Source organism: Streptomyces sp. NBC_01446, assembly GCF_026340095.1.
GTDB lineage: Bacteria > Actinomycetota > Actinomycetes > Streptomycetales > Streptomycetaceae > Streptomyces > Streptomyces aureus.
The window spans coordinates 7,580,649-7,638,319 of record NZ_JAPEPO010000001.1 but is presented as its reverse complement, the minus strand read 5'-3'; the positions used below and the strand labels follow the sequence as shown (position 1 = coordinate 7,638,319).

At 69.3% G+C, this 57,671-nt stretch carries 37 protein-coding genes and 11 pseudogenes (2 of these 48 cut by a window edge); 28 read left to right on the top strand and 20 right to left on the bottom strand.

What is annotated here, in order from left to right; genetic code table 11:
- The 7 genes from OG456_RS34460 to OG456_RS34430 all read right to left on the bottom strand — a co-directional run.
- Positions 1-195: the beginning of a glycoside hydrolase family 28 protein gene (locus OG456_RS34460; RefSeq protein ID WP_266567938.1), read on the bottom strand. The gene continues 2,289 nt to the left of window position 1, outside the view; 195 of the gene's 2,484 nt are visible here — the first part of the coding sequence; its start codon is at positions 193-195; the stop codon falls past the left edge of the window.
- Between the two features lie 16 nt (positions 196-211).
- Positions 212-3,301 (bottom strand): alpha-L-rhamnosidase N-terminal domain-containing protein, encoded by a 3,090-nt coding sequence (locus OG456_RS34455; protein WP_266567936.1) that lies wholly within the window; start codon positions 3,299-3,301, stop codon positions 212-214.
- Between the two features lie 839 nt (positions 3,302-4,140).
- Positions 4,141-7,404, bottom strand: coding sequence for a family 78 glycoside hydrolase catalytic domain (locus OG456_RS34450; RefSeq protein ID WP_266567934.1), 3,264 nt, complete (start codon positions 7,402-7,404; stop codon positions 4,141-4,143).
- A gap of 52 nt (positions 7,405-7,456) precedes the next feature.
- Positions 7,457-10,030 carry a beta-L-arabinofuranosidase domain-containing protein gene (locus tag OG456_RS34445; RefSeq protein WP_266567932.1) on the bottom strand — a complete coding sequence of 858 codons (2,574 nt, stop codon included), beginning with the start codon at positions 10,028-10,030 and terminating at the stop codon, positions 7,457-7,459.
- A 234-nt stretch (positions 10,031-10,264) separates the two neighbouring features.
- A complete protein-coding gene (locus OG456_RS34440; protein ID WP_266567930.1) occupies positions 10,265-12,136 on the bottom strand; it encodes an alpha-L-rhamnosidase C-terminal domain-containing protein in 1,872 nt (623 codons plus the stop codon).
- A 405-nt stretch (positions 12,137-12,541) separates the two neighbouring features.
- Positions 12,542-14,599: a galactosylceramidase gene (locus tag OG456_RS34435; RefSeq protein WP_266567928.1), complete on the bottom strand. Its 2,058-nt coding sequence runs from the start codon at positions 14,597-14,599 to the stop codon at positions 12,542-12,544.
- A gap of 34 nt (positions 14,600-14,633) precedes the next feature.
- Entirely contained in the window at positions 14,634-17,000 is a 2,367-nt protein-coding gene (locus tag OG456_RS34430; RefSeq protein ID WP_266567926.1) for a trehalase family glycosidase, read from the bottom strand.
- Positions 17,001-17,584: 584 nt separating this feature from the next.
- On the opposite strand from OG456_RS34430, the gene OG456_RS34425 reads away from it, so the two are divergent.
- Positions 17,585-20,632 (top strand): glycosyl hydrolase, encoded by a 3,048-nt coding sequence (locus OG456_RS34425; protein ID WP_266567924.1) that lies wholly within the window; start codon positions 17,585-17,587, stop codon positions 20,630-20,632.
- Positions 20,633-20,733: 101 nt separating this feature from the next.
- Positions 20,734-20,966, top strand: a pseudogene (gene infA, locus OG456_RS34420) (translation initiation factor IF-1).
- Between the two features lie 55 nt (positions 20,967-21,021).
- Here infA and OG456_RS34415 read toward each other — a convergent pair.
- Positions 21,022-21,819, bottom strand: a pseudogene (locus tag OG456_RS34415) (N-acetylmuramoyl-L-alanine amidase); the annotation flags it as partial.
- A 40-nt stretch (positions 21,820-21,859) separates the two neighbouring features.
- Here OG456_RS34415 and OG456_RS34410 point away from each other — a divergent pair.
- A complete protein-coding gene (locus tag OG456_RS34410) occupies positions 21,860-22,855 on the top strand; it encodes a zinc-binding dehydrogenase (protein WP_266567922.1) in 996 nt (331 codons plus the stop codon).
- A gap of 94 nt (positions 22,856-22,949) precedes the next feature.
- Here OG456_RS34410 and OG456_RS34405 read toward each other — a convergent pair.
- From OG456_RS34405 to OG456_RS34390, 3 genes and pseudogenes are all read right to left on the bottom strand, one after another.
- Positions 22,950-23,251 (bottom strand): annotated as a pseudogene (locus OG456_RS34405) (integrase); the annotation flags it as partial.
- Between the two features lie 403 nt (positions 23,252-23,654).
- The gene (locus OG456_RS34395; protein WP_266567920.1) at positions 23,655-24,074 is read right to left on the bottom strand and encodes a hypothetical protein; all 420 of its coding nucleotides are present in this window, start codon (positions 24,072-24,074) and stop codon (positions 23,655-23,657) included.
- Positions 24,075-24,462: 388 nt separating this feature from the next.
- Complete coding sequence (locus OG456_RS34390) at positions 24,463-24,711, bottom strand: hypothetical protein (RefSeq protein WP_266567918.1); 249 nt, start codon at positions 24,709-24,711, stop codon at positions 24,463-24,465.
- 84 nt (positions 24,712-24,795) lie between these two features.
- Here OG456_RS34390 and OG456_RS34385 point away from each other — a divergent pair, with 84 nt between their 5' ends.
- The 11 genes and pseudogenes from OG456_RS34385 to OG456_RS34340 form a co-directional block, all read left to right on the top strand.
- Positions 24,796-25,563 carry a hypothetical protein gene (locus OG456_RS34385; protein ID WP_266567916.1) on the top strand — a complete coding sequence of 256 codons (768 nt, stop codon included), beginning with the start codon at positions 24,796-24,798 and terminating at the stop codon, positions 25,561-25,563.
- 109 nt (positions 25,564-25,672) lie between these two features.
- On the top strand, positions 25,673-27,049 hold the full coding sequence (locus tag OG456_RS34380; RefSeq protein WP_323136375.1) for an MFS transporter: 1,377 nt from the start codon (positions 25,673-25,675) through the stop codon (positions 27,047-27,049).
- Entirely contained in the window at positions 27,046-28,260 is a 1,215-nt protein-coding gene (locus OG456_RS34375) for a sulfatase (RefSeq protein WP_266567912.1), read from the top strand. Before OG456_RS34380 ends, OG456_RS34375 begins: the two co-directional genes overlap by 4 nt.
- Positions 28,241-28,711, top strand: coding sequence for a hypothetical protein (locus OG456_RS34370; protein WP_266567910.1), 471 nt, complete (start codon positions 28,241-28,243; stop codon positions 28,709-28,711). The genes OG456_RS34375 and OG456_RS34370 overlap by 20 nt, the downstream gene beginning before the upstream one ends.
- Positions 28,606-29,175 (top strand): SUMF1/EgtB/PvdO family nonheme iron enzyme, encoded by a 570-nt coding sequence (locus OG456_RS50865; protein ID WP_354006141.1) that lies wholly within the window; start codon positions 28,606-28,608, stop codon positions 29,173-29,175. Before OG456_RS34370 ends, OG456_RS50865 begins: the two co-directional genes overlap by 106 nt.
- Before the next feature lie 148 nt (positions 29,176-29,323).
- On the top strand, positions 29,324-29,842 hold the full coding sequence (locus tag OG456_RS34365; RefSeq protein ID WP_266567908.1) for an integrase core domain-containing protein: 519 nt from the start codon (positions 29,324-29,326) through the stop codon (positions 29,840-29,842).
- 434 nt (positions 29,843-30,276) lie between these two features.
- The gene (locus OG456_RS34360; RefSeq protein ID WP_266567906.1) at positions 30,277-30,843 is read left to right on the top strand and encodes a hypothetical protein; all 567 of its coding nucleotides are present in this window, start codon (positions 30,277-30,279) and stop codon (positions 30,841-30,843) included.
- Between the two features lie 74 nt (positions 30,844-30,917).
- Positions 30,918-31,088, top strand: a pseudogene (locus OG456_RS50565) (DUF2397 family protein); the annotation flags it as partial.
- Between the two features lie 12 nt (positions 31,089-31,100).
- Positions 31,101-31,217 (top strand): annotated as a pseudogene (locus OG456_RS34350) (IS607 family transposase); the annotation flags it as partial.
- Complete coding sequence (gene tnpB / locus OG456_RS34345) at positions 31,214-32,710, top strand: IS607 family element RNA-guided endonuclease TnpB (RefSeq protein ID WP_266567904.1); 1,497 nt, start codon at positions 31,214-31,216, stop codon at positions 32,708-32,710. The pseudogene OG456_RS34350 and the gene tnpB, both read left to right, overlap by 4 nt.
- 47 nt (positions 32,711-32,757) lie before the next feature.
- Positions 32,758-33,357 (top strand): annotated as a pseudogene (locus tag OG456_RS34340) (alpha/beta fold hydrolase); the annotation flags it as partial.
- Positions 33,358-33,379: 22 nt separating this feature from the next.
- On the opposite strand, the pseudogene OG456_RS34335 reads toward OG456_RS34340, so the two are convergent.
- A pseudogene (locus tag OG456_RS34335) lies at positions 33,380-33,760 on the bottom strand (transposase); the annotation flags it as partial.
- 344 nt (positions 33,761-34,104) lie between these two features.
- On the opposite strand from OG456_RS34335, the gene OG456_RS34330 reads away from it, so the two are divergent.
- The 3 genes and pseudogenes from OG456_RS34330 to OG456_RS34320 all read left to right on the top strand — a co-directional run.
- Entirely contained in the window at positions 34,105-36,780 is a 2,676-nt protein-coding gene (locus OG456_RS34330) for a SpoIIE family protein phosphatase (protein WP_266569523.1), read from the top strand.
- Positions 36,781-37,474: 694 nt separating this feature from the next.
- Complete coding sequence (locus OG456_RS34325) at positions 37,475-38,701, top strand: PP2C family protein-serine/threonine phosphatase (protein WP_266567902.1); 1,227 nt, start codon at positions 37,475-37,477, stop codon at positions 38,699-38,701.
- 189 nt (positions 38,702-38,890) lie between these two features.
- Positions 38,891-39,028 (top strand): annotated as a pseudogene (locus tag OG456_RS34320) (proline racemase family protein); the annotation flags it as partial.
- A gap of 24 nt (positions 39,029-39,052) precedes the next feature.
- On the opposite strand, the gene OG456_RS34315 reads toward OG456_RS34320, so the two are convergent.
- Complete coding sequence (locus tag OG456_RS34315) at positions 39,053-39,571, bottom strand: hypothetical protein (RefSeq protein WP_266567900.1); 519 nt, start codon at positions 39,569-39,571, stop codon at positions 39,053-39,055.
- Between the two features lie 28 nt (positions 39,572-39,599).
- Between OG456_RS34315 and OG456_RS34310 the strand changes: the two are divergent.
- Together OG456_RS34310 and OG456_RS34305 are read left to right on the top strand one after the other, a co-directional pair.
- A pseudogene (locus tag OG456_RS34310) lies at positions 39,600-40,791 on the top strand (globin domain-containing protein).
- A gap of 434 nt (positions 40,792-41,225) precedes the next feature.
- Complete coding sequence (locus tag OG456_RS34305; RefSeq protein ID WP_266567898.1) at positions 41,226-42,056, top strand: transporter substrate-binding domain-containing protein; 831 nt, start codon at positions 41,226-41,228, stop codon at positions 42,054-42,056.
- 7 nt (positions 42,057-42,063) lie between these two features.
- Here the strand turns inward: OG456_RS34305 and OG456_RS34300 are convergent.
- A pseudogene (locus tag OG456_RS34300) lies at positions 42,064-42,294 on the bottom strand (MlrC C-terminal domain-containing protein); the annotation flags it as partial.
- Between OG456_RS34300 and OG456_RS34295 the strand changes: the two are divergent.
- Positions 42,226-43,461, top strand: a complete 1,236-nt coding sequence (locus OG456_RS34295; RefSeq protein ID WP_323136374.1) for an SPASM domain-containing protein — start codon at positions 42,226-42,228, stop codon at positions 43,459-43,461. The pseudogene OG456_RS34300 and the gene OG456_RS34295 sit on opposite strands and share 69 nt — an antisense overlap.
- Positions 43,462-43,918: 457 nt before the next feature.
- Here OG456_RS34295 and OG456_RS34290 read toward each other — a convergent pair whose 3' ends face one another.
- Together OG456_RS34290 and OG456_RS34285 are read right to left on the bottom strand one after the other, a co-directional pair.
- Complete coding sequence (locus OG456_RS34290; protein WP_266567896.1) at positions 43,919-44,425, bottom strand: flavin reductase family protein; 507 nt, start codon at positions 44,423-44,425, stop codon at positions 43,919-43,921.
- Positions 44,425-45,762 (bottom strand): NtaA/DmoA family FMN-dependent monooxygenase, encoded by a 1,338-nt coding sequence (locus OG456_RS34285; RefSeq protein ID WP_266567894.1) that lies wholly within the window; start codon positions 45,760-45,762, stop codon positions 44,425-44,427. Before OG456_RS34285 ends, OG456_RS34290 begins: the two co-directional genes overlap by 1 nt.
- 289 nt (positions 45,763-46,051) lie before the next feature.
- Here OG456_RS34285 and OG456_RS34280 point away from each other — a divergent pair, with 289 nt between their 5' ends.
- The 5 genes and pseudogenes from OG456_RS34280 (at position 46,052) to OG456_RS34260 (ending at position 50,130) form a co-directional block, all read left to right on the top strand.
- Positions 46,052-46,648: a TetR/AcrR family transcriptional regulator gene (locus tag OG456_RS34280; RefSeq protein ID WP_266567892.1), complete on the top strand. Its 597-nt coding sequence runs from the start codon at positions 46,052-46,054 to the stop codon at positions 46,646-46,648.
- Between the two features lie 205 nt (positions 46,649-46,853).
- Positions 46,854-47,203, top strand: a pseudogene (locus OG456_RS34275) (hypothetical protein).
- A gap of 221 nt (positions 47,204-47,424) precedes the next feature.
- Positions 47,425-47,895: a TetR/AcrR family transcriptional regulator gene (locus tag OG456_RS34270; protein ID WP_266567890.1), complete on the top strand. Its 471-nt coding sequence runs from the start codon at positions 47,425-47,427 to the stop codon at positions 47,893-47,895.
- A 241-nt stretch (positions 47,896-48,136) separates the two neighbouring features.
- Positions 48,137-48,871: an NADPH-dependent F420 reductase gene (locus OG456_RS34265; protein WP_266567888.1), complete on the top strand. Its 735-nt coding sequence runs from the start codon at positions 48,137-48,139 to the stop codon at positions 48,869-48,871.
- A 248-nt stretch (positions 48,872-49,119) separates the two neighbouring features.
- Complete coding sequence (locus OG456_RS34260) at positions 49,120-50,130, top strand: MsnO8 family LLM class oxidoreductase (protein WP_266567886.1); 1,011 nt, start codon at positions 49,120-49,122, stop codon at positions 50,128-50,130.
- Positions 50,131-50,313: 183 nt separating this feature from the next.
- On the opposite strand, the gene OG456_RS34255 is transcribed toward OG456_RS34260, so the two are convergent.
- Positions 50,314-50,586, bottom strand: coding sequence for a hypothetical protein (locus OG456_RS34255; protein ID WP_266567884.1), 273 nt, complete (start codon positions 50,584-50,586; stop codon positions 50,314-50,316).
- A 65-nt stretch (positions 50,587-50,651) separates the two neighbouring features.
- Between OG456_RS34255 and OG456_RS34250 the strand changes: the two genes are divergently transcribed.
- A complete protein-coding gene (locus tag OG456_RS34250) occupies positions 50,652-51,344 on the top strand; it encodes a glycoside hydrolase family 32 protein (RefSeq protein WP_266567882.1) in 693 nt (230 codons plus the stop codon).
- Between the two features lie 40 nt (positions 51,345-51,384).
- Here OG456_RS34250 and OG456_RS34245 read toward each other — a convergent pair whose 3' ends face one another.
- The 3 genes from OG456_RS34245 to OG456_RS34235 all read right to left on the bottom strand — a co-directional run bounded on the left by OG456_RS34245 (position 51,385) and on the right by OG456_RS34235 (position 55,442).
- Positions 51,385-51,678 carry a putative quinol monooxygenase gene (locus tag OG456_RS34245; RefSeq protein WP_266567880.1) on the bottom strand — a complete coding sequence of 98 codons (294 nt, stop codon included), beginning with the start codon at positions 51,676-51,678 and terminating at the stop codon, positions 51,385-51,387.
- A 30-nt stretch (positions 51,679-51,708) separates the two neighbouring features.
- Entirely contained in the window at positions 51,709-54,273 is a 2,565-nt protein-coding gene (locus tag OG456_RS34240; RefSeq protein WP_266567878.1) for a GH32 C-terminal domain-containing protein, read from the bottom strand.
- Positions 54,274-54,479: 206 nt separating this feature from the next.
- Positions 54,480-55,442, bottom strand: a complete 963-nt coding sequence (locus OG456_RS34235) for a carbohydrate kinase (protein WP_266567876.1) — start codon at positions 55,440-55,442, stop codon at positions 54,480-54,482.
- Between the two features lie 288 nt (positions 55,443-55,730).
- Between OG456_RS34235 and OG456_RS34230 the strand changes: the two genes are divergently transcribed.
- A complete protein-coding gene (locus OG456_RS34230) occupies positions 55,731-56,747 on the top strand; it encodes a sugar ABC transporter substrate-binding protein (RefSeq protein ID WP_266569522.1) in 1,017 nt (338 codons plus the stop codon).
- A 103-nt stretch (positions 56,748-56,850) separates the two neighbouring features.
- Positions 56,851-57,671: the 5' portion of an ABC transporter permease gene (locus tag OG456_RS34225; protein WP_266567874.1), read on the top strand. The gene runs 175 nt beyond the window's last position; the window shows 821 of its 996 coding nt (coding positions 1-821); it begins with the start codon at positions 56,851-56,853; its stop codon lies beyond the right edge, outside the window.

The window sequence follows — 57,671 nt, the reverse complement described above, 5'->3', positions numbered from 1 at the left end:
CACGACCGTGCCCGTGGACGCGACGACGCCGTCGTCAAGGCCTGAACTCCCGGTCACTGCAGCGGAGTTACCGGCCGGCACCAGGCCCGTAAGGGCCACGGCGGCGCACAGGCCGAGGACGGCCCGGGCCAGTGCGCGCGCGACCCGCCGGCCCGCTCCGTGCCGTACCTCTCGCTGCTCTCTGTACTGCTTCATAGCGAGGCCTTCGCGTTCAGTCGGTGGACCGGGCGTGGAACGACACATGTCCGGACCCGACGCGGTAGACGGCGCGGCCGTCCTCGATGCCGAGGTAGCGGACGCCTTGGCCCGTGACACGGTAGGCGCCGCCGTGAACCACCGGCAGGGCGACGATCGCCGTCACATTGACGGGGACGGTGACCTCGGTGTCCACGCCATGGCGGTTCCTGCGCCAGTCCACGCCGACGGTTCCGCGCTCTGTCCACTGCGTGCCGGAGGCGTGGTCGAGGCCCTTGTCCGCCGGGGCGATACGGACCGTGGCGGCGCCCGGCGAGGTGACGGTCAGGCCGAGGACGCTCTCGATGACGCCATTGATCCCAGCTCCGCCCCACCCGTGGGAGAGGCTTTCGCTGCTGCTCTGGGACACCTGGGCACCGGTGCAGTCGGAGGTCTCGCAGCCGGGGGTCCACTGCTCCCACAGGAAGGTGCCGCCCTCGGCGAGCACCTGGGCCGGGCCGTCGTGGCGCGGGTCGGTGAGGAGATCCACCACGGTGTCCGGGCGGTCGGTGACGCGCAGGGCTTCGAGCAGCGTGCGCAGGGTCATCGGCCCCTGCTGCATGCCGAGTGCGGAAATGCGCTCGCCGAGTTCCGGGTATTCGGCGGAAGTTGCGGCTCCGTAGGCGACAGGGAAGGTCTGCGCGTGCTGGCCGGCGTGGTCGATGCGACTGCCGGTGGCGGTCAGGCCGTCGGACCAGGCGCCGCTCCCGGGGTCGCGCAGCTGGGCTCGCATCGCGGCGGTCAGGTGCTCCGCCCGGTCGTCATACAGGGTGTGGGCGTCCGCGTCGCCGAGGGCGTCCGCGGCCTCGGCCGTCGAGCGCAGCGCGCCCAGGCCGAGAGCGTTGACGACGGTGCGGTTGACGTTGCCGTCCGTGACGTAGCCGTAGCGCATGGGGGCGGGCCAGTCGATGATTCCGTACTTGTACGCGCCACTGCCGCCGGGCAGGTCGGCCACCAGACCGCGGCTGTCGACGGCGGACGATATGTAGTCGGAAATGTTCTTCATCACGGGCAGGGCCTGTGCCAGCAACTCCCGGTCGCCGGTGGTCCGGTAGTAGCGCAGCACCCACTCGGGGAACATCTCGGTGTAGTCGGGGATGTCCCGTTTGCCGTCGCCGTTGGGGTAGACGGCGTTCATGGCGCCGTTCTTCCAGTACCGCGCCTGGGAGTTCATGAAGGAGACGATCGCCTGCCGGGTCAGGCTCCGCTCCCCGGAGGCCGCCATGGTCGCGTACGACTCGTCGATGGCGTCGCCGAGGAACTGGCCCTTCTCCCGGGTCGGGGTGTCGAGGAAGACGTTCTGCGCCGACTGCAGCGCCGAGTGCTGCATGAGCGCGAAGACGTCGTCGAGAGTGTCGTCGCTGCTGGAGAAGGTGGCCGGGTGGGCGGCGTCGGTGTGCTGCACGACGGCCGTGATGTCGTCGGTGGTCAGCTTCTCGCCGGGGTCGCTGATCTGCAGATAGCGCCAGCCCCAGTACGTGAACGGCTGCGCGACCTGTGCGCCGTCCCGCTGGGTGTGGAAGAAGCGCATGTTGCTGCCCTGGGTGTCGAGGGCCGACGTGCCGGCGCGGGAGTTCTCCACCCAGCTCCCGGCGGCGTGGTCCTTGCCAAGCGCCCGGTCGAGGGTGGCGGTCTTCCCGTCCACCGCCGTCACGGTGCGGGTTTCCGGGTCGCCCGCGCCGTAACCGGTCGCGGGGGCGTCGACGGTGACACGGTCGCCGACGTGCAGGTTGCCCGTACTGGCGAGGGTCACCGTGGTGTCCCCGGCGCTTACGGCCGCTGACAGCGTGGAGTTGCTGCGCCGGTAGCTGGTGGTGAAGGTCAACTGCCGCCCTGCCACGCCGTGCTGGAAGCTCACCGAGGGAACGGCGGAGTTGACCTTGCCGAAGTCGGCGAAGACGGTGCCGTCCGGGAGGCGGAGCAGGGACTTCGGGTGGACCACCATGCGGGTCAGGTGGGCGTTCGTCGCGGACAGGTGGGTGAAGGCGCAGGGTGATGAACCGAACGCGTACGAGGAGCAGTCGGCCGGGTTCGGTCGCGGGTGCGGGCCGACCACCGTGGCGCCGGACCAACTGCCGTCGTCGTAAGCGGCCTTGTCCCAGCCTGTCAGCTCCGCCCGGGCGTCGTAGTACTCGACTCGGTCGCCCGCGTCCTTGTTCCGGAACGACACGGTGTCGACGGTCTGCGGCTCGTAGCGGCGCACCTTCCAACTGCCGTCGGACACCATCACGTCCCGGGTGCCGTCCTCGTGGTCGACCACGACCTTCACGAGCAGACCGTCGGGGCCCTCCGGGCCGGCAGGACCATTGGCGCGCCCCTGGCACTTGCAGCTCCAGTAGTGCGTGACGACGCCGACCGGCAGCTCGTCTCCCGCCTCAACACCCTTGAGTTCCGCGACGTCGTAGAGGCCCTCGCCCGCGTACTCGTACGACGAACCGCGCTGGACCGTGCGTCCGTTCGCCTGGACCTGCCAGTCCCCCACGGCGGCGGTGTAGACGCGGGCACCGGTCACCGGACTGCCTCCGGACACCCGCATCACCTTGCGGGCGGCGGTCCACTGGTTGTCCGCGTCGTTGCCGGTGGCGGGCCTGCGGATCCACTGCGCGCCCGACCAGTCCGCGTCACCGAGGCCGGTGACGAACGTCGCGGGGCCCGCGTACGGCGACACCGCGCCGCTGCGGTCCCAGGTCCGAACCGTCCAGCGGTACTCCGTGCCCGGCGCGAGGCCGGGACCGACGTAGGGAACCCAGGACTGCCGCGCGCCGGGCACCTTGCCGCTGTCCCAGACCGTGCGCCCCGCACTGTCGCGCACGACCAGCTCGTACGCCGACTGCACCTCGTCACTGTCGACGTCGCGCGGCAGCCAGCCGAACGGGGGTGTCCCGTCGACGGCCGACGGGTCGACCCGGTCGCCGACCGTGAGCCCGGCCGGCGCCTGGGGGCTGTGATCGGGCCCTGCGCGGTCCGCGACCGCGGGCGGGGCAAGGGCAAGCGTCAGCCCGAAGGCCGTCGCGACAACACCGGACCGAAGACCGGACCGGAACGGGAACGGCCACTGAAGGCTCATGCACATGCTCCCAGGAAGGGATTTGAATGATTCAACTGGACATGACTGCTGCCACTTCCGCGGAAGACAGGAAGCGCAGTTGGAGCGACGTGAAGTGCAACAAGTGCGTCAACTCGGGAGTCATGGGCCTGACTTGCCGAATTGAAACGTATCAATACCTTCTGCCTCGGACCCTATGAAGGAGCCGAGGACAGTGTCAATGGGTGTGCACAGAGGTGGCAGAAGTGCCGCCCGCGCCGACTGCCTGGGCTCCGGCAACGACCCGAAGCTCAAATCTCTCCATTCCAGGACGTAACGCACGTGAGAGCCTTGGGAGTATTTGCGGACGATGCGGGGTGGGCGCGGCGGCGGTGGAGGAACCGGCTGGTTTCGGCAGCGAGTTCGGCCCGGTCTCAGACTCGGCTGTGCATCGGAAGGCTGCGCTCGAGGTCAGCGTCGACCAGCCCGTCGGGGTCCAACGGGACGCAGGACTGCAGAAGGTGCAGCTCGATCCGTGCGGCATGCCAGGCCGGCCAACCAGCACAGACCCCACCCATGCCGAAAGCAACTGCCGCCCGACGCGACACAACAGGCGTCACCCGCCGTCAGCATCCAGAAACGCCGACTGCTGCGCAGCACCCACGTACTAGTAGGCGGGGCCGAGCTGACGCCGCGCTCGGTAGCGTCAGCTGCCCAGCCTCTCCACCCGGTGCGCACAGGCCGAGTTCATCGTCTGCATGATGCACGAGCGTGCCGGGCTCGACCTCGCGTGAGGCCAGGGCGTACTCGAGCGTGGTGAGGACCAGATCGGCGTCCGCGCGGGCGGAGGTCTCCCAGGACACCGCCCGGCGGTGCCGGGATCAGTCCCCGGCCGGGGTGTAGACGGAGGCGAAGGACCAGTCGCCGGAGCCGACCTCGTACACCGCCGTGCCGCCCTCGGTGCGCAGCATGCGGGCGCCCCGGTCGGCCCGGACGACCTCTGAGGTGACCGGCACGTGGACCTCCGCCGTGGCCCCCGCCGGCACGGTCACCCGCAGGCGGTAGGCCGAGCCGTCGCGGTGCCAGGAGGTGGAGACCTTGCCGTACGGCGTGGTGTAGGAGCCGGATGCGGAGGCCAGGTCCCCTACGACGGCCGGCGCGACGAGCAGCTTCTGGTAGCCGGCCGCGCCGGGCGCCTGCTGGATCCCGGCGAGGCGGCTGGTGAACCACGAGTCGATCGCGCCGAGCATGAAGTGGTCCTGTGACTGGCCGGGGCCGCCGTCCCAGGACTCGCCGAGCGCCGTGTTGCCGTGCACCACCTGGTAGCCGTAGCTGGGGCTGGTGGTCTGCGTGGCGATCTTGTACACGATGTCGTCGTGCCCCGCCCCGGACAGCACCCGGAACGCCGCCGGCAGTGAGATCTCACCGAGGTTCAGGTGGTAGCCCGCGTCCCGGATGCTGCCGACGAGGTGGTCGAGGAGCCGCTGCCGCTGGTCGTCGGGGACCGCACCCATGTCGAGGGCGAGGACCTCGGCGCCCTGGCCGCCGCCGCCGAAGGTCCCCGTCGCCTCGTCGTAGTACTTCCGGGTGAGCGCCTTGGCGCTCGCGTCGGCCTCGCTGCGGTAGGACGCCGCGTCGACGTCGTCACCGAGCACGCCGGCGATCTGGCTGAGCGCGTCCACCACCCGCCAGTAGCCGTAGGTGCCCGCGACCGCACGCGGGAAGGACTTGTCGGGGGTGAACCAGTCGCCGAGCCCGTAGTCGAGGATGCCGTCGGAGACCTGGATCTTCAGGAACGCCGCGTACCTCTTCATGGCCGGGTAGTAGGTGCGCAGCGTGTCGGTGTCTCCGTACGTGGTGTAGAGCTGCCAGGGCACGAGGACGAAGGCGCCGCCCCAGTTGGAGTCGTTGCGGTAGGCGCCCGGCAGGCTGGTGTACTCCGGCACGGTGCTCGGGATCAGGCCCTCGGTGGTCTGTGCGTCGGCCATGTCCCGCACGATCTTGCGCAGGTAGGCCTCCATGTCGTAGTTGGCGGCCAGGGCCGGGAAGACGAGCTGGTCCTGCTCCAGCCAGCCGAGCTTCTCCCGGCTCGGGCAGTCGGTGAGCACGCTCATCATGTTGTTCTCGATGGCGCTGCGGGTGATCGAGTGGATGCCGTTGACCAGGTCGTTGGAGCTCTTGAAGTCACCCGCGGAAGCGTTGTCGGTGTGCAGTGCCTTTCCGCGCACGGAGATGGTGGCTCCGGCCGGCAGGCCCTTGATCTCCAGGTAGCGGAAGCCGTGGTAGGAGAACTGCGGGTGCCAGGTCTCGCTCTTTGCGCCGCGTGCGGTGTAGCTGTCCCACAGGGGGGCGCCCACGTTGCTGATGGACTGGAAGGCGTGGCCGTCCTTGAGGCTTTCCGCGGGGTAGATGCGCACGGTCGTGCCGGCCGGTGCGTCCAGTGTGATCTCAGGCCAGCCGGCGATGTTGCGGCCGAGGTCGAAGATGCGGCTGCCCGGGGCGGCGCCGGAGACCTCGGTGCCCTTGAGGTTCTCCTCGACGCGGATCGGCTCGGCCTCGCGGGCGCTGAGCTGTGCCGGGTGGCCGGGCGTGCCGGGCCCGTCCACGGTGACCGCGTGCGACCAGACCGAGCGGTCCTGGTGCGGCTGGTCCCAGTGCGGTATCTCGCGGCGGGCGTCGTAGTCCTCGCCGCCGTACCAGTTCGAGGACGTGGTCGGCCCCAGTACCGTGCGCCAGTCCGCGCCACTGGCGATGCGCTTGACGGTGCCGTCGGCGAGGGTAACCTCCAGCTGGGCGATCAGCTTGGGGTCGCTGAGGTTCCCGTAGAGCTTGCGGTACCGGTCGGCGGTGCTGACCACGTTGGACATGCCGTTGCCGAGGGCGACGCCGATGGTGTTGTCGCCGTGCCGCAGCAGGTCGGTGACATCATATGTGGCGTACTGCACACGGTCCGCGAACGTGGTGTTCGCGGGCTCCAGCACGGCGTCGCCGACCGGATGGCCGTTGACGTCGGCCGTGTAGATGCCCAGGCCGGCCACGTGGAGGCGGGCGCTGCGCACCTTCTTGCCAAGCGCGAAGTCCTTGGTGAACAGCGGGAGGCCGGAGGGCAGGTACGGCTTCGGGGGCTGCCGGCCCATGACCTTCGCGGCGGAGGCGAACGGTCCGCTGGCCGCGTCCCCGGTGGAGAGGGTGTAGTCGACGGGGAAGTTCGGTACGCGGCCGTCGTCGGTGAGGACGTCGGAGCGCGGATAGAGCATGACCTGGTCGAAGGTCTGGGCGGACTTGAGGTCGAGGGTGAGGGTGATCGGCGAGGACGACACGTCGGCGCCGGAGTGGGCCTGGCTGGAGTACCCGGCCGCGGTCTGCAGGGCGCTGTTGGTCATCCCGTCGACGGCGAGAGCGGGTTCCCAGGTCTTGCGCAGGGTGTTGGACTCCGAGGCGGTGACGGCCGCGCCCTGGGCGAGGTCCGTGTCCGGCGCGGCGGAGTCGCGCACCTCGATCTCCCCCAGTTGCAGCCGCCAGGACCGGTTCGGGAAGTCGTCGGCCAGCGGCAGGCCGAGCTTGGTGACGTCGAGCCGGACGTAGCGGGCGGTGGTCTTCGGCAGCCGGACGACGACCGGCTCCACCTTTCGGGTGCTCAGCTTCCAGTCGGGGTTGGTGATCCACTGCGCGGACCAGTCCTGCGGGTTCGTCAGTCCGGTCTCGAAGGCGGCGGTGTCGCTCCAGCGGGACGGGCGGTTCGTGGTGTTCGACCACACCGTCACGCGCCAGTAGACATGGGCGCGCGATCCGAGCTTCTTGCCGGCGTAGGTCGTGCGCGGCGCGTCGGAGTCGACCCGGCCCGAGTCCCACAGGTCGGGACGGGCGCTGGTGAGCAGAGCGCGGCTGGTGGCCGCCTGGACGCGGTACGCCTGCTGGGTGACGTCCGTGCCGCTGCCGCTGAGCTGCCAGCTCAGGTCAGGAGTGGTGTCGTCGATGCCGAGTGCCTGGCTCAGGTGCTGGGTGCGCAGCGTGACGGCGACGACGCCGGCGGGTGCCGCCTGGGCGGTCACAGCCGGGGGCAGGACGGTGACCAGTGCGGTCAGGGCGGAGGCGGTGACGAGGGCCGGGCGGCGCCGGACACGTCGGGGGAAGGCTGCGGACACGGGGTCTCCTGGATCGGGTGCGATGGACGGGGTGTGGCGTGGAGGCGCGGGATCAGGCGTCCGCGCGGAACAGCGCGGCGACGTCCGTGGCGGACAGAGCCCGGTTGTGGACACGGAAGCCGTCGATGGCGCCCTGCAGATACGGGTGCTTGGAGTTCTGCGATCGGCCGAGGTAGTTGTGCGTGGTGGCGCCCAGCAGCAGCGGACTGCTCACCATCGCGTCGTTGCGCCCGGACTCCACGCCATCGACGTACAGCACGCCGGTGCCCCCGCCAACGGTCAGGGCGACATGCGTCCAACGGCCCTGCGGCAGGGCGTCGGAGGCGTCGATGAAGTCCTCGGCCTCCATACCCGCGATCTTCAGGGCAGCGCGTGCCTTCCCGGTGTCGGTGCGCACGGCGAGGAAGAGGTAGGTGTCCTTGTGGTAGCCGAGGTCGAACACTCGGGCGGAGTTGCTGAGCGAGTCGACACGCACCCAGGCGCTGACGGTCAGCTCCGCCAGGCCGGTGAGCAGACCGGGCGGCAGGACCACGTGGCCGCCGGCGGCGCTGTCCAGGGCGACGGCGGCGCCGGTGCGGCCCGCCGTCCAGTCGGCGCCCGCGGCCAACTCTCCGTCTGGGAGGGAACGCAGGGAGTCCGCGGTGGTGCTTCCGTGGCCCTCGTCGAAGGCGTAGTGGGCGATCTCGCGCTCGCGGCCGGCCTTGGGCGAGACGGCCCAGTACACGTTGTAGTGCTGCTGCTGGATCCGGTGGAAGGGCAGCAGCGACACCTGGGCGCCATCGGCGGTGGCGGTGAACTCCGTCGAAGACCGCGGCAGCCGCCGCACTGAGGCGGGATCGATGTGAGGGATGGTCGGGGACACGGTGCTGCCGTACGCGCCTGCCAGGACCACCGGGCCGTGGGACAGGGAGCGCACCTGCGGGTTGTCCGGCGCCGGACGCCAGACCGGCTCCATCGGCAGCGCCACCTCGACCACGTCTCCGGAGCGCCAGTTCCTGGTCAGCGCAAGGTACGTACCCGGTTCGAAGTGGGCGCCGGCCGGACGCCCGTTGACCCGGACCCGGGCGTGAGAGCGATGGTCGGCCAGCCAGCCGGGGATCCGTACCTTCAGGGTGAACCGGCCGCCTCCGGAGGTGACCGTGAGCCTGGTGGTGTCCGCGTCGGGGTAGCGGGTCTCCTGGCGCAGCGTCACCCCTCGCTCGGCCCATGTCACCTGGGACGGGATGAACAGGTTGACCCACAGAGCGTCTTCGGAGCGGAAGTAGATGCTGTCGGCGAACTTGGTGTGTGTCTCCATGCCCGTGCCGTGATCGCAGGAGAAGTTGTCGTAGTCGCTGCTGTAACTGCCGGGCGCGCTCCCGAGCCCGCCCTTGACCTGGCGCTGCGAGCCCGCCCACAGACCCGTGTAGTACGTCACGAAGCCGTGCTCGGCGTCGGGGTCCTGCTCGCCGAGCATCTGGTTGTACAGGGTCCACTCGTAGTGGTCCATGTATCCGGCGTTGCCCGGGTCATGAAGGAAGAGCTGCCGGCCCAGCTTGAGCATGTTGTAGGAGTTGCAGTTCTCGCAGGTCACCTCGGAGAGACGGCTGACGATCTCGCCGGGAGGACCGAAGAACTCCTGATTGGAGTTGCCGCCGATGGCGTACGAGTGGTGATGTACGACCGTGTCCCAGAAGTAGGCGGCGATGTCGTGGTAGCGCTGCTCACCGGTGGCCTCGTACTCGCGCGCGGCGCCGACGATCTTGGCGATCTCGGTGTTGGCGTGGCGGCCGTCCAGTTCGTCGCGGCCCGCGGCCAGCGGCCCGTACAGGTCCTCGTGGTCGAACCGACGGGCGGTGCGCAGATGCGCCGGGTCACCGGTGACCAGGTACAGGTTCGACAGAACCTCGTTCATGCCGCCGAACTCCACCCGGAGGACCAGCGTCTGCATCTGGTCCAGCGTCAGACGCGAGGTGCGGGTCTCCACCCAGGCGGCCATCGAACGCACCACGTCCAGGGCCTGGTAGTTGCCGCTGAGCAGATACTGATCGAGCAGACCGGCCATGATCTTGTGGATCGTGTAGTACGGGGCCCAGGGTCGGCCGCCGGCCTCCAGCTGGTCGAAGACCTGCTCGGGGAAGGCGGAGAGGTATCCGGGCGTGTAGCGGGCGGCGGGAGAGGCGGCCTGGCAGGCCGCGAGGGCGTCGACGATGACCCGCCCCTTGGCGGCATAGGCGTCGTCCCCGGTGTTGGCGTGGGCCTGGGCCAGCCCGGAGAGCAGATGGCCGGTGCTGTGACCGCGCAGTTGGACCGCCGGGTCCTCCCACCCGCCGCAGGGTTCGGCGGACGACGGCAGGCCGGCGTTGAGACGGAAGGTGTGCAGCAGGCGGTCCGGATCGACGAACAGCAGATACGCGCAGGTGCGCCGCATGTTCTCGCGGAAGGGGCTGTTCAGGAGCGTGACGGATGACAGGGGGAGCGGGGTGAGCCGCGGCGGGACCGTGCCGGCGGGGATCGGGCGGCCCCGGTCGGCGGCGCGGGTCGTGGCCCCGGCGGGGGCGCCCAGGTTCAGCGCGATGGCGGCGGCTCCGGCGGCGGCGATGAAGTGGCGGCGGTTGGGGCGTGCCGGATGGTGCGATGCGTTCATGACGGCAGGGCTCCTGGTGGATGCGGGGGATCCGCCGAGCGAGGGGGCGCGGGGTGTGGCTCGGCGGCGGCAGGCGCGAACGGGCGCGCGGTGGCCCGATCCGCGAACCGGTCGGCGGCGTGCAGCGGACAGCCGCGGCGCGCTCTGTGCGAGGGAGCGGAGCGCGGGCTGGCTGCCCGGAAGGCCGCGCACGCCTCACGCGGGCCGGCGCGAGGAGTGCGCGGCGTGATCGTCTCAGCTGTCGTGCTGGTGGCTGTCGATCACGTGGTGTCCGGAGAGCGCTTCCAGGTAGACGTACTCACCGTCGGTGTGCGCGTCGTAGGCCTTGGCCGTCCTGCCGTTCCAGGCCAACTTGCCGTCGACGAAGACCGAGATGTGCTTTCCGAAGGTGGGCACCGCGACTCGCCCCTCACTGTCCTTGGGGGCGGTGAGCTCCGCGTGGTATTTCCCCTCCTTCCGGTTGACGCGCCACGAGGCGTCGACCGGGCCCAGCGTGGTGGTGATCCGCCCCTGGGCGAAGGTGAGGTCGGCGGTGTGCGGGACGAAGTCGAAGGCGCGGCCGCCCGCGCTGGTCGGCTGGAGTCCCAGCACGGAGAACGTGAGCGCCGTGGTCGGCCCGGTCGCCCAGGCGTGGGCGAGGCTGACGTAGGTGCTGCAGATGCAGCCGTCCGGACGCGACGACTCCCAGAACGTGCTCCTGGTGCCGAGCGGGTCGTCGAGCATGGCCCCCCACTGCCGCCGGATCAGATCGACTCCCGCCTGGTCGGCGGTCGTTCCGCCCGCGGCAAAGTGGGCGTTGACCTCCATGGACCCGGCGAAGACACCCAGGTTCCCCTTGTTCTCCGGGGAGGTCGACCCGCGGTCGTTCCAGTTGGTCGTGAGGTAGGAGCTGATGCGGCGTGCCTTGCTCTGGTCGGCCAGGCCGTACCACACCGCGAGCGCGTTGCCGTCCTGGGCGTGGACGTCCGAGTCGGGGTAGAACCGGTACGCCCCCTTCTTCTCGTCCCACAGCCGGCTGTCGATCGCGGTGCGCAGCGCCGCCGCCCGGTGCGCGTAGGACTGGGCGAACGTGGTGTCGCCCTCGACCTTCGCCAGCTGCGAGCCGGTCGTGAGCACGCGCCACATCAGGACGTTGGCGATCAGGTTCTCGCCCTTCGGCAGGCTCCGCACCGAGTCGGCGGTCTCGGTGATCGAGAGCAACCCCTGGTCGTCCGTCTTCGCGCCGATGTAGTCGACGCCCCGCTTGTACTGGTCCCAGATGCCGTCGACCCACTTCCGGTCGCCGGTGTACCGGTAGTAGTCCCAGGACGCCGCCAGGGTCCACATGTGGTAGGTGTCGGACCCGTACTTGTTCATCATGGGCCCGGAGTACGGCAGTTCGCCCGTGATCTTCTGGTGCTGGTAGAGCGTCGTGAGGGCGTTGCGGGCCGACTCGGTGTCGTCGAAGGCCGCGTAGGCGGAGGGGATCTCGACCCCGAGGTCACCCGGCCAGACCGTGCGGTCCCGCTTCGCGCCGTCCACCAGGATGGTGTCGCCCACGCCCACGTCGCCGGTGTTGTCCCATGTCTGGGCGGGAGCCTCCCAGACCCGTCCGGTCTTCGGGGCGATGGTGTTGAGCTGGATCGTGTAGGCCCCGGCGTACCAGATCCTGTTGAGCAGGTCGTCGCTGGAGTAGAAGTAGTTCGCGTAGGCGCGCGGGTCCTGCATCTTCGGTGCGGCCGTGAAGTGCGCGGTGATGCCGTCGAGATCGGCACTGCCAGCGGAGTCCATGAAGACGGTCAGGTACCGGAACCCACCGCGCAGGTTCTTCGCCGGCATGGTGTAAGTGGTCGCGCCGTCGACGTCGGCGTAGAGCGCTCCGTCCCGGCTTCGCGGACCACCGGTGGAGGCGTCGCTTGTGGTGCCCACGTACTGCGAGGACTCGTTGAACGCGAGACCTACGCGTTGCGGGCCGTCTGAAGCCGCGAAGTGGAGCGTGACCAGACCGCTGACGTCCTTGCCGAAGTCGAAGGTGACGGCGGATCCGGTGCCGCTCAGTCGGGTGGACTTGCCCGAGAGCGCTGCGGAGGCGTCCGTCACCGAACCCACGGTGCTGTGGATCGCCACGGGCTTCAGGGTCCGGGACTGCGGTGAGTAGTTGTAGGCATCCCAGGGATGCCGGGCCGCCGAAGGCAGGGCCCCTGAGAAAGCGGCACCGGGGGAGGTGGCCCCATCCGCCGCCTGTGGTGCGAGCAGAGCCATCGCCAGAAGCGCTGCCGAGGTCGCGGTGGTGAGGGCGGTCCGGTGTCTTCTCTTCCAAGTGGTCATACATGCCTCGCAAAGCTGGATGAACGCGGAGAACGAGTGGGTGGAACGGGCGCGGCGGCTCGAGGCGGCCGCTCCGAAGCCATGAGCGGTCGGCAGGCACCAGGCAGCGCCCACCTCCGCATACCTGACTGCGGATGCCGCCGAGGTGTGGCGTTACCCCTTGGTGTCTCACCGGCGGGATGCGGACCGGCGTTCGGTTCCGGCCTACCGGTTCGGCTCCGGTGCGACCGCCACGTCGTCGAACTGGGAGGACTGATAGGAGTCGAGCCCCAGACCGGCCTGGCCGTGGTCGTACGTGGTGTCGGTGACCTCGGCGACCGGGGTGCGGTCGATAGTCGCGGTGATCCGCTCCCCGGAGAAGTCGAGTGCGAGCCGGTGCCAGGTGTCGGCTCCGGCGGTCGGCAGGTCGCCCTGGTCCAGGGTCCGCTTGGTCTTGTCCGGCATGACGGCCTCCAGGGCCCAGGAGCCGGTGTCCGACAGCTTCAGGTGGTAGCCCTCCCACACGTTGGAGTGGTCGGGCCCGACCGAGTTGAGCTGGTTCACCACCCGGCCGAGCAGCGATGCCGTGCCGGACTGGTGCATCATCACCTTGGCGGACACGGTGTAGTCGGTCCACTGGCTGTCCCCGACGAGGGTGAGCGGGCTGGGGACCTTCGACCACCTGATGGGCTGGGTCGTGATGGCCTGCTGCAGACAACCACCGGTGCCCCCGCTGCCGGGGGCGGCCTGCGGTGCGGCGGAGCAGGGCGCCACCTGGAACGCGCCCTCCATGTCGGACAGGTATCGGGGGGTGGCACCGTCGCGGTATTCGTCGAAGGTGTCGCGGTAGGGCAGCGGCATCGTCTTCGACGCAGGCGCCGTCCTCGCTGCCCGGCCCTTCCCGCCGGGCATCGTGGTGAGCGTCGTGACAGTGCCGGGCTGCAGGGTGACGGTGTGACTGCCCCGGGCGTCCGGGGACACGTCGGCGCCGCGGACGAACCAGTCCGCCGGGTCGGTGGATCGCAGTGTGGTCGACCACCGGTGCAGCGCACCGCGGGGAAGGTGCCCGGCCGGTGTGACCGCGACGGTCTGCGGGGCCGTCGCAGCGGTCGTCTCGAACACGGTCGTGTAGGCCGGCGGCTTGCCCGGCGACTGCAGCGTCACGTAGGTGCCGCCGCCGTCGAGGTAGCCGCTGGCCGAGTCGACGTAGCGCCAGCCGGGACGCGTGAACTGCGCGGTCTGGGCCATGGTCCACAGCGTCGGGCCGAGTTCGTAGTGGCCGCTCCATGGTTCGTTGGCGCGCAGCAGGCCGCTGCCCTGCATCTGGACGGTGGGGTACCAGGCGTACGCGGCCGGCCAGTTGATGAACCCCGTGATGCGGGAATCGACGTACTCGTGGTTCATCTCCGCGGCGAGCCGGGGCGCTCCGGTGAGGTAGTTGTTCCAGCCCGATTCGCTGGCGAACAGCGGCTTGTCCAGACCGAGGGCGTCCGGTGAGCTCGAGCAGTGGATCTCCGAGCAGGGGTAGTGGATGCCGACGACGTCCACGGCCTTGGCGAAGGCCGGGTCGTTCTTCATGTCGGTGGCCACCTTCCAGCCCGCGTTGTCGGCGGCGACCACCTTGACGTCGGGGTAGCCGTTCTTCACGAGCGCGGCCTTCAGCTTCCCGTACCAGGCGGCGTCCCAGCCCTTCTCGTTCCAGCCGCCGAGATAGTTGACGTCCAGATGGTGCTTCTTCGCGCAGCCCAGCCACTGCATCAGGTAGTTGATGTTGTCCGTCGACCAGAATCCACCGTCGAACCACCCGGGCGCGCCCCACTCGAGTCCGTAGACTTGGATCTGCGGGTTGCGCTTCTTCGCCTGATCCATCAGCCACCACTCGTACCCGCGCTCGCAGTTGACGTCGGTCGGCGTGCGCATGTGGCTGGGTTCGGCTCCGTTGCTGGAGTTGGTGTCGGAGCCGATCTCCACCTTCAGAATCTGCAGCGAGGCACCATATCCGGGTCTGAAGAGGTAGTCGAGAATCTGATCGCGCTGCCGCTTCGGGTAGTCGACGAGCAGCCGGGATGTGCCGCCGCCCCCGCTGATAGCCCCGATTCCGTCGAAGACCCGTCCTGTGCCGCGGAGGTCGACGCTGATCGACTGGACCGTGCCGGTGCCGGCACTGGCCGTGGGTGTGAGGAGCGCCGCCACGCAGGCGATGAGCAGGGCGCCCACCGCCCACAGGGAACGGCAGGCCGGCCGCCACCATCGGCCGGAAGACGGTGTTCTGGTGCTGGGCATGGGACCTCTCTTCTCGCTCCGAGGGGTACGGGTGTCACAGCTCGACATGGGTCCGTCCCGCGCGCACCTGTGTCCGGCGCGCCCGGCCGCGCTCCGGGGACACCTCGATGTCAACCCGGCCGTCCGCGTTGACGTCGAAGGAGACCCCGGACGCTCGGAGCAGGAAGTTGCGTACCGCGACGCGCGCACCGGTTGCCCGGAACACGACGCTGCCGTCCCGGACGAGTGTGGTCCGGTTCGGCCCGGCGGAGACGGCATACGTGTGCCCACGCAGTCGCACGTTGGCGATGCTGTTGGTGCCGGGCAGCGAGAGGGTGCCGAACATGATGCCCGACGGGTCGCCTTCCCAGGGGTTGTCGGAGATCAGTTCGTGCAGGCTCTGCACGGCCATGGCGTTGGACCAGGAGTAGGTGCGCCAGGCGGAGTCGACGGCGGAGTCCATGACCGACTGGTCGGGAACGGGGTCGAAGGACTCGGGGAACCAGTTGTCCTTGTCCCAGGCATCGAGGTACATCGCGGTGCTCCGCGCGGCGAATTCGCCGGCGACATCGTCGAAGCCGTACCGCTTGAGACCGTCGTACACGGTGGCATTCATGGGGGGCCACACAGCGCCCTTCCACTGCTCTGGGGCGGTGTCCTCGCCGTATCGGTCGAAGAACTTGAAGTGTTCGGAGAGTGGGTGCACCGGGCCGCCGCTGCAGTAGGCCGGGTCGTTGCGCGCGACGCTGGGCACGACGTACTCGCCCCAGAACTCCTCCGGGTCGAGCAGGTGCTCCCGCACCAGGATCTTCGCCCGGTCCTGCGTCGCGATGCCGGCGAACAGCGGGTAGAAGACGGTCGGCGTGACCACCTCGTTCCAGTTTCCGTCCAGGTAGCGGCTCAGGTAGAGGCGCCGCTGTGGGTGCCACAGCCTGTCGTTGAGCAGCCGCCGGATCGTCTCGTGGTGCGCGGTGAACCGTGCCGCGTCCGCCGTTCTGCCGAGCACTTCGGCCATCTTCGCCAGCGTCTCGGCGAGCAGTGCGTAGTACGAGTTGAGCGCCACGTCGGTGAGGTCGGTGTTGTCGCGGCGGTCCCCGCTGCCGCCCACTTTGGGGATGCGCCGGTAGTCGGCGTACACGGGGCTGTCGTCCAGCCCGAGGTGGTTGCCCCGGCCGCCGACCCGGTCTCCGAAGTAGGGAGTTTCCAGCAGACCGTCGCCGTCCGCGTCCCACTCCGGCAGAAGGTCGTAGTAGGCGACGAGCGTGGGGTACGCCTTCTTCAGGACCGCCACCTCGCCGAACTTGGTGTACAGCCGCCAGGCGGCGTACGCGTGCATCGGGCCGGAGTTCAGCTGGTCGTAGCGCGGTCCCTTCAGCGGGACCTGGTTGGGCGGTGCGTCCGCGTCGAAGATGTCCGTCTCGTGCTGCGTGGCCAGTGGCCGGCTCACGAGTGCGGCGTCGATGGCGTCGAAGGCCGAGTCCCATCCCGTGAAGAGGCCGCCCCCGCCGCCCCATCCCCACATCACGAAGGCGCGTTGATGGTTCTTGTCGTAGTTGGTGTTGAGGGACAGCGCGTCGCGCACGGCGTCCGCCGCCCGCCCCGCCGGACCCGAGCCGGTCAGGTTGTCCCTGCGAACCGACGCCTCGGCGGTGGCGAGTGCCTGCTCCACCTCATGTGGCTCCGGCGGGTCGAGCCGTGGCGGCCGTCCGCCGACGGTGGCGGCGAAGGTGAGGGCCTGGCCCTTGCTCAGCCGGTACCGCAGGGCGGCTGCCGCGGTGCCGGGGGCACAGGTGGTGGCGCTGGTCATGTCGGCGATCATGTCGGCGATCATGTCGGCGATCGACGCGTAGCAGCCACTGCTGTCGGCGGGTTCGGCGGGCGCCAGCCGGAAGTGGCCGGTGCGGGACGTCTGCAGCAGACCCGGCGCGCTGCCGGTTACGTTCTGGCCGTCCAGCGCGAAGGCCGCGTCCTCGCCCCAGGGCGTCGCGACCTCAAGGAAAACCGTCGTGTCGTCGTCGAGTGCGGTGACGGATCCGACCACGGAACTGCCGTCGTCGGCACGGGCGTAGCGGACCCGGATGGTGTGCTTCTGGCTCTGCGTGTCGTCGTACTGCTTCTGCAGTGAAGGCAGTTTCGCGGTGGCGTCGGAGACTTCGGCGGCGGACCACTGCTCCGGGTGTGCGATCACCTCGCGCAGGGCTTCGAGATGCGTCGGTGTGACCTTGCGTTCGTCGGTGCTGACCTGGACCTCTTTGTAGGCGCCGTCGGGTGCCATCGGCCCCATGCGCCAGAGGTTGTTCGTCATCTTCTCGCGGATGACCTTGCCCGTCTCGGTGAGCAGGCTTATGCGGAGCGCGAATCTGGACTCGCCCTCACCGACGAAGAGCGCGCCTGTCCAGTCCTGGTCCTTGATGCCAGGCATCGCGAACGGTCGTTGCACCGTTGGATACGGCAGGGCCGTCCCGCGGCCTTGAGCGGGGCGCCCTCCGGACGCCGAGCCCGGCGGCGCGGCCTGAGCGATGCCGGAGCCGGCAGCCAAGGCGGCCGCCGATGCGCCGAGTCCGGTGGCGCCCACCGTCCTGAGAAATTGACGTCTGGGAACATGACCGTGCGTCATCTGGCCTCTCGTTTCCGCACACAGGTACAGGTCACCGTCTGGACATGGAGGACTGACCGCCCACGCGACGCGCGTGACGGCGACCTGACGGACGGACATGAAATGTTTCACTCGCGGCGACATTCTCAGCACCCTCCATCGGAACCGTCAACGGGGAGTGCTGTCGTGATTACCGAGACATGAGCTCACTACCTGCAAGTAGCCGCGTAATTTCGCTGGCTGAGCGCAGACCCCTTGCTTCCCAAGCCGTGTCGCCCTAACGTCCCGATGCGTTAAAACGATTCAAATCTTCCTCAGAAAGCGTCGACGGTCCATCCGTAGCGGCTTCGCTCATGCGTGCGCCCGGTTGGTTCGTCGGCGTGGCACGTGCAGCAAGGAGAGACACCACGATGAGTGACGCCGACGCCCAGGACGACCATGGCTTCACCCGCCGACGACTGCTGCGGACCGCGGCCGTCGCGGGAGCGGGCACCGCGCTGGCCTGGAGCACCCCAGCCGGCACCGCGCTGGCCGCCTCCCCCGGGTCCGCGGCCTCCCCAGCGTCCGCGGCGGCCCAGGTCGACCGCACAGGCTGGCTCGCGCACCCCGGACGGCCGGTGCAGCCGAGGTTCCGCTGGTGGTGGCCGGACGGCCTGGTGGACCCGCGCGAGATCAGACGCGAGGTGGACCAGATCGCCGACGCCGGGTTCGGCGGCGTGGAGATCGCCGCTGTCACCCACAGCCTGGACGACAAGACGGTGCTCCACGTGACCGAGAACGGTTGGGGCACTGCGGTGTGGACGGCCCGCGTCGAGGCCGCCCTGGACCAGGCCGCCAAACGCGGGATCACCATCGACCTCACAGCGGGTCCGAGCTGGCCGACGGCAGTCCCCTCCATCACTGCGGACAGCGAGGCCGCCGTCAAGGAACTCGCCCATGGTTCGGTGCAGGTGGCGGGCGGAGCCACCTACACGGGACCGGTCCCGGCGCCCCTTGTCGCCGCCGCGTCGGGCGTCACACGCCAGCAACTGGTCCTCGTACAGGCGTCGCGGGTCAACACCGCCAACTCCACCCGCAAGGAGACCGGACTCAGCTTCTCCTCCGTGCGCGATCTGACCGGCCAGGTCGCCGACGGATCCATCAGCTGGACCGCACCGCCGGACGGCGAATGGGTCCTCATCGCCTACTGGCTGCGCGGCTCCGGCCAGACCCCGGAGTCCGGTCCCCACACCTCCCCCACCGCGTACGTCGTGGACCACTTCAGCGAGGCCGGCGCCCAGGCAGTGATCGACTTCTGGGAAGCGCACATCCTCACCGCCCCGGTCCGGAGGCTGCTCAAGAAGGCCGGAGGCGCCCTCTTCGAGGACTCGCTCGAGATCGAGACCGCCGCACTCCAGTGGACCCCCGGCCTGCCCGCCGCATTCGAGAAGCACTGCGGCTACGCGTTGGAGCCGTATCTGCCCGCGGTGATCCTCAGCAAGAGCAACCAGGTCTTCGCCTTCGACGCCGCACTCACCCGCCAGGTCCGGCACGACTTCTGGGAGACCGTCTCCAGACTCTTCGACGACCACCATGTCGCGGTGCTGAAGAAGTGGGCGCACTCCCTCGGCCTGAAGCTGCGGATGCAGCCGTACGGACTGCAGACCGACGCGATCGCCACCGCTTCGATCCTGGACATACCCGAGGGCGAGTCACTCGGATTCAAGAACCTCGACGACTACCGTTGTCTGGCGGGCGGACGCGACATGGCCGGCCGGACCATCCTGTCCTGCGAGTCGGGCGCCTACACGGGAGGCGCCTACAACACGACATGGCAGAAGTTCCTGACCACGATGGGCGGGGCCTACGCGGCCGGGGTCAACCAGACCGTGGTGCACGGTTTCTCGTACGCCACGACGCCCGGCGTCAAGTGGCCGGGCTACGCGGCGTTCACCCCATACCACGGCAAGGTCGGCTACGGGGAATCCTGGGGACCTCGGCAGCCGACCTGGCAGCATGTCCCGGACATCTCCGGCTACCTCAGCCGCATCCACCAGGTTCTGCAGTCCGGCACCGCCCGAGCCGACGTCGCGGTGTTTCGCCAGACCGGGTACACCGCAACCGGGATCGGCGCCTCGTGGTTCACCGCGAGCGGCGTTCCGCTCGGCTGGACCCACCAGTTCATCAGCGCCCCACTGCTGGAACTACCAGGCGCGAAAGTTTCCGGCGGCCGGCTCGCTCCCCAAGGCCCCGCCTACAAGGCGCTGTTCATCGAGGGTGACTTCTTCTCCGGTTCCGCCTGCACACTCCGGGTGCGGGACGCCGAACGGCTGCTGGACTTCACCAAAGCCGGCCTTCCCATCGTCATGCTGGGCGCCTGGGACAACGCGACGGTGCCCGGCCTGCCCGCCGACGGCGAGAACGAGCGACTGCAGACGGTCATCGGCGAGCTGCTCACCCAGCCCCGGGTGCGCAGAGTGTCAGACAAGGCCGACGTCCCGGCGGCCTTGTCCGACCTGGGTGTACAGCCGGACGTCCGGCACGCGACTGCTTCCACTCTGCTCAATGCCCATCGGGTCGCCGACGGCGTCGACTACTACTACCTGTGCAACGGCAAGCACGCCGAGAACGTGAAGCCACCGGTCGCCCCCATGGACCACGAGGTGACTCTGCGCCGGACCGGACACGACGGCGTCCCCTATCTGCTCGACCTGTGGACCGGCGACGCTCGCCGCATTGGCCAGTATGCGGAGGACGGCGACTCCATCCGGCTGCGCGTGGCCCTCCACCCCGCCGAGACGCTGGTCGTGGCCATCGGCCGGCCGGGCCTGTTCGGCGACCGCGGCGGCAAACAGCCGCACGCCGTGAGCAGCCAGGCCGAATCCGTGCAGTTCGTGAACGGTGAGCTGACGGTCCGCCACTCAGCCGCCGGCACCTTCGACACCGTGCTGTCCCAGGACGCTTCCACAACGACCGTCAGCACCACGATCGGCGAGGTGCCGGAGCCCAGGGTGCTGTCGGCCTGGCAGCTGCACGTGGAGGACTGGCGACCGGGAGGTGCCCCGACCACGACCACCGTGACGGGGTACGACCTGAAGCTCGACGCTCTTGCGCCCTGGTCGCAGCTGGAGGGCCTGGAGGACGTCTCTGGGGTGGGCCGCTATCGCACCACCGTCACCCTGGAACGGCCATGGACCGGCGGATACGGCGCCTACCTGGAACTGGGCACGCCGAGCGGCACCTGCCGCGTGACCGTCAACGGCAGACAGCTCGACCCCGTCGACCAGATCAACCCGGTGGTGGACGTCGGCCCGTGGCTGAAGCGAGGTGACAACACGATCGAGGTGGAGGTGGCATCCACCCTCGCCAACCGGCTGCGGGTGAGCGATCCCGATGTCTACGGCGGGCTCGCTCGCCAGCAGTACGGCCTGACCGGCCCGGTCCGACTGGTGCCGTACGGACAGGCCCGCGTCGGCTGACAGCCTCGGGGCGCGCCCGGGCCTCTCGTGTGCAGCAGGGGGGACGACAAGGTTGGTGTACTGCTGACGCCCTGGCCGGCCGTTCCCCACAGTCGCCGACCATGGAAGTGAGCGAAAGAGCGGCACGAACATCAAAGGGCATCGAGCTCGAGGGCACCGTCCTCGAGTGCCTGCGCAACGCACCTTCAACCGTGGAACTCCAGAACGGGCACAAGGTGCTCGCGTACATCATCGGGAAGATCCGCAAGACCTACATCCGGATCCTGCCGTTCGACCGGGTGCTCGTGGAGCTCGGCCCGTCGACCTCACACGCGGCCGGATCCACTACCGGTGACGTGACGGGTGTCGGCGCCCGGCCATCAGCCAGGCGCCGACACCTCCCCCCGTGACTACTTGACGTAGACGAGCCCGTCCGTCGTGATCGTCGGGCGGCCGCTCGTGCCGACCACCACGATCTTCACCTTGTGCGTGGCGCTGCTCGACCAGGTCTTGGTCCAGATCGCCTGCCGGTACTGGGTGGTGGAGGACTTCAGGTCGACGGTGCTGACCTTGCCGCCGTCCACATAGACGTATGCCTGACCCGAGCTGGCCGCCCGGGAGACCACCCACGAGGCGGAGCTGCCGGTGAATGTCCAGGTCAGGCTCGCGCCCTTGGAACCGCTGGAGTACGACTTGCCGCCGAGGTAGCTGGTGCTCGAACGGGACGTCCAGCTACTGGACTTGACCGCCGACGTCTCCTGCAGGATCACGGGCGTGTAGGAGGGGGACGACGTGCGGTAGTTGCCCGCGAAGTCGTAGGCCCGCATCGACCAGGTCGAGGCCGTGCCGGAGGCCGCCGTGCGGTTGGAGGTGGTGGTCGTCGGGCCGAAGGTGGCCGTGGCCGGTGAGAGCAGCTTCACCTCGCGCAGCGCCTTGTCGTCGGCCGCCTTCCAGCCGAGCGCGATCGGGACGGCAGTGGTGTTGACCGTGCCGGTGCGCAGGGAGATCTTCGGCGTGGTGGAGAAGGTCGGCGATGTGGTCTCCGCAACGACCTTCAGCGCAGGCGTGGTCGTCGTCTTGCCGGATTGGTGCGTGGCGCGGACGGCAACGGTGTGGCTGCCGAGCGCGAGGGTCGCGGCGGCGGAGGTGGCGCTGCCACCCGTGGTGGTGACCGCCTTGCCATCCACCAGCAGCTCATACTTGGAGAGAGCGTCCGTCACACGGGACGCCAGGAGCACAATGGCAGGCATGGATGTGAGCGACGACGCGACAATGCGGGCGGTGGTTTTGAGCGGCCCGGGCCCGGTGGAGAATCTTGACGTCAGGCGGCTGCCGCTGCCCGAGCCGGTGCCCGGCTGGGTGCGCGTCCGGGTTGAGGCGGCCGGGCTGAACCGCTCCGAGTTGCACACCCGGCTCGGTTTCGCCGAGGGGGTGACCTTCCCGCGGGTCCCTGGCATCGAGGCTACCGGCACCGTCGACCTGGACCCGGAGGGCGTGCTGGCGCCGGGGCAGCAGGTCGTGGCCATGATGGGCGGGATGGGCCGGACCTTCGACGGCGGATATGCCGAGTACACAGTGGTGCCGCGCGCGCAGGTCGTCCCGTTCCGCTCCGCGCTGCCGTGGGAGACGCTCGGCGCGGTGCCGGAGACGCTGCAGACCGCCTACGGATCGGTGACGACCGGTCTGGACCTGCGGCCCGGCCAGTCGCTGCTGATCCGCGGCGGCACGTCCGCACTCGGGTTCGCCGTCACGGCCCTTGCGAAGGAACTGGGCGTCACCGTTCTCGCTACGACCCGCAGCCCCGAGCGGCTCGCGGCACTGAAGGACCACGGCGTCGACCACCCGCTCGTCGACGACGGCGCGGTCGCCGACCAGGTGCGTGCGCTCATTCCGGCCGGCGTCGACGCGGCACTTGAGCTGGTCGGCACGCCGACCCTGCCGGACACGCTGCGGGCGGCCCGTGTCCACGGCACGGTCTGCTTCACCGGCATGCTCTCCAACCAGTGGATCGTGCGGGACTTCTACCCCATCGGCTATCTGCCCACGGGCGTCCGCCTCACCGCCTACTCCGGCGACGCGGCCGACCTGCCGGCCGAAGTGCTGCAGCGGTTCCTGGACCGGATGGCAGCAGGAGAGCTCAGCCTCGGCCCCGTTCAGGTGTACCCGCTGGAGCGGGCGCGGGACGCCCACCGGGACCTGGAGGAGGGCCGCCGGGTCGGCAAGCTCGTGCTGCGCACCCGCTGAGGCGGCGCCAGGGCCGGGTCGCCTCCTGATACACGGCCACGGCGTGGCCACGGTGGGGTAGATCCGCTCGTCTCCCAGCGTCACGGCCAGGCCTATGCAGGAGGTGGCTCTGGTTCCAGATCAAGTGCGGTCGAGGAGTTCACGCCGGCAGGTCTGCATCCAACGCTCCATGAGGGAGTTCATCCACGGCATCCGGACACCGCTGGTGACGACCTTCAGCCCGGCGTCGGCCACCAAGGCATCGAAGGCAGCGGTGAACTTCGAGTCCCGGTCCCGGATCAGGAACTTGGCCGTGCCGCCCGCGTCCTCCAAGTCCATGAGGAGATTGCGGCCGAACTGCACGATCCACTCCGCGGTCGGGTGTGCGGTGGCATCCAGAACCCCGACGCGCCTCGTGGAGCATCTCCTGCTGCTGGTGCGCCCGGACACGCTTCTGCGCTGGCGCCGTGACCTGCTCAGCCGACGCCGGGCTGCGACCTGCGCGCCAAGGCGTCGTGGGCGCGGGCCCATCGTCCGGTCGGTCCGCGCCCTGTTGGTGCGCCTGGCCCGCGAGAACAGCTCGCGGGGGTATCGCCGGACCCCGTAAGTGGGACAGCCTTTAGGAGAGTTCGAGACCTCTACGACGAGCACAGGCCACACCAGAGCCCTGCGAATGCCCGCCCCCTCCACTCGCTGCCCGCCCCGATCGAAGACCCGGACAGGATCGCCCATCTGAACATACGACGACGAGCGCGGCTCGCTCCACGAGTACCAACATGCGGCCTGACCAGCGTGGATGAGGTATGCGGCTAGCGCGTGATCACGGTCGATGACTGAGGGAGACGGCGTCCAACGTCTCCATGACGATGCGGCTCCCGTTGAACCTGTAGACGACGAGCTCGACATGACGGCATTCGACCTGCCCGAGGGCGAGATCCCGGCGCTCACCCACCCAATCCACGACGGCCTGCGGATTGGTCAATGGACGCGTGAAATGCACCAGCGTCGAGTACCAGATGTTCCGGTCGAAGTCGGCCTCCAGCCAGCCGTCTTCGCCCAACGCGTCTTCGTAGGCGTCATACAGTCGCTCCATAGCGTCGCCCGACGGCTCGGCGCACAGCATGACGCAGCCTGGCGTCAGGGTCAGACCCGACAGGGTCAGCCGAACGGGGCCGGCGACCGTCGCCGCCGTTCGCAGTGCCGCCATGTAGCGGGATACCCGTGCGTCGCCGTCCGGCACCGATACGCGGTGCTCTTCCAGCGCGCGAAGGGTGAAGTGCGAGGAGTCAGCAGTCCGGTCGGCCAGTGTTCTTCCCCGGCAACGGTCATCGCCTCGCGGGTGATCTCCCCCATCCTGCGGGCGGTCGCGGCGTCAGGTCGCATGACGACGGACATGACCCAGCGATTCCCGCCGTCCACAGGCGGCACCTGGCACTGAACCGTACCGGCCAGCACCGCATCCCGGCCGCGTTCAAACAGGCCATCGAACCTCGTTGCGTACATGCCGAACGATCATGCCGCAGCTCACGTAGGGGCTACAACGCACACGGACGGCTTGGCTGCCCTGCTTCAGCGAGGTCTTCTCGCTGAAGGCCACCTGCCATCCTCTGAGCCTGATTCGCGCGCCGCTACGCGCCTGCCAACAGCCCTGCGAACTCGCGCACATCGCCCGTCGCGGCCAGGCCGAACGCGGCGTCCTCCAGCACCCGTGTCCGTTCCGGTGCGAGGACCCGCCCGGCCAGTGCACGGAACTTCTCGCGGACGGCCGGTTCGGTGAGCGGGTTCCCCGGCGAGCCGCTGGCCTGGGTGATCCGTCGCACCCAGCGTCGCCCGGCGGTACCGGTCACGGTGACGACCGGTTCCTCGGTGGCCGGCATCTCCTCCGGCGCGGCGATCTGGCGCAGACGATCGACATCGCACCGACGATGCTCCGCTGGTTCGGAGTCGAGCCCACTGCTGACATGCAGGGACGCGACCTCGCACTCGCCACCCGAACGTGCGGGCAACAGGGCTGGGACGGAGCCCTGTTCGGCATCCACGGCGGCCATGTCAACGTCACCGACGGCCGGCATGTCTACATGCGTGGCGCCGTCGACGTATCGAATGCGCCGCTCGAGGAGTACACGCTGATGCCGACCCACATGCGCTCGCGCTTCGCGGTCCGCGAGCTCACGGAGTGGGAGCCGGCCGAGCCCCTGTCATGCACCAAAGGCATCCGGACGATGCGCATGCCGGCGACGCCGACGTGGATGAACCCCTGGCAGCACGGCACGCTCCTCTTCGATCTCGACAACGATCCTGCGCAGGAACACCCGCTTCGCGACGACGAGACCGAGTTGCGGATGCTCCAGCTGCTCGCCCGGCGCATGCGCGAATCCGACGCGCCCCGCAGCCAGTTCGAGCGTCTGGGGATTCCCTTCGACGGTGAACCGACCCAGGAACACCTCCTCGTAGCCGCCCAAGAGGAACGCGCCCGCGCGCTCGCCGAGCCCCTCACCGGTCTCGACGAACTCCCGGCCCGTGAACTGCTCGACCTTTCCGTGCACGAGCTTGTACAGGTCGACGGCGCACGCGCCGTTCTCGAGGAACACGCGCCCGGACTCGTGTCCACCGAGCTCGACGCCGTTCCGGGCCGGGCGACTCTGATCGATCTCGCGTCCTACGCGCTCATCACCTCCGAGCAGCTCCGAGCCCTCGCGTCCGCTCTCACGCGCGTCCCCACCGGCTGAGGCGGCACACCTCCCCCGCACGACCCCGCCGCATGAGACGACCCACCGCCTCTCGACCGCCCCACCTACCCCTCGCCTCGCAAGAGGCACCCATGCCTTGCCCCGGGCAATGACGACAGGAGCAGTATGTCCACACAGTCCCCGACCAAGGCCGATGCCGTCGCGGCCTCGAAGGCCACACACGTCCCGCACCGGTGGCGGAACCTCATCACGATCACGGGCGCCGAGGTGGTCGACAACACGGAAGCAGGGATGCTCACCACCCTCTTCCCCTCGATCGCGACAGCACTCAAGCTCGACAACGGCCACCTCGGCCTCCTCGGGGCCCTCGGCAAGTTCGCGACCATCCCCCCTCGGCCCGCTCTGGGTGTGGCTCGCCGACCGGTTCGGCCGCAAGCGGACTCTCGTCCTCAACAATGTCGTCGGCGCCGTCCTCGGCATCCTCGCCGGCACCTCGCAGACCTTCCTCCAACTCCTGCTGTGGAACACGCTGCTGGCGGGCGTCGTCGCCTGCGCACAGCCCATCACGAACTCGATCATCGCCGACTCGTTCGACGACCGCAGCCGCGCCAAGGCCACCGGCGTCTACTACGGCGTGCTCACGGCCGCCTCCTCCTTCCTCGGCCCCGCGCTCGCGCTCTTCTCGGGCACACAGGACGGATGGCGCTGGGGCATGTGGGTCATCGGCGCAATCTGCCTCCTGTCGTCGCTGCTCATCACCGCGTTCTACGTCGACCCCGGCGTGGGCGCGTCCGAGGAGAAGCTCGCCGACCTCGACGAGAGCAACCGCACGAACAAGGTCACGGTCAAGAGCGTCATATCGCTGCTCCGGATCCCGACCTTCTCGGTCATGATGGCGTCGCGCCTGCTGTCGGGACATCTGCTGATCACGGTCTTTGGCGTTCAATTCCTTGTCACGGAGCGCGGGTTCACGAATGCCGTCGCCGCGAGGGTCCTCGTCCCCTTCGGGCTCGGCTACGTCATCGCGACGGTCCTCAGCGGATACGCCGTGGCGTTCCTCGACCGCGTCATGCCGCATCAAGGGCGTGTGCTGTTCAACAAGGCCGCGCGGATCCTGTTCGCGGTCGCCGCGCTGTTCGGCACCCAGTTCGCGTGGCAAAGCATCGGGGTCTACGCCGTCTTCTGGGCGCTCTTCGGTGCGTTCCAGGGGATGAACCCACCCGTGAACCGGCCGATCATCATGTCCGTTGTGCTCCCCGAGCTGCGCGGCCAGGCGTTCTCCATCTTCCTCAATTTCTTCCGGACGATCGGCTGGGCGCTCTTCTCTCTCTCCGCCGGCTTTCTCGCCAACGCGCTGGGTATCGAGGGCGTCTTCCTCTGGGTACTCGTCGTGCTCATGCTCGCCAACGGCCTCCTGCTCGGCAGCCTCTACTTCACTTACCCCAAGGACGTGCGCCGCGTCGACGACGAGCTGGAGCGCCGCCGAGCCGCGGCTCAGGGCCGTGCAGGAAAGGAACTGTCATGACGCGACAGCCCAACATCGTCTGGATCACGACGCACGACATCAACCCCCACCTCGGCGCGTACGCCGGGGTCTACCCGGGCGCAGAGTACGCCGTGACGCCCCGCCTCGACCGGCTCGCCGCAGAGGGGGTGCGCTTCGACCAGGCCTTCGCGGCCGCCCCGATCTGCGCCCCGTCCCGGTCGGCCATCATCACGGGGTGCTTCCCCACGGCCATCGGCACGATGCACATGCGCACGAAGGCCGCGCCTCCGCCGGAGGTGCGGCTGCTGCCCGAGTACTTTCGCGAAGCCGGCTACTACGTCACCAACGCCTCGTTCACGGACTTCCAGACACCCACGCCGGTCAGCGTCTTCGACGACTGCAGCGACGGCGCGCACTGGCGCAACCGGCCCGATCCCGACCAGCCGTTCTTCGCCGCCTTCCAGGGGCTCATGACCCACGAGTCCCAGATCTATCTGGACGACGAGGCGTTCGCCGAGCGGACCCGCCACGGCGCCGACGCCGACCGGCACGAGCCCGACCGCGCGCCCCTTCCGCCGTACTACCCCGACACGGAGACCTTCCGGAAGTCCTGGGCCCGATACAACGACCTGATCACGGAGATGGACCACTGGGCCGGCGGCATCCTCGACCAGCTCGGGGAGGACGGAGTCGCGGACAACACGATCGTCGTGTTCTGGAGCGATCACGGCCTCGGCATGCCCCGCGGCAAGCGCTGGATCAATGACTCCGGGCTGCACGAGCCTCTCCTCGTGCGCTGGCCGGGCCGCATCGAACCCGGAACGTCGACGGACGCTCTCGTGCACCTCATGGACCTGGCGCCGAGCATGCTCGCCGCCGCAGGCATCCCCGTACCCGAGCACATGCACGCGAAAGCGTTCCTCGACGAGGAAGGCCTCGTGGACGGCGGCAACACCTACCTGTACGCGGGGCGCGACCGCATGGGCGAACTCGAGGACATGAGCCGCTCCGTCCCGGACCAGCGCTTCCGGTACATCCGCCACTTCCACCCCGACCGCTCGCCCATGCAGCACTGCAACTATCCGGATCGCCTCTGGACCTGGTCCGAGATGCGCAGGATGGGGGTCGATCGAGGCGGGCCAGCGTGCGAAGGGAGAGCGACGAAGTGCCCTCACCCCGCTCCAGCGCCAACTCATCGCCCCGACGAAGCCGTCCGAAGAGCTCTACGACATGGTCGAAGACCCTCATGAGACGCGGAACCTCGCAGACGATCCGGCCTACGCCGGCGTGGTGGAGCGCATGGCGGCCGCGCTCGCCGCGTGGCAGGAGCGGTACCGCGACCTCGGCGCCCTCGACGAGGACGAACTCCTGGAGCGCTGGCGGCCCGGCGGCGTGTGGCCGCAGGCAGAGCCCCCGCTCGTCCGAGTGAAGTCCGACGAAATATCGGCGCAGAGCACGACCGAGGGCTCGCTCGTCGTGTGGACCGACGACCCTTGTGCAGACGTCGATGTCCCTGCGACCCCCGCCGACCGGATGGGCTCCCCGCGGGACGCCATCGGCGCACCGGAGCCCGACGGTCGGTACTGGCGCATCGCATGCGCCGCCACACCGATCCCGCGAGACCGGCCCGTGTGGGCCAAGACCGTGCGGCTCGGCTGGCTCGACAGCGACGAGGTGACGCTGGACGTGGCCCATGCCTGAACTGCCGGCTTCGTACGCAACACGCCAGCCCGGTGGCTGCGGCTGCGGCTGCGGGACGCCGGGGCGCAGCGCCTTCGTCCCGCTGGGCACGCGTCGGCCGGAGCCGCCGCCCCGCCGCCACGGGACGCCACACGATCGAGCAGTCGGGCATCCCGGCGGGATCCTTCACGATGGGCGACTCGTCGTGCGACCGCAATCCGGCCGACGGCGAGGCGCCGCTGCACCAAGTCGCGCTGGACGCATACGAGATCGATGCGACGACGGTGACGAACGCCGACTTCGCCCGTTCGTCGAGGACATTGGGTATCGCACGGAGGCGGAGACCTTCGGCTTCTCCGCGGTCTTCCACCTCGCGATCGCGGCACCCGAGGAGGACATCGTCGGCCAACCGCCGGGAACTCCCTGGTGGTTCGGTGTCCGCGGAGCCGACTGGCGTCGTCCGGGCGGATCGCGGTCCGACCTAGACGTCTCGACGACCATCCCGTCGTGCACGTGAGCTGGAACGACGCCGTCGTTTTGCGGCAGGCAGGGATCGATCCAGCGCCTCAGCGCGCCGACCGCTCGTGGGCCCGGTTCCTCAAAACCCAGGCAACGGGCATCGTTGGGGTCCACGTGTTTCATGTCGACACCGCCGTCCTCCTGCGGCGCCTGTTCGACCTATTTTTCATCGAGTACGACACCCGCCGTGTCCACATCGCCGGCGTCACCCGACACGTCACCGCCGCGTGGGCCACCAAGTGCGCCCGAAACCTCGTCATGAGCTGGGATGACGCACGCGCCGAAGGCATCGGATTCCTCATCCGGGACAGCGCGGTCTACTTCACCGAGGGCTTGGACGCGGTCTTCACCGCCCTCGGCGCCCGGGTGATGCCCATCCTGCCGGGCGTGCCCCGGATGAACGCGATCGCCGAGCGCTGGGTGGGATCATGCCGACGCGAGGCCACCGACCGCATCCTGATCACGAGCGAACGACATCTGCGCCTCGTCGTCGACGAGTACGCCCACCACTACAACGATCATCGCCCCCACCGATCACTCGGACAGCGATCTCCAGACGGTCCCCACGCACCCCACCACCCGCCGAAGACGAGCAGACCCACATCACCCGGCACGACCGACTCGGAGGGCTGATCCATGAATACACGCAGGTCGCGTAGCGAGTGACACGGGTTGTCAGCACCCACAGGCGTCAGGAGGACTCCCAACAGGCGGAGGCCCGGGGCGAGTCGGGAATGATGCCGCGACGGCCGCATGGTGACCATCGCCGACCGACTCTTTTCACCCGCCCATGGCGTCCTCGCCGTCCACGATGGGCGCCGTCCAGCTCATCCGCACCGTGATCTACTCGGTGGGGTGATCCACGAATACACCCAGGTCGCATAGGCGGCCGAGTTTCGGGCACTCACAAGGTCCCACGGCTTCATCCAGGCGGGAGTTCGCTTGTTCGGGTGAACGTTCCGTGTTCGTAGGACGTCCGGTCGGGAGAGTGGCAGGCTTCCGGGTCGGGGAGGGCGTCGCGCGCATGGCGAGACGTCCGGGCAGAACATGAGGAACAGGGGGCGAACATGGACAAACGCAGGCCCACTCCACAACAGAAGCAGGCCGACCGCGCACTGTGCCCCGTGCATGTCTCGAACGTGCTGGGACTGAAGGTCCAGGACGTCGCGCGAACCATGCGCGCCAACGGTGTGACGCAGCCGCTGGCGACGGACCGGGTCAGGAAGTGGCGAGAGGATCCCGGGAGCGCACCTGACTGGCTCGCCGCGCTCCTCACCGAGAAGGCGGTACGCGCGGCGCAGCAGCAGGCGAGGCGGGAGCGGAGCGCCCTGGAGGACGAGCACCGCCTGCTGCTACTGCGGGACACGGTCGAGCGGCGGCTGCTCGCCAAAGAGCCGATTCCGGCCGGGTACGACGCCGAGGTGATCGCAATGGACATCGCGTTCGGCGCCTCCAAGGAACTGGTGCGCGGTTGCGGTCCTGTGTGCGGCGGCCCGGCCGCCGACCTGCTGCTCCCTGTCGAGCTGGTGGCGCTGAGCTGGGCCGACGTCGATCCGGACGATCACGAGACGTGGGTGGTCCACCGGGGCGACTGTCCGGCCGTCACCGACGACGGGCGCTCGCCCTGGCGGTGAGCCGCCGCGGCCTGTCGAGGGATCTGCCGGGGCCCCGCCTGCCGGCGCCGTGCATCAGGGAGAATGGGCCGACGATGATGGCACAACCTCCTGGCTTCGAGCCGTCCGACGACTACGCCGCGTTCACACACCTGACCGTGCCGAACGCCGCGCTCTACCGCGCCGTGATGCAGGCCTTCATGGCCGCCAAGGAGCGTTTCACGGTACATCTGCGACCCGAGGACGTGCAGGCCGCGCTGCCCGCCGAGCGGCGCCCGGTGCGCGACGTCACCGAAGTGCTGACGTCGATGTGCGCGCGCCTGTACGGGCGGCGGGGGGCGAAGAACCGGGCCGCCCGCGCGGTGGCCGTGGCGACCGGTGAGGCCGCCGAGTGAAGAAGTTCCGGCCGCAGCCCGGGTTCGTGGTCAAGGCGTACCGGTTCGCCCTGGACCCGAACGCTGTCCAGGAGCGGGCACTGCACTCGCACTGCGGTGCGGCACGGGCCGCCTACAACTGGGCGGTTGCCTGGATCGAGGCGTCGTGGTGGCAGCGCAAGGCCGAATCCACCTACGGCATCCCGCAGGAGCAGTTGACCCAGTGGCGGCCGTGGTCGCTGCCCGCGCTGCGCAAGGCGTTCAACGCGGCCAAGCACACCGACCCGAGGTTCGCCGCCTGGTGGCAGGACAACTCCAAAGAGGCGTACAACACCGGCCTGGCGAACGCCGCCGCTGCGTTCGACAACTACGCCAGGTCCAGGCAGGGCCAACGCCGTGGCCGCGCGATGGGAATCCCGCGTTTCAAGTCGAAGCGGAAGGCGCGCCCCTCCTGCCGGTTCACCACCGGCACCACCCGTGCCGACGCCGACGGCCGGCACGTCACGCTGCCCCGGCTCGGCACACTGCGCACCCACGAGCCCACGGTGAAACTCCTCGCACGCATTCAGGCCGGGACGGCCCGGATCCTGTCGGCGACCGTCCGGCACGAGCGCGGGCGCTGGTTCGTGTCGTTGCAGACCGAGGTGAAGCGCGACCTGGTGCGCGTCGCCCGGCCCGGCGTGGCGATCGGCATCGACCTCGGTGTGAAGACCCTCGCGGCGATGGCCGACAGTGCCAAAGAGATCCGCGAAGTGGCCAATCCGAGGCACCTGGACACTGCGCTGAAGCAGTTGCGCCACGCCTCTCGCACGGTCTCCCGACGCCAGGGACCCGACCGGCGTATGGGGCACAAGCCCTCGAAGCGGTGGGAGAAGGCCAACGCCGCCCGCAATCGGGTTCACCACCGGGTGGCGAACCTCCGCGCCGACGCCCTGCACAAGCTCACCACGAGCATTGCGGCCGAGTACGGCACCGTCGTCGTCGAAGACCTCAACGTCGCCGGCATGCTCCGCAACCGGCGCCTGGCCCGCCGGATCGCCGACGCCGGGTGCGGCGAGATCCGCCGCCAGGTCGAGTACAAGACCCGCCAGCGCCACGCCACCCACCTCGTGGTCGCCGACCGCTGGTACCCATCCTCCAAGACCTGTTCCGAGTGCGGCGCAGTGAAAGCCAAGCTGCCGCTGCACGTTCGAACCTACATATGCGACGCCTGCGGCCTGGTCATCGACCGGGACGAAAACGCCGCACTCAACCTCGCAGCCCTCGCGGCAGCCGCAGTAACTGGTACCGGAGTGGCCGGAGACCAGGACACCGCCCCGGCGGCGTCAAAGCCTCGTGGAGCCGACCGTAAGACCCGCGCCACCCGTCCCGGCCGCACGGCCAGGACGGGGCGGGCAGGTGGCGCAACCCTGCCGCACCAGTGGCAGACGGAAACGAGAGACCGTCCCCAAGCCGAAGCCTTCACGCTTTGGCGACGTGACGGACCTTCCGGGCCGCAATGCCCGGAATGCTGAGAGCTACTGACGCTCTGAGCAACGGTTACGACGCAGGCACCCCCAAGCTCGACGCACTCGGCGAGCCTTCGGCAGCGGTGGTCGGCATCGACGCGGGCACCGCCCCCGCCGTCCTGCTCGCGCTGCGCCGACCCGGCCTCGTCCGGCGCCTGGTCGTGATGGAGGCACTGCTCGGCCGCCTGCCCGGAGCAGAGCACGTCTTCGCGGGCGGTGCCCCGTGGTGGTTCGGCTTCCACGCCGTCCCCGGCCTCGCCGAGACCGTCCTGGCCGGCAACGAGGCCCCGTACATCGACTGGTTCCTGGACTCGGGGACGCTCGGGCGAGGAGTACCCGACGACATCCGTGCGGCCTTCGTCCACGCGTACACCGGGGGTGAGGCCCTGCGCTGCGCGTTCTCCTACTACCGGGCCCTGCCTACTAGCGCGCAGCAGATCCAGGACGCCGTCGCGACGGCTCGGCTGACCATGCCCACCATGGCCGTCGGCTCTCACCCCGTCGGCACCGGGCTCGAACGCCAACTCCGTCCCATCGCCGATGACCTGGTCGGACACCATCTCCAGGACTGCGGCCACATCATCCCCCTCGACCGCCCCGACGCGTTGTTCGCGCTCCTTGCTCCCTTCCTCTCCACCGATCTGCCGAAGTGACTGGAGCGGGGCCGACGGATCTCGGTCGGCGGTTCGGGCGTTCGTCCCAGCGGTGAGTTGTCCAAGACCGCCAGATCGGGCTGCGCACAGTGATGGTTGTGTCAGCGAGGTCGAAGTAGGCATCAATGCCAGTGACGCGACGCTCGTAGCACCGGGCGAGACGGTGAAAGGCGTTCTGCCACGCGTGTGTGCGTTCGACGTGCCAACGCCGACTGGCCTGAATGGGCGCCTTCTCCCCCTTGTGCGCGATGCGTCCGTGCAGGCCGCGTTCGCTGAGCAGAGCGCGGGTGGTGTCCGAGTCGTAGTGGGCGTCCAGGTGCACGGTGATGATGTCGGGCAGCGGGCCGAGGCCCTCCGGACGGTCCAGAGTCGGGGCGAGCAGCGGAGAGTCGTGGCGGTTGGCAAGCTGGCCGCGGCCATCACGCTGGCCGGTCGCATCCGTCGCACTCAGCCGCGCGGCGGCCGGATCAATGAGTACCAGCAGTCCGCGTGACCGCGACGCGCCCGCCAGAGCCAAGGCGCGACATACCTGCTCGGCGGCCCGACCCCGGGTTTTCACGCGGGACAAGGCGCCCACCCTCGGGAACGTAAAGGTGCTAAGACAGGGTTATGAAGGGATTTCTTGGCCTAAAGCGTCATGAGTCGCATCGTCTCTTCGCTGGCCTCGCGCGTGAGCGAGGTGAGTCCGCGGGCTCGTGGCTGCGCTCTTTGCTGAACCTGCGCACCGCCGCCGGGCAAGTGTTCGTCATGCAGATCGTGATCGTGGTGCTGCTGGTGGCGGCCGCGGTGACGGCCTTGGTGCTCCAGGCGGGTCGCGACAGTACGCGGGAGGCAGCACGCCAGGCGCTGACCGCAGCGGAGACGTTCGCGAACGCCCCGGGCACAGTCCAGGCCTTGAACAGCGGGGATCCGACGGCCGTGCTGCAGCCGCGTGCCGAAGCAGCCCGTAAGAGGGCAGGCGTGAACTTCATCGTTGTCATGGACATTAACGGAATTCGCTATACGCACCCAGACCCGCGACGGATCGGGGAGAAGTTCATCGGCACCATCAAACCGTCCTTGGAAGGCCGTACCACCATCGAGCGGGCCCGCGGACTGCCCGTGCCCGAGGGCAGCGGGCCGGTCATCCAGGCGGTGGTACCGGTGACCGATGACCGCGGCTCGGTCGTCGGCCTGGTGTCCGCCGGAATCAAGGTCCACAGGGTAACCACGCTGTGGGCCAGGCAAATGCCGATCATTTTCGGTGCCGGGGCGGCCGCGCTCGCCTTGTCCACCCTCGGGACGGCACTGGTGGCCAGGCGATTGCATGGGCAGACGCACGGTCTGGGCCCGGCGGAGATGACGCGGATGTACGAACACCATCACGCGGTGCTGCACGCGGTCCGGGAGGGGGTCCTGATCATCGGTGCCGACGCACGGCTGATGCTGGCCAACGACGAGGCGCGGCGGCTGCTGGAGCTGCCGGCGGATGCGGAACAGCGGCAGGTGGCAGAACTGCCGTTGGATGCGGATATGGCGCGGCTGCTGGCGTCGGGTGAGCCGACCACAGATGAGGTGCATCGCGCGGGGGACCGCCTGCTGGCGGTCAGTATGCGGCCCACTGCCCCGTACGGCGGTCCGGCCGGCTGGGTGGTGACGTTGCGGGACACCACAGAGCTGGCAGCGGTCACCGGACGGGCGGCGGTGACGCGGGAGCGGCTGACGCTCCTGTACGACGCGGGGGTGCGGATCGGTACCACGCTGGACGTGGCGCGCACCGCGCAGGAACTGGCGGATGTGGCGACCCCGCGGTTTGCCGACATCGTCACCGTCGATCTGCTGGAGTCGGTGGAGAGGGGCGGGGAGCCGACCAGGACGGCGGGTATGCGCCGTACCGCAATCAGCGTGGGGTATCAGGAACGGGAGGGGGTCTACCCGGTCGGAGAGCTGATCACCTACTCGCCGGCGGCTCCGCAGGCGCGGGCCCTGGAAGCAGGGCGGGCAGTGCTGGAGGGCGACCTGCGACAGGCCTGGGGGTGGCGGGAGCAGGACCCTGACGGGGCCAGTATGGCCCTGGAGCGTGGGGTGCATTCGCTGCTGACGGCGCCTCTCCAGGCGCGTGGTGTGGTGCTGGGTACGACGAATTTCTGGCGCAGGGGGGATTCGCCGCCGTTCAAGGAAGAAGACCTCTCCTTCGCGGAGGAGCTGGCGGCGAGGGCCGCGGTGGCCATCGACAACGCCCGCCGCTTCACCCGTGAGCACTCGATGGCGGTGACCCTGCAGCGAAGTCTGCTGCCGCAGGGGGTACCGGAGCAGGACGCATTGGATGTGGCCTGGCGGTACCTGCCCGCTGAAGCCGGGGTGGCCGGGGACTGGTTCGACGTCATCCCGCTGCCGGGCGCCCGGGTGGCGCTGGTGGTCGGCGACGTGGTCGGCCACGGATTGCACGCGGCCGCGACGATGGGGCGCCTGCGCACGGCGGTACACAATTTCTCCGCCCTGGACCTGCCGCCGGACGAACTGCTCGGGCATTTGGACGACTTGGTCAGCCGCATCGACAGTGACGAGGGCAACGGCGGCGGCCCGCAGAGCCACGCCGAATCGGTCACGGGGGCGACCTGCCTGTACGCGATCTACGACTCGGTCACGGGAGTGTGCACGACGGCGCGAGCAGGACACCTGGGCCCGGCGGTGGTGCATCCGGACGGGACCGTCGCCTATCCGGAAGTGCCTGCTTCGCCACCTCTCGGCCTGGGCAGCCACCCCTTTGAGGCCACCGAGCTGCACTTGCCCGAGAACTCACGACTTGTGCTGTATACCGACGGGCTGATCGAGAACCGCGATCGGGACATCGACACCGGACTGGACCTGCTGCGCGGGGCGCTGGAGGGGGCGGGGCGCACTCCGGAGGAGACGTGTCAGGCGGCGATCGACGCGATGCTGCCGGCGCACCCGGCCGATGACATCGCGCTGCTGGTGGCGCGCACCCGGTTGCTCGAGCCTTCGAGGGTGGCGCACTGGGAGGTGTTGCCGGATCCGGCGGCGGTGGCCCCGGTACGTGCGGAGTGTGGGGCGCAACTGCAAGCGTGGGGCCTGGAGGGCATCGGGTTCACCACTGAACTCATTCTCAGCGAGCTGATCACCAATGCGATCCGATACGGCTCGCCACCCATCAAGGTGCGGCTGCTGCACCAACGCAGCCTGACCTGCGAGGTGTCGGACGGGTCCAGCACCTCTCCACATGTGCGGAGGGCAGCGACAACGGACGAGGGTGGACGTGGGCTGTTCTTGGTGGCGCAGCTCGCCCAGCGGTGGGGCACGCGATACACATCGGGTGGCAAAGTCATCTGGGCTGAACTGTCACTACACAATGCTGCCGCTGCCTCGATGAGCGACACACTCACCGACGCCCTTCTCGACCAGTTCGACGATCCCACCCTCTGAACGCACGGGAACGCAGCGGCGCTCCAGAAGGAACCAGTGGCCGAGAGCGGGGCGGCGGATGACGCCGCCCCTGTCAGTGTGTAGTGGCAACACATCGATCGCTCTGATCAGCGGTGCGGCAAAACAACTCCCATCGGCCCCATCAGGGCATCGCGAACGCCCGCCCGCTGCACCCCTTGCTGGAGCCGATCGCCGATCCGGGGCAGATCCCCCGCCTCGACACACGACGGCGTGAACGCGCGGTGTGCCGATGCGCTCCCGCCTTTGACTCACCTCACCGGCTCGCCCGACGCCTGCCAAAGGCCGTGCTTTTCGTCGTTGCGGCCGCTTGGAGCAAGGGCCGGCTCCTGAGCGCGCTGGTCGTCAGTGCCATCGACGACGCTCTGGGCGCGCTGGCCATCGCTGCTGACATCGGAAGCGAGCGTGAGGGAATGCCGGTCCCAAGTGGAGTTCGAGTGTTCGCGCCCGAGGCGAATGCAGTTGGGTGTGGATCCTTTGAAGTAATGCTCAGGATTAAGCGGTGAGGCAGTGCCACAGGCTGAGTGCGTCCCTGGGGCCGCGATCACCGTGACAGCGTGTGGTGACATCTGACATGCCGCACATGGCGTAATAGGCCGCGCAGGCGGCTTTCCAGGTCATCTTGTGTGAAGGCGGTGAGCGGCATGGGTGGCGGGAGGAGGTGGCGAGACGGGTCATGGCTGAGGAGAGCGTGGACCGGTCGGAGGGTTTCGGCGAGCGGCTGCTCGGCGTGCTGCTGGACAGGGCACGGCTGATGCCGCCGCAGTTGATCGCTCCGCTGATCGCGGAGGAGGTGGTCAGGTTTGGCGGCCGTGACGTCTCCATCCTGCTCCAGGACTACGCGCAGGAGTTGCTGGTGCCGCTGCCGGGCAGGAAGCTGCACGTCGGCCAGCCCCAGCCGGTGGTCGGTTCCCCCGCCGGCCGGGCGTTCCTGCGCGCGGATGTCGTCGAGGTGCCGCAGGCCCAGGGCGGCGTGCGGATGTACCTGCCGCTGCTGGACGGCAGCGACCAGGTCGGTGTGATGGCCTTGACCCTGGATACTGTCAGCGACGACGACCGGCGGCTGCTGCGCCGGCTCGCCGGCCTGGTCGCCGACATGCTGATCACCAAGAACTCCTACACCGACCAGTTCTTCCTGGCCCGGCGCCGGGAGCCGATGAGCGTGTCCGCGGAGATCCAGTGGAGCCTGCTGCCGCCGTTGACGATGACCGTTTCGCAGGTCGCGGTGGCCGGCATCCTGGAGCCCGCCTACCGCGTCGCCGGCGACAGCTTCGATTACGCCCTCAACGAAAACATCCTGCACGCGGCCGTGATCGACGCGATGGGTCACGGCCTGGACGCCGCCGTGATGGCGACCGTCGCCATCGGCGCCTACCGGCACGCCCGGCGCGTGTTCGTCAGCCTGGAGGAGAAGTACGGGTACATGGACGATGCCATCTCCCGGCAGTTCGGGCCCGACCACTTCGTCACGGCGCAGCTGATGCACCTCAACATCGCCACCGGTGAGATGGAGCTGGTCAACGCGGGCCACCCCGCGCCGCTGCTGATCCGCGGTGGCCGGGTCGTGCGGCAGCTGGAGAGCGCAACAACACTGCCCGTCGGCTTCGGCGGTGAGCAGCCCCGGATCAGACAGCACATGCTCCAGCCGGGCGACCGGGTGCTGTGCTACACCGACGGCATCATCGAGGAACACGTCGCCGGCGAGGAGCCGTTCGGTGAGGAGCGTCTCATCCAGTGCGTCGACCGCCTGGCGGAGGAGTCGTCAGGCGGGGTGCGGGCGGATCTGACTTGGCTCTCTCACACGCTGAAGGCGGAACGGGGCGGGCACACCAGCGACGACGCCACCCTGTTCATGATCGAGTGGCACGGGGGCGCCGCCGACCACCTCGCGGACCTTGACTGATCACTCGACGTCAACCGAATCCGCACCGGCCAGCGCCGCCCACGCGGACGACGACCCGGTGCCCAGCGTTGTCAGTTCGCATCGACATTTCGAGCCGTCTGATCGCTAAGAGGGCGGCATGTGGGCTGGTGTCCGTGTTGCTGTCGCCTGAACGTGTGGCTCTGGGGGCATCAGGGTGGTCGTGGGGCGGGGGTCGTGCTGGGCGAGACGACGGTCGGGACGCACCCCGCGGTGCTGCCGTCCATCACCGGCCGAGCCTGGGTCACCGGGACCTCGCAGTTCCGTCTCGACCCGACCGACCCATTCCCCGCGGGTTTTCTGCTCTGACCCGTGCTGGCCACGCGCCTGGCGTCACGCGGTAGTGCGCTCGGCCTCGGCCCCGACGACGTCGCGCAGCGCCGTCTCGCAGCGGCGGGGCACCGGTGCGCAGTAGGCGGCGCCGCTGCGGTGACCGTCGCGCAACGCATCGCCACTGCACAGCAGTTCGACCGCGAGAGCCGTGCGGCCGCAGGCCGCCGCGATGTCCGCCGCCAGTTCGGCGGTGCACGCGGCGGCCGCCGCGTCGTCGTGGGCGCGCAGGGCCCACCTCGCCTCCTCCGCCGCGACCTCCAGCGGGCCGCCGCCCTCCCGGCGCAGCGGCTCCGCCTGTGCGTGACTCCGCCAGGCCTCGGCCCAGGCGTCGTGCGCCACGGACGCCCCGTTCCGCGGGAGCACCACGCCTTGCGCGGCCTCCGGGTCCGTACGGGCGAGGGCGAGGGCAAGGGCGGCCCGACACAGCGCACCGCCGGGCCCGAACTCCTGTCCTTCAGTGAGCAGTTGGAGGGCCTTGGCGAACTCGAGCCCGTATCTGCGCACCACCCACACGCTCAAACACGAATCCAATTAAGGAGTCCCGCCGATGCTCGCCACCCAGTCGGTCGCCGTCGTCCGCGCCACCCTCCCCGCCGTCGGTGCCGCCATCGAGGACATCAGCGGGCTGTTCTACGAGCAGCTGTTCGCCGCCCACCCCGAATTGCTGCGCGACCTGTTCAACCGCGGCAACCAGGCGGCCAGCACCCAGCGCCAGGCCCTCGCGGTTCCATCGCCGCGTTCGCCACGTATCTGGTGGAGCGGAGCACCCGCACGACCGGCCCGACGTGATGCTCCTACGCATCGTGCACAAGTACGCCCCCTCGGCGTGCGCCCCGACCAGTACCCCGTGGTGCACCGGCACCTCTTCGCGGCCATCGCCCAGGTGCTCGGCGACGCGGTCACGCCGGAGATGCCAGCGCCTGGGACGAGGTGTACTGGCTGATGGCGAACGCCCTCGTCACCATCGAGGAGCGCCTCTACACGGAACGGGGCGCGGTCGGCGGGGACGGGTGGCAGGAGTGGGAGGTCGTGTCCCGCGCCGAGGAGACGCCTGACGTCGCGTCGCCCCTGCTGCGTCCGGCCGACGGCCGCCCGACCCTCGCATTCCGCGCGGGACAGTGCGTGTCCGTACAGGTCGAACTTGCCCACGGCGCCCGGCAGATACGCGAGTACGGCCTGACGGGGGCGCCCTCCGCGGCGACCCGCTCGATCACGGTGAAGCGGGTGCGCGGGACGGGCACGACGCCCGACGGCGAGGTCTCGCGGCATCTGCACGGGCATGTGCGCGAGGGCGACCTGCTGCGGGTCTCGGCCCCGTACGGCGGCCTCGTCCTGGCGGCCGACGGCGCGCCCCTGCTGCTCGCCTCCGCGGGCATCGGCTGCACCCCGGTGCTGGCCGTGCTGGAAGAGCTGGTGGACGCGCGGCACGAGGGTCCCGTCACCTCGTGCACGCCGACCGCTCCCCCGGCACGCACGCGCTGCGCGCCGCGCACGAGGCGCTCGCCGCCTAACTCCCGGACGCCACAAGCTACTTCTGGTACGAGGAGCCCGGTTCGCGCCGCCGCACCGGCAGGGCCGACCTCACCGACGTGTCGGTCGCCCCCGGCACCCGCGCCTACCTCTGCGGCCCCCTGCCCTTCATGCGCGCGGTGCGCGAGCAGCTGCTCGGTAAGGGTGTGGCGGCGGCCGACATCCACTACGAGGTGTTCGGCCCCGAACTGTGGCTCGCCTCGGCGTGAACAGGTCAGCCGCGCAGCCGCCCATCCAGGGATGGTCGTCCCTGTACGTCGTGGCGAGCGCGTCGCCGAGCCAGTGGCGCTGCCCCGGGATGAGGGCCGGCAGCGCCGCTCCGAAGTCCAGTTCGCCCTTGGGCCGGGGGCCTTGGCCTTGTGGTGGAGCGCGCAGCCGTCGGCCGGCCGCCAGCTCGATCGCGTACCCTCCGGCCACCCACCAGGGCACGCCGAGCCCTTCGAACCGCGCCACGACCTCGGTCAGCGGTGCCGGTTGCCAGGGGCCGAACGGTGCGTGCAGGTGTGTCATGCGCGTCATTCTGCCGCCGCTGCTCCCCGTTCCCGACCCGTGGACACCTTCTTCACCTGCGCGAACTCTTCTGTCAGGGTGTGCCCCTGAGTGATCTCTTCACCCTGCACCGATCTCTTGCCGAGGAGCCGCGATGAGCCGCCGCGCGTCCAAGCAACGTGCCGCCACCCTGTCCGCCCTGGTCTGCCTGCTGGCCCTGACCGCCGCCGCGCCGGCCGCGCCCACAGCGGCGAACCGGCCCGCGAAGAAGCAGCAGGAGAGCCTGCTGGACGCCGTGCCGAAGTCGGGGGTGCTGCGCGTGTGCACCACGGGCGACTACCGGCCGTTCACGTACAAGGACCCGAAGGACGGTTCGTACAGCGGCATCGACATCGACATGGCTCAGGACCTCGCGAAGAGCCTGGACGCCAAGGCCCGCTTCGTGGACACCACGTGGGCGAACCTGACGACGGACCTGTCGGCCGGGAAGTGCGACATCGGCGTCGGCGGCGTCTCGATCACCCTGCCCCGCGCCCGCCAGGTGTACTTCAGCGAGCCGACCCGCGAGGATGGCAAGACGCCGATCGTGCGCTGCGCGGACAAGAACAAGTACCAGACGCTCAAGGACATCGACCAGGCCGGGACGACGGTGATCGTCAACCCGGGTGGCACGAACGAGCAGTTCGCCCGCGCCAACATCAAGCAGGCCACCATCAAGGTCCACCCGGACAACACCACGATCTTCGACGAGATCGTGGCGGGCCGGGCGGACGTGATGATGACCGACGCGAGCGAGACGCTCTACCAGTCCAAGCTCCACCCCGAGCTGTGCTCGATCCACCCCGACAAGCCGTTCACGTTCGCGGAGAAGGCGTATGCGACGCCGCGCGGCGACCGGGACTTCCAGGAGTACGTGACCCAGTTCGTGCATCTGGCAACGCACGACGGGACGTACGCCAAGTACGAGGCACAGTGGATGGGTTGAGCCGCCGCTAGAGGAGGACCGGCGTGAGGTCGGGGCCGTCCGTCCCGGCCTCGTAGGCCTCCTCGTCGAACGGGTACAGCGGGCGCTCCACCCGGTGGTGGCCCAGGCGCAGCAGGTCCTGGTCGAAGCCGCCGGGCGTGAGCGCGAGCAGCCAATCGGCGGCCATATCGTGCAACTCCCTCTCCAGGTAGCCGAGCTTGACGACGACCAGGTCGTACGTGCGCGGGTCGATGCCGAGCCCGCCCTCGGCCGGGCCTCTGAAGTCGGCGAGGGTGTGGAACGGCGAGCCGTCTGTCCGACCGGAAAGACCAGCGCCACCTGGAACGACGTCGTCCAAAAGGGCCGCCAGCTCAGCCTCTACCCCCGTGAGCTCACCGAGGCCATCCGCACCGCCCGCGCCCAGCAACAGGGCGGAACCTGGCAACGCTACTATGGGCTCCGCGCCGGGATCGAGGGCGCCATCCGCCAGGCCACCCACACCACCGGCCTGCGCCGAGCACGCTACCGCACCCTTTGCCAAGACCCACCTCGACCACACCACCAGCGCCCTCAACCTCATCCGACTCCACGCTTCGACCTCATACCCGAACGCCTCACAGCACTCACTGCATCCGGCCTGCACAGCGTGCAGCTCTCCGTCCAGCACTCCGACCCAGCCAGCTCCGACAAGATCGCCGGCCATCCCTCATTCGAGGATAAGAAGGCGGCGGCGCGGCTCATCAAGGAGCGCGGTCTGCCTCTGGGCCTCAACGTCGTGCTGCATCACGAAAATCTCGACGCGATCGACGCCATCATGCAACTCGCCGTGGACTGGCAGGCGGACCGGATCGAGCTGGCCAACGCCCAATTCTACGGATGGGGACTGCTCAACCGCGCAACTCTCATGCCCACGCGCGATCAACTCACCCATGCCAACACGGTCATTGACAGCTGGCGCAAGAGTCTCGACGGCGCCATCGACATCACCTGGGTGGAGCCGGACTACTTCTCCGGTAAGCCGAAGCCGTGCATGGGGGGCTGGGGCGCAGTGTCCCTCACCATCGCCCCCGACGGCACCGCGCTTCCCTGTCCTGCCGCAGCCTCTCTCCCAGACCTCGACGCCCCGAACGCCTTCGACCAACCCCTGTCTTGGCTCTGGAAGCACTCGCCAGCCTTCAACCGCTTCCGTGGCACGCAGTGGATGCCCTCCCCCTGCCAAACCTGCGACCTCCGGAGCAAGGACTTCGGCGGCTGCCGCTGCCAGGCCTACGCCCTGACCGGTGACGCCGCCCGAACCGATCCCGCCTGCTCCCTCTCGCCCGACCACGGCATCATCGTCGACGCCACGCTGGAAACCGGCACTCGGACAGCCGTTCCGGTCCCGCGACGGCCGATCCGCGGGCCTTGGCCCGCTAACCATCGTTGACACGCAGTCAGCCCTGCAGCGCTGGCGGCCGTGTGGGCCAACGGCTCAGACGACGAGAGAGTGCACAGGTATTGCGCTTGTGAGACGCGGCCGGTCCCGTGGCGAACTGACCACAGAGATCAGCCTCTCCGCCGCCTACAGCCGCTGCCGACCGTTGGCACTCGTTCTCACCGCCGGCCAGGCCGGCGATCGGCCTGCATGCATCGACGTCGTGGCCCGCCTGCGTGTCCCCGACGCCGTGGACAGCCCCGCATGAGGCCGCTCACAACACCGTCAGGGTTGGGGCCCCTCCCCATCTCGTCGCAGGTGAGCGGGGCTCCACGATCGGCGGGCGTCACACCCTGCTGTCGCGAGCGGCGATGCTGCACGAGCGCAGCCATCCGGTGACACGACGCAAACGAGAGGGCATTCGCCATGACGGATGCCCTCTCACTGTCCCGACACGAACCGAGCGGAGTCAGGATCGAAGCGGCGCGTGGGTCCCGAAAGCGCGCCGGTGGTACGTGAGCGGGCTCAGGCTTTCCTCGCCCTGCTCGGCGGTGACCACGCGGGCGAGCAGGACGGTGTGGTCCCCAGCACGGACGTACTCGTCGACCTCGGCGGCTATCCAGGCCGCCGAGCCCGGCAGGCGCGGGAGATCCTCGCTCGGCGACCAGATGACGTTGTCGAACTTGTCCCGTCCCGAGCGAGCGAAGGATGCGGCCAGGCCGTCCTGGTGCGTGCCCAGGATGTTGAGGCCGAAGCGGCCGGTGCGGCGGATGAGCGCCAGCAGCTGGGAGCGGTTGTCCAGCGACACCACGACCATGGGCGGTGTCAGGGACAGGGAGGCAAAGGCGCTGACCGTGGTGCCGTGCGGCCGGTGGCCGTCCATCGTCGTGACGATGGCGACCGGGGAGGCGACAGCGGCCATCGCGTTACGGAACGCCTGCGCGGTCGGGGTGTCGATGGTCGGGGTGGTGGGCATCACTGGGCCGATTCTGTGAGTCGGGGGTCGAGCCCGTACTGGGCGGGGGCGCCGAGGTGGTCACGCAGGGTGGGGCCTTCGTAGTCGAGGTGGAACAGGCCGCGTTCCTGCAGGAGGGGGACGACCTGGTCTACGAAGGCGTCGACACCGTCGTGGTAGCCGTCGATTGCCAGGGAGAAGCCGTCGGCGGCGCCCGCCTCGAACCACTCCTGCATGTGGTCGGCCACGTCGGCGGCCGTACCGGCGACAACGGGGTGGTAGTCGATGACACCGTGCGCGAGTACATCGCGCAGGGCCCAACCCTCCCGAGCCACCTCAAGGGCACGAGCGGAGCGCGGATCATGCGGGCTGGGCGTGGCGTCGGCGAGCTGGCGCGCGGTCAGCGGCTCGTCGATCTGCCCATAGCCGAGCGGCAGGCCGATCATTGCACCGAGGTAGCGCACGCGCTGACGCAGGTCGACGGACTCGTCCAGGAAGCGCCGTCGGTCGAGTGCGGCCCGTCGGGAGGCGGCGATGGTCGGCATGAAGCCGGCGAGCATCTTCACCTCGTCCGGGTCGCGTCCGGCGCGCTTCGCGGCATCCCGCAGGGCGTTGCGCTGGGCGATGCCGTCCTCGATGGTCATCGGGTTGGCGTAGACGCCGTTGGCGTACCGGCCCGCCAGTTCCAGGCCGTATCCGCCGCCGCCCGCCTGGAAGACGACTGGCTGGCCCTGCTCGGAGGGCGGGATGGGCAGCGGACCTCGGGAGGCGACGTGACGCCCCTGCAGGTTGACCGGCTGGATCTTGTCCATGTCGGCGAACCGCTTGCCTGCCACGTCGCGCAGCCACGCATCTTTCTCCCAGCTGCCCCACAGCCCTTGCACGATCTGGACGACCTCATGGGCGCGCTCGTACTTCTCCGCGCGTGGAGGAATCTCGCGGCCAAAGTTCGCCGCCGCGGCGGGGTCGGAGGTGGTGACCGCGTTCCAGCCGGCCCGGCCGCGGCTGATCACGTCCAGGGCCTTGAACTGGCGGGCCAGGTTGTAGGGCTCGTTGAAGGTGGTGGAGGCGGTGGCCACCAGGCCGATCCGCTCGGTCTCGCGCGCGATGGCGGTCAGGACCAGCAGGGGGTCGATCGGGAAGTGCGGTGCCTGGTCTTCGAGGTCCACGTCCAGGACAGGGGTGTCCGCGATGAACAGCAGCTGGATCTTGCCGCGCTCGGCCGCTTGCGAGTACCGCACGAACTGGTCCATGTCGGTGTAGCTGGACAGGTTCACGCCGGGCAGTCGCCATGCGCCGGGTTCGGCCCCGTAGCCGCTGGTGAACTGCATGCCCAGGAGCATCTGAGAGCGGGTCATGACCACCCCTTCAAACGAAGCGCAAGAAAACGGAGGATACTTCCGTTTACCTTGGACAATACGGAGGGCTCCTCCGTATTGTCAAAAGAGAGGGGATCCGCAGGCGACAGACGACACGCCCGGCCCGGGGTGAGCGCAACGCCCGCGGGGGCCTCATCGCAGGTGGGAGGCGTGGCCAGGCCGCCGGCAGGCGCCTCGAATTGACCGGATGCAGCCTCCGCTTTATCCTCGACAGGATCGGAGAGACTCTCCGTTTGATGCGTCGCGGATTCGCGGGAGGCGAGAGCGCATGAGCGTCGGCGGACAGCAGGAGCGCAAGCCGCGCGCGGACGTGCAGCGCAACCGTGCCGCCCTGCTGGCAGCGGCACAGCATCACTTCCTGGAATCCGGGGTCGGCGCGTCCCTGGAGGCGGTGGCCAAGGAGGCGGGCGTCGGGCCCGCCACGCTGTACCGGCATTTCCCCACGCGGGAGGCCCTGCTCGCGGCCGTACTGCAGACGCGCTCCGAAGAGCTCGTGGCCCGCCAGGCGGACATCGCGCAACTCGGCGACGCCGCCGAGGCGCTGCGGCAATGGCTGCGGGCCATGGAGGACTACTTCAGCGCCTTCAGCGGACTGCCCGAACCGCTCATGGCTGCGGCCAGAGCACAGGAACCGGACAACCCGCTCACACTGCCATGCGACACCCTCATCGGCGCCACAAAAGAGTACGTGCGCGCCGCGCAGCGCGCGGGGTACGTCCATCCGTCGGTCCATGGATACGACCTGTTCCTCGCCGTCGTCTCCGTGGCATGGATCAGGGGCACCGGCGCCACCAGCGAGAACTCCCTCGATCGCCTGCGCGCGCTCTTGGAGAACGGCTATCGCGACTGGGACGACGAGGAGTAGCCCACGCTTCTCCCCTGCGATCGGACGCCGGGGCATCCCGAGCACCGCCCCGAGGGGCGTCCGCGGTGCGCCCTCGCCCGCACAGCCCCGACGGCGCCCTGGCCGGCAGCCTTCCGCTCGCCTGTTCTTTGCGCCCGGTCGTCGACAGTTCGATGGGATGCGTGACCATCTGCCGCTGCTGACGCCCCGGAAGGCGGCGACAACAGTGGACACGACCCACTACGACCAGGGAACCGCGACGGAGCGCTGGGAACGCGCGCAGATGCTCTTCGATGCCAAGGAGTACACGGCGGCGGCGCACTCGCAACGCTGACCGATGAGACTCCGGAGCGGGTAGGCCCGCGGCTTATGCTCGCCCGCTCCTACTACCACTCGGCGCAGCTGCAGAGCGCGGAGATGGAACTGGAACTGCGCAAGGTCGTCGAGCTCGACCCTGTGGAGCAGTACGCCCGGCTGATGCTGGGCCGCGCGCCCGAGCAGCAGAGCCGTCAAGCCGAGGCAGCTCCGCACCTGCGGATGGCGGTTGCGCTCTCGGGGGACTTCAGCGAGATCTGACAGCTCGTCCGCACTCACTCGTGCGGGGCGCCGGGGACACCGTCACTGGCGCCCCGCAGGCATTTCCGGCGCGGCGCCGGGGACACCGTCACTGGCGCCCCGCAGGCATTTCCGGCGCGGGCCTGAACTTGACCGGATGCTGCCTCCGTTTTACATTGAATACGTACGGAGGCATCCTCCGTTTTAATGAACCCAGGCGGTCGCTCGAGAACGGAGGACGCATGAGCAGCATGGAACGGCAGGGGCGTAAGCCCCGCGCTGACGTCCGGCGCAACCGTGCGGCCCTCCTGGAAGCGGCCCAGCGCCATTTCCTGGCCTACGGGGTCGACGCCTCCCTGGAGGCGGTGGCCAATGAGGCTGGCGTCGGTGCCGGCACGCTGTACCGGCACTTCCCCACCCGGGATGCCCTGCTCGCGGCCGTGCTGCAGACGCGTTTCGAGGAGCTCGTGGCCCGCCAGGCGGACATCGAGCAACTCTCTGATGCCGCCGAGGCGTTGGCACTGTGGCTGCGGGCGATGGAGGCGTACTTCAGCGCCTTCAGCGGACCGCCGGAACCGCTCATGGCCGCGGCCAGGGCACAGGAGCCGGACAACCCGCTCACGCCTTCCTGCAGCAACCTGATCACGGCCACCGACGCGTACGTACGCGCTGCGCAGGCGGCGGGTCACGTACGGCTCTCGGTGCACAGTTAGACCTGTTCCTCGCGGCCCTCTCCGTTGCCTGGATCAAGGGCTACGGCGCCAGCGACGAAGAGTCACTGAGCCGTCTCCGCGCGGTCATGGCCGACGGCTACCGCGCACAGGGGCCACGGCTCACGCCTGTGCTCTGAACACCCTGGTGCCACCCGCCGGTATCGCGGCGAGTGCGCCGACACCACCACACCGTCATCACCTCACGCCGCCCCAGTGTGGCGCACTTCTGGAGGGACAAATCATGAAGATTACCGTTATCGGAGCTGGAGCCATCGGCGGCAACCTGGCCACCAAGCTCAGCCTCGCCGGGCACGACGTGCAGGTGGCGGACGCCCGGGGCCCCGTGGCCGTCACGGCCGAGGTACTTCAAGCCGGCGCCCGCGCGGTGGCCCTGGACGACTCGGTCCAGGGCAGGGACGTGATCATCCTGTCGATCCCGTTCGGCGTGGCGGGGCAGCTGACGGGCCTGTTCGCCTCGGTGCCCGACGAGACGGTGGTCATCGACACCTCGAACTACTACCCGCACCTCGGCGGGCGGAGCAAGGAAGTGGAAGACGGCAGGGTGGAAAGCGTGCACACCTCCGAACTCCTCGGCCGGCCCGTGACCAAGGCATGGAACGCCGCTCTCGCCGAGACCCAGCGCACCCGCGGTGTCCCCGCCGGCACGCCGGGCCGCATCGCCATCCCGGTGGCCGGTGACTCCGAGGCGGCACGGAAGGTGGCCATGACCCTGGTCGACGACACCGGCTTCGACCCGTACGACGCCGGCGTGCTGGCCGACTCGTGGCGCCAGCAGCCGATGGGCCCGGCCTACTGCACCGAGCTGACTCTCGACGAGCTCCCGGGCGCACTGGCCGCGGCCGACCCGGTCAAGGACGCAGCTGTCCGCGAGAGCATGATGGAGCGCTTCGCCGGCCTCCCGGCCAACCCCACCCTGGACGACATCGTCGAGATGAACCGCGCCGCCCACCGCTGAACGGACGCGCGGACGGAGCAGTACCCGCACGGGGCCGCAGCAACGGTGACATGACGGGGCGTGAAGAACGTCCTGGCCCCAACCGTGCTGCGGTCCCGGCCCCGGCCCCGGCCCTTGGCCCTCGAGCCCCAGGGCGTGATGGGCCAGAGCCGCACAGCCGCCGAGCCCTGCGGACGCCGAGCAGCCTGCCCACCACACGTATGTCCCGCCGACCCCGCAACCGAGCCGGCAGCAAGGAACGAAAGATCATGAAACTCTCCCTCGTCGAGCTCTCCACCGTCGCCCCCGGAAGCGACAAGGGCCAAGCCCTCAAGGACTCGATCGACGCCGCGAAGCAGGCGGAGGACCTCGGCTACCACCGCATCTGGTACGCCGAGCATCACGACTCCGCCAGCACCGCCTCCTCGGCGCCGGAAATCCTCATCGCGCTCGCGGCCAGCGCCACTTCGCGCATCCGGGTCGGCTCCGGTGCGGTGCTCCTCAACCACTACAGCCCCTTCAAGGTCGCCGAGACCTTCCTCCAGCTCGAAGCCCTCGCGCCGGGCCGCATCGACCTCGGCCTCGGCCGCGCCACCGCGGGCCCCCTGGTCGACCTCGCCCTGCGCCGCGACCGTGACGTACCGCCCACCGACGACTTCGCGGAGCAGGTCCAGGAAGTACTCGCCTACTTCGACGGCCGCTTCCCCGCGGGCTACGCCTTCGCGCGCCTGAACCCGGCCGCGGGCGTCACCTCACGGCCCGAGGTGTGGATCCTCGGCTCCTCCGGCAACAGCGCCCGCATGACAGGCGAACTCGGCCTCGGCTACGCCTTCGCGGGCTTCATCAACCCCGATGATGCCGGCCGGGCCCTGCTCCGCCATTCCGCGTTTGCGGGGCCCGCCACCGATGGGGCGTCCGCAGGCCGTGGCATCCTCTCCGTCAGTGCCGTAGTCGCCGACACCGACGCCGAGGCGCAGCGCCTGAACTGGACCCGGACCGCCTTGATGGCACGCCTGGGCCGCGTGGGCACGGCCGCGGTCGTACCCACCGTCGCCGAGGCCGAGCGTGAACTCAGCCAGGCGCAGAAGGACGCCCCCACGCTCATCACGGACGGCCGCTGGCCCCGCCAGCTCGCCGGAAGCCCGCAGACCGTACGGGACCAGCTGGAGCAGATGACCAGGGCCGCAGGTGTTGACGAGGTGATGGTCCAGGACATCATCGCCGACCCCAACGAGCGCGCCCACTCCCGCGCCCTGCTGGCCCAGGCCCTCGGCCTCTGAGGCAGCCGACCGACGACCGCTCGCATCCCGTTGCACGAAGGTGCGGGCGGCCGTCGTCATCCGGCGCCTTCAGGCACCGGGCACGTCCACATCTCCGATGCGGACGAGGAGTCGGTTACGGACGCTGGGTCGGCAACCGGCCGGAAGCCGTTTACACGTACGCCACCTCTTGCCGCCCTCCCGTCACGGGCTGATTCCCCGCACCACCAGCGCGAGCAGCCGATCCGCCTCCGCAGCGGGATCCCGGTGGTGCTCGGTGGCGAGGACGATGCCGGTTACCAGCGTCAGCAAATCCGCCGAGGTCACCCGGGCCGACACCGCACCGGCGTCGACCGCCCGCTTCAACAGCGGTTCACCGGCGTCCGTGACGCGGTCGCAGGGCTGCTCCTGGCCCATGCCGGCTTCGTCCCGCATCAGCGCCACGGCCGTGCCCCGCGCGGATGCGGCGTACTCCACGAGCGCGGTGAGCCAGTCGAGCAGCGCGGCCCGCGCGTCCTCGACGCCCCCGGTCGCGGGCGCGCGTGTTCAGCGAGTCGACGCGTTCCCGGAACTTCACCGGCCCTAGCGGCACGGTCGACGACAAGGGGCGCTCTCTGGTCTTCACCATCGCCCAGGACCGGCGCTCAGAGCAGGGCCACTACGACTCCGGATGGGCGCACAACGCCGGCCTGCCGATCGCGCTGTCCCAGCGAGAGGACGGGGACCTCGCTTTCGAGCCGGTGGCCGAAGTCGCGGGCCTCCACGACGGCGCGGCCCTCGTAACCATCGACAGTGCGACCTCCGTCTCCGACGCGAACGCCGCCCTCGCCTCGGTCAAGGGAGACCTGCTTCACATCAAGCTGACGATGGAGGCGGGCAGTGCGGGCACGCTCGGTCTCGACGTCCTGCGCAGCCCGGGCGACGAGGAACGCACCCGCCTCTTCTACGACACGGCGGCCAAGGAGCTCGGCGTCGACCGGACCCGGTCCGGCAACGTCTCCAGCACCGTGCCGGACCTCGGCATCCGGAAGGGTCAACTCGCCCTCGTCGACGGCAAACTGAGCCTGGACGTGTTTGTCGACCGCTCGATCATCGAGGCGTACGCGAACACGCACCGCTCGATCACCACCCGGGCGTACCCGTCCCGCACGGACTCCCTCGGCCTGCAGCTCTTCGGCGAGGGCAGCACCGTCACGTCCTTGTCGGTCTGGAAGATGGGAGGCATGGCGGTCTGACCCCGTCGTCGACGTCGCGCCCGCCACGCCTCCTCCGGCGTCAGGTCACCGGGTCGAGGAAGGTCAGCACCGAGGCATCTTCCTCGATCAGCGGGGCGAGTGCGGCGTTGAACGGGCCGCCGTAGGGGGCCTTGAGGTGTGCTTGGAAGGCCGCCTCGTCCCGGTACGCCTCGAAGATCCAGTAGGCGCGGGGCTGGGTCGCCTTGGTGTAGACCTCGAAGGCGAGGTTGCCGTCTTCCTCGCGCACCTCCTTGGCGTACTCCAGGATCAGGCGGGCGATGTCGGCCTCCGCGCCCTCGCGTGCGGTGAATTCGGCGACCAGAGTCTTGTTCATGGTGGCGTGTCCTGTGTGGTCGGGGTCGGGTCAGTCGCGGTAGGAGTTCAGGTGCCAGACGCGGGCCTGGTCCAGAGTCACCGAACCGTTCTCGGCGAAGACCTGGACTCCCTGGCTGTCGGGGTTCGGGAAGATCTGGTCGGTGATGGCTGCCTCGCCGCTGCCGCCGAAGACCTCGACGGACGACCGGTCGACCAGGACCCGCAGCTTCACCTTGCCGTTCTTCGCCTTCAGGGGTGCCCGCTGTACGCCGGGGAAGGCGTCGCTGAAGTCCACGGCTCCGGAGCGGGTGCGGTCGACGTACAGCTCCTGTGTGGTGGTGTCGTAGCCGATGACGGTCTCCTCGCCCCCGGCACCGGTACGCACCTTCAGGCCGAAGCGGTCGGCGTCCTTGAGGGAGAACGTCGCTTCGATGTCGAGCGCCTTCCCCGTGGCCGCCGGGCCGCCCAGGGGCTGTGAGGTGTCCTTGACCGGGACACCGGTCGCCGTCACCGCGGTCTTCTGCCGCAGGGACGTGAGGCTGTCGACCGGCTCGCTGGTCAGCCGAATCCGGCCGTCGACGGTGCGCAGAGCCATCTGCCGGGGAACGCTCTGCGCGCTCCGCCAGGGAGAGGTGGGGATGGCGCCGCCGTACTCCCAGTCATTCATCCAGCCGATCATGTAGCGCTTGTCGCCCGGCGCGTTCTCCCAGGACACGGCCGCGTAGTAGTCCTTGCCGTAGTCGGCCCAATTCGCCCGCTGCACAATGGACTTGGCGGGCTCGGCGGCGGCAGTGAACTGGTCGGCCAGGATGTGGCCCATGCCGGCGGTGTTCATGTCGACGATCTGGATCTGCGCCTGCTTCCCCGCGTAGGGACGGAGGTCGAAGGCGGCCCAGTCGAGGGTCTCGTTGTCGGAACCGGTGGCGGTGCGGACCACCTTGCCGTCGACGATCAGGTTGACGGAGGTCTCCTGGGAGACGGGCTGAGCCTTCGTATCGGACAGCACGATGTGGTCGACGTTGAGGTGGCCCCAGCCTCCGGTGTTGTCGTCGACGATTCTGATCTGCGCCTTCTTGCCGTCGAGGTCCTTGACGTCCCAGGAAGCCCAGTTGAGCGCCTCCGTGTCCTTGCCGGTCGCGCTGCGCACCACCTGCCCGTCCACGAGGAGTTCTACGGCGGTGGGGTTCTCGTGGCCGGCCGGGTGATTGCCGCCGCCGACAAGGAAGTTGACGTAGTCCGTGTCGAGGGTGAACTCCGGCGAGGTCAGCGTGCCGGTGGTGGGGTCGCCGTCGCGGAAGGTGTTGACCAGGCCGCCGCCCAGGTATCCGGAGACCTCCTGTTGGTTGGGGAGGGTGCCGGTGGCCGGTGCCGGGCCGAAGGCGTCGCCGGTCGTCGTCCAGTCGCCGTAGCTGCCGCCCTCGAAGTCGGCGAGGACCGTACCCGTGGGCGGGTCTCCCTGTTCCAGGACCGTTCCGTCCCGGCGCGGGTGCCGTCCGCCGCCGACCTTGAAGTTCAAGTAGTCGCTGTCGACGGTGAATTGGGGTGACGTGAGGATGCCAGTGGTGCGGTCACCGCCGTGGAAACTGTTGGCGAGGCCCGCGCCGTCGAAGCCGGTGACCGCGCTCTGTCCGTCCACGGCGCCTGCCGCGGGCCCGTCACCGAAGGCGGTGCCACTGGCCGTCCACGTACCGAAGCCCGTGCCTTCGAAGTCCTGCCGGACGGTGCCGGGAGGCGGGGTGTACGAGCCGGTGTCCTCGGCCGTGAACTTCTTGCCGTCGAAGTCGCCCACGAAATACTGGGCTCCCGAACCCCCGGCGATCCCACCGGGGTTGAGGTTGACGACCAGCACCCACTTGGTTCTCTTCTTGTCCCCGTCGACCGGGAGGGGGAACAGGTCGGGGCACTCCCACACACCGCCCGTCGCACCGGCCGGACCGAACTCGCTGAGCAGGTTCCAGTCCTTGAGGTTCTTGGACGAGTAGAACCGCACCTTGTGCTCGGTGGAGAGCGAAACAGTCATCAGCCAGCTCTTCGTCGGCGCGTACCACTGGACCTTGGGGTCGCGGAACTCCTTGGAGCCGATGTCCAGGACGGGATTACCCCGGTACTTGGTCCAGGTGCGGCCCCGGTCGGTGCTGTAGGCGAGCGCCTGCGCCTGTACACCGGTGGCCTTGTCGAGGCTGGTGTAGATCGCCACCATGGGCGGGTTCTGCTTCGTGCCGAACCCGGTGGTGTTGTCCCGGTCGACGACCGCGCTGCCGGAGAACACCATCTCCTTGTCGTCGTACGACAGCGCGAGCGGAAGCTGCTTCCAGTGCACGAGGTCCGTGCTGACGGCTTGCCCCCAGGACATGTCGCCCCAGGAGTTGCCGTTGGGGTTGTACTGGTAGAAGAGGTGGTACTCGCCCTTGTAGTACACGAGGCCGTTGGGGTCGTTCATCCAGTTCTTCTGCGGGGTGAAGTGGAACTGGGGCCGGTAGGTCTCGGAGTACGAGGGCGCGTCGGACGCTGCGGCGTGGGGAGCCAGCGGGGCGGCAGAGAGAGCGCAGACGGTCACCGTCGCCGCCGCAATCAGCCGTCTGTGGGCATGCCGGAATACACGTACAGGGCTCATGAGGTCTCCTGCGCTGCGGCCGGTCCGCGCAACGGGCCTGCTGCCCGGCGTGGACTGATCGGAAGTGACTCCTTGCCCGGCCGTCGTCCACGACACGGGAAGGAAAGGGATGTCATCGATGACATCGTGGCGAGCCGATGATGAGCGCAATCCGGTCACCGCGTCAACGGTTCGGGACAACGTCCCGTTGAACGACAATCCGCCCGTCAGGCGGGCTCACTCGCGGCAAGCCGCTCCACCTGGCTCCGCCACGGCGGGTTCGGGCCTGGAACCGAGCAGGTCAGAGCCGCGACACGGGAGGCGAACCGACACGCGTCCGCCACCTCGTCGAGCCGGAGCCTCGACAACCGGCCGCCGAGGAGTCCGACGGCGCCGAGGTGGTGCAGCAACCCGGCGGTGAAGGAGTCCCCCGCGCCGACCGTGTCGGCGACGACCGCCGGCACGGCCGGCACCCGAAATCGTTCGCCGTCGAGCGAAGCGAGGACGCCGCCAGCACCGCGCGTGATCACCACGAGCGGTGCGCCGGCCGCGTGCCAGATGTCGCACGCCTTCTCGGGCGAGGCGTCGGGCAGCAGGAGCTCCAAGTCGTCCTCGCTCAGGCGCAGCACGTCGGCAAGTTCGCACCAGTGCGCCAACCGGGCGCGGTAGACCTCGGGCCGCACCAGCAAGGGCCGGACGTTGGGGTCGATGCTGATCGTCGTGTCGGGGGCGGCGGTCGCCAGGAACTCCTCCACGGCCGCCGCCCCGGGCTGCCGCACCAGAGCCAGGGAGCCGGTGTGCACGCAGGCGGTCCCGGACAGGTCCACCCGCGCCAACTCCCTTGCCGTCCACTGCCAGTCGGCCGTGTTCCGCGCGTGGAAGGAGTACGTGGCCTGCCCCTGGGCGTCCAGTTCCGCTATGGCCAGCGTGCTGGGCTCGTCGGCCTCGACGGCGTACGTCAGATCGACGCCAGACGCCTCCAGGTGGCTCCGGAACAGCCGGCCGAACACATCGCCGGACAGGCGCGCCAGGAGTCGGGCCGAGGTGCCGAGCCGGGCCAGCGCCACCGCCGTGTTCGCGGGTCCGCCGCCTGGCTGCACGCGCAGCATGAGCTCGTTCGCGGACTGCGCCGGCTCGGTGAAGGCGTCGGCGACGCACTCTCCCAGGACGGTGACCTGACGTGGAGTCATGGGCTGCTCTTCTCTCGGAACGTACGGGCAAGGAAGGCACATCACGGCGCAGCCGTCGCTCGGCTCCGCGGGCTCGACGATCACGGGCAGGGGGTCGACGACCGATGAGCGTTGCCGATTTGTGACGGGCGGAAGGCATTGACGTTGCCGGGATCGGGAGTCCATCATCCTCGCCAGGCAGTGTCAACGATGACATAAGTCAACGATGACACTTCGGGCAGTCGCACCGTGAACCCGGCCCGTGCCGTTCGCCATCCCACAGGAGTCGCCATGTCTCGCAGCACGCGCATGTCTCGCACCACGGGTATGTCCCGCTCCGTCCTCGGAGCCGTCGCCGTCACCGCAGTCGCCGCCCTCACGCTGACGGCCTGCGGATCCGGCTCCGCCGGTGGCGGTTCGGGCAAGGCCAAGGTCAAGGTCGGCCTGATCACCAAGACCGACACCAACCCGTTCTTCGTGAAGATGAAGCAGGGCGCGGAGAAGTCCGCGAAGGAGCACGGCGCCCAACTCCTCACCGCCGCAGGCAAGTTCGACGGCGACAATGCCGGTCAGGTCACGGCCATCGAGAACATGGTCGCCTCTGGCGTGAAGGGCATTCTGCTGACCCCGAGCGACTCCAAGGCCATCGTCCCGGCGATCGAGAAGGCCCGCGCCAAGGGTGTCCTGGTCATCGCCCTGGACACCCCGACCGATCCGCAGAGCGCTGCCGACGCCCTCTTCGCCACCGACAACCTCCGCGCCGGCGAGCTGATCGGCGAGTACGCCAAGTCCGCCACGAAGGGCAAGACCGCGAAGATAGCCACCCTCGACCTCGCCCCCGGTGTCTCGGTCGGCGTCCAGCGCCACGACGGCTTCCTCAGGGGCTTCGGCATCGGCGCCAAGGACAAGTCGATCGTCTGCTCCCAGGACACCGGTGGCGACCAGGCCAAGGGCCAGACCGCGATGGAGAACTGCCTCCAGAAGGACCCCGGCATCAACCTCGTCTACACCATCAACGAGCCCGCCGCCCTGGGCGCTTACACCGCGCTCAAGGCCAAGGGCCGGGAGAAGGACGTCCTGATCGTCTCCGTCGACGGCGGCTGCACCGGGACCCGAGCGGTCAAGGACGGCAAGATCGCCGCCACCTCTCAGCAGTACCCGCTGAAGATGGCCGCCGAGGGTGTCGACGCCGTCGTCAAGTACGCCAAGGACGGCAAGAAGGCATCCGGTTACACCGACACCGGCGTCACCCTGATCACTGACAAGACGCAGACCGGCGTCACGTCCAAGGACACCGGGTTCGGCCTGAAGAACTGCTGGGGCTAGAGCCTGACCGGCGATCAGGCCGCATCACGCGCCCGCCGCCTTCCTCCCCGTCCGCCGGCACGGACGGACACGAACAACTTCTGTCTTCCGACAAGGACTTCGCATGACAGCCACCACCACGCCGTACGCCGAGCTCAAGGCGCCGACCACAGTCCGCAGACTGCTCACGGCACCGACCACCGGCCCTCTGGTCGCCCTCCTCCTGGCCTGCGCCTTCTTCTCCGTATCGACCGACCAGTTCCTCACGGGCGGCAATTTCTCGCTGATCGTGCAGCAGGTCATGGTCGTGGGCACCCTCGCCATCGGCCAGACCCTGATCATCCTCACGGCGGGCATCGACCTGTCGTGCGGTGCGGTGATGGCGTTCGGCAGCATCGTGATCGCCAAGATGGCTGCGGAAGGTGCGCTGCCCCCGCTCGTCGCCATCGCGCTCGGCCTGGCCGTCTGCGCGGGATTCGGGCTGCTCAACGGGCTGTTGGTGCAGAAGATCCCGCTGCCGCCGTTCATCGTCACCCTCGGCATGCTCAATGTCGCGTTCGCGCTGACGCACATCTACTCCGAGGAACAGACGATCACCAACCTGCCTGGGCCGCTGACGGCTCTCGGGCGCACGTTCCCGCTCGGCCACACCGACATCACCTACGGCTCCCTGGTCACCGTCGCCTTGTTCCTCCTACTCGCCTACACGCTGAGCAGCACCGGTTGGGGCCGGCATGTCTACGCGCTCGGCAACAGCCAGGAAGCGGCGCGTCTGAACGGGATCCGCACCTCCCGCCTGACCATCGGCATCTATGCCGTCGCGGGCCTCATGTACGGCATCGCCGCCCTGCTGCTCGTCTCCCGCACCGGAGTCGGCGACCCACAGGCCGGCCAGACGGACAACCTCGACAGCATCACCGCCGTGGTCCTCGGCGGCACCAGCCT

Bases quoted from the DNA above. Each gene is read 5' to 3' on its own strand.
- OG456_RS34260 (WP_266567886.1), top strand. From the start codon at position 49,120: ATGAAACTCTCCCTCGTCGAGCTCTCCACCGTCGCCCCCGGAAGCGAC.
- OG456_RS34370 (WP_266567910.1), top strand. From the start codon at position 28,241: ATGGTCGAAGACCCTCATGAGACGCGGAACCTCGCAGACGATCCGGCC.
- OG456_RS34280 (WP_266567892.1), top strand. From the start codon at position 46,052: ATGAGCGTCGGCGGACAGCAGGAGCGCAAGCCGCGCGCGGACGTGCAG.
- OG456_RS34265 (WP_266567888.1), top strand. From the start codon at position 48,137: ATGAAGATTACCGTTATCGGAGCTGGAGCCATCGGCGGCAACCTGGCC.
- OG456_RS34245 (WP_266567880.1), bottom strand. From the start codon at position 51,678: ATGAACAAGACTCTGGTCGCCGAATTCACCGCACGCGAGGGCGCGGAG.
- OG456_RS34385 (WP_266567916.1), top strand. From the start codon at position 24,796: ATGCAGGGACGCGACCTCGCACTCGCCACCCGAACGTGCGGGCAACAG.
- OG456_RS34290 (WP_266567896.1), bottom strand. From the start codon at position 44,425: ATGCCCACCACCCCGACCATCGACACCCCGACCGCGCAGGCGTTCCGT.
- OG456_RS34230 (WP_266569522.1), top strand. From the start codon at position 55,731: ATGTCTCGCACCACGGGTATGTCCCGCTCCGTCCTCGGAGCCGTCGCC.
- OG456_RS34325 (WP_266567902.1), top strand. From the start codon at position 37,475: ATGGCTGAGGAGAGCGTGGACCGGTCGGAGGGTTTCGGCGAGCGGCTG.
- OG456_RS34410 (WP_266567922.1), top strand. From the start codon at position 21,860: ATGGATGTGAGCGACGACGCGACAATGCGGGCGGTGGTTTTGAGCGGC.
- OG456_RS34330 (WP_266569523.1), top strand. From the start codon at position 34,105: ATGCAGATCGTGATCGTGGTGCTGCTGGTGGCGGCCGCGGTGACGGCC.
- OG456_RS34390 (WP_266567918.1), bottom strand. From the start codon at position 24,711: ATGCCGGCCACCGAGGAACCGGTCGTCACCGTGACCGGTACCGCCGGG.
- OG456_RS34285 (WP_266567894.1), bottom strand. From the start codon at position 45,762: ATGACCCGCTCTCAGATGCTCCTGGGCATGCAGTTCACCAGCGGCTAC.
- OG456_RS34430 (WP_266567926.1), bottom strand. From the start codon at position 17,000: ATGCCTGGCATCAAGGACCAGGACTGGACAGGCGCGCTCTTCGTCGGT.
- OG456_RS34235 (WP_266567876.1), bottom strand. From the start codon at position 55,442: ATGACTCCACGTCAGGTCACCGTCCTGGGAGAGTGCGTCGCCGACGCC.
- OG456_RS34240 (WP_266567878.1), bottom strand. From the start codon at position 54,273: ATGAGCCCTGTACGTGTATTCCGGCATGCCCACAGACGGCTGATTGCG.
- OG456_RS50865 (WP_354006141.1), top strand. From the start codon at position 28,606: ATGCGCCGCCACACCGATCCCGCGAGACCGGCCCGTGTGGGCCAAGAC.
- OG456_RS34380 (WP_323136375.1), top strand. From the start codon at position 25,673: ATGACGACAGGAGCAGTATGTCCACACAGTCCCCGACCAAGGCCGATG.
- OG456_RS34455 (WP_266567936.1), bottom strand. From the start codon at position 3,301: ATGAGCCTTCAGTGGCCGTTCCCGTTCCGGTCCGGTCTTCGGTCCGGT.
- OG456_RS34360 (WP_266567906.1), top strand. From the start codon at position 30,277: ATGGACAAACGCAGGCCCACTCCACAACAGAAGCAGGCCGACCGCGCA.
- OG456_RS34425 (WP_266567924.1), top strand. From the start codon at position 17,585: ATGAGTGACGCCGACGCCCAGGACGACCATGGCTTCACCCGCCGACGA.
- OG456_RS34305 (WP_266567898.1), top strand. From the start codon at position 41,226: ATGAGCCGCCGCGCGTCCAAGCAACGTGCCGCCACCCTGTCCGCCCTG.
- OG456_RS34375 (WP_266567912.1), top strand. From the start codon at position 27,046: ATGACGCGACAGCCCAACATCGTCTGGATCACGACGCACGACATCAAC.
- OG456_RS34270 (WP_266567890.1), top strand. From the start codon at position 47,425: ATGAGCAGCATGGAACGGCAGGGGCGTAAGCCCCGCGCTGACGTCCGG.
- OG456_RS34445 (WP_266567932.1), bottom strand. From the start codon at position 10,030: ATGAACGCATCGCACCATCCGGCACGCCCCAACCGCCGCCACTTCATC.
- OG456_RS34435 (WP_266567928.1), bottom strand. From the start codon at position 14,599: ATGCCCAGCACCAGAACACCGTCTTCCGGCCGATGGTGGCGGCCGGCC.